Origin of the sequence: Bradyrhizobium sp. DOA9 (assembly GCF_000617845.2) — a bacterium.
Classification (GTDB): Bacteria; Pseudomonadota; Alphaproteobacteria; order Rhizobiales; family Xanthobacteraceae; genus Bradyrhizobium.
The window spans coordinates 1,873,779-1,928,573 of record NZ_DF820425.1 but is presented as its reverse complement, the minus strand read 5'-3'; the positions used below and the strand labels follow the sequence as shown (position 1 = coordinate 1,928,573).

At 65.7% G+C, this 54,795-nt stretch carries 54 protein-coding genes and 1 riboswitch (2 of these 55 running past the window's edge); of the genes, 24 read left to right on the top strand and 30 right to left on the bottom strand.

The features are described from left to right. Window positions 1-1,993 carry the 5' portion of an ATP-dependent chaperone ClpB gene (gene clpB / locus BDOA9_RS08920; protein ID WP_025033594.1) on the bottom strand. It extends 647 nt beyond the left edge of the window, so 1,993 of the gene's 2,640 nt are visible here — the first part of the coding sequence; its start codon is at window positions 1,991-1,993; its stop codon lies beyond the left edge, outside the window. 241 nt (window positions 1,994-2,234) lie between these two features. Between clpB and BDOA9_RS08915 the strand changes: the two genes are divergently transcribed. Next, window positions 2,235-3,023: an MOSC domain-containing protein gene (locus BDOA9_RS08915; RefSeq protein WP_025033593.1), complete on the top strand. Its 789-nt coding sequence runs from the start codon at window positions 2,235-2,237 to the stop codon at window positions 3,021-3,023. Window positions 3,024-3,138: 115 nt separating this feature from the next. Here the strand turns inward: BDOA9_RS08915 and BDOA9_RS08910 are convergent, their stop codons facing one another. Beyond that, on the bottom strand, window positions 3,139-3,786 hold the full coding sequence (locus BDOA9_RS08910) for a TIGR02594 family protein (RefSeq protein WP_025033592.1): 648 nt from the start codon (window positions 3,784-3,786) through the stop codon (window positions 3,139-3,141). Window positions 3,787-4,000: 214 nt separating this feature from the next. Here BDOA9_RS08910 and BDOA9_RS08905 point away from each other — a divergent pair, with 214 nt between their 5' ends. Beyond that, on the top strand, window positions 4,001-4,864 hold the full coding sequence (locus tag BDOA9_RS08905) for an alpha/beta fold hydrolase (RefSeq protein ID WP_025033591.1): 864 nt from the start codon (window positions 4,001-4,003) through the stop codon (window positions 4,862-4,864). A gap of 118 nt (window positions 4,865-4,982) precedes the next feature. Here BDOA9_RS08905 and metW read toward each other — a convergent pair whose 3' ends face one another. Continuing rightward, the gene (gene metW, locus BDOA9_RS08900) at window positions 4,983-5,645 is read right to left on the bottom strand and encodes a methionine biosynthesis protein MetW (protein WP_025033590.1); all 663 of its coding nucleotides are present in this window, start codon (window positions 5,643-5,645) and stop codon (window positions 4,983-4,985) included. A 1-nt stretch (window position 5,646) separates the two neighbouring features. Beyond that, window positions 5,647-6,843, bottom strand: a complete 1,197-nt coding sequence (gene metX, locus BDOA9_RS08895; RefSeq protein ID WP_025033589.1) for a homoserine O-acetyltransferase MetX — start codon at window positions 6,841-6,843, stop codon at window positions 5,647-5,649. 94 nt (window positions 6,844-6,937) lie between these two features. Then, window positions 6,938-7,017, bottom strand: a riboswitch (SAM riboswitch). A 157-nt stretch (window positions 7,018-7,174) separates the two neighbouring features. Between metX and BDOA9_RS08890 the strand changes: the two genes are divergently transcribed. Genes BDOA9_RS08890 through BDOA9_RS08880 form a run of 3 tightly spaced genes read left to right on the top strand, consistent with a single transcriptional unit; the run spans window position 7,175 to window position 10,087 of the window. Continuing rightward, on the top strand, window positions 7,175-8,023 hold the full coding sequence (locus tag BDOA9_RS08890; protein WP_025033588.1) for a chorismate mutase: 849 nt from the start codon (window positions 7,175-7,177) through the stop codon (window positions 8,021-8,023). A gap of 34 nt (window positions 8,024-8,057) precedes the next feature. Further along, entirely contained in the window at window positions 8,058-9,155 is a 1,098-nt protein-coding gene (gene hisC, locus BDOA9_RS08885) for a histidinol-phosphate transaminase (RefSeq protein WP_025033587.1), read from the top strand. Beyond that, complete coding sequence (locus BDOA9_RS08880; RefSeq protein WP_025033586.1) at window positions 9,152-10,087, top strand: prephenate/arogenate dehydrogenase family protein; 936 nt, start codon at window positions 9,152-9,154, stop codon at window positions 10,085-10,087. Before hisC ends, BDOA9_RS08880 begins: the two co-directional genes overlap by 4 nt. A gap of 107 nt (window positions 10,088-10,194) precedes the next feature. Here the strand turns inward: BDOA9_RS08880 and BDOA9_RS08875 are convergent, their stop codons facing one another. Further along, on the bottom strand, window positions 10,195-11,379 hold the full coding sequence (locus tag BDOA9_RS08875) for a DUF2125 domain-containing protein (protein WP_025033585.1): 1,185 nt from the start codon (window positions 11,377-11,379) through the stop codon (window positions 10,195-10,197). A 110-nt stretch (window positions 11,380-11,489) separates the two neighbouring features. Here BDOA9_RS08875 and BDOA9_RS08870 point away from each other — a divergent pair, with 110 nt between their 5' ends. Continuing rightward, a complete protein-coding gene (locus BDOA9_RS08870) occupies window positions 11,490-12,095 on the top strand; it encodes a gamma-glutamylcyclotransferase (protein ID WP_025033584.1) in 606 nt (201 codons plus the stop codon). A gap of 1 nt (window position 12,096) precedes the next feature. Here the strand turns inward: BDOA9_RS08870 and BDOA9_RS08865 are convergent, their stop codons facing one another. The 4 genes from BDOA9_RS08865 to ftsE all read right to left on the bottom strand — a co-directional run bounded on the left by BDOA9_RS08865 (window position 12,097) and on the right by ftsE (window position 15,274). Then, window positions 12,097-12,867 (bottom strand): lysophospholipid acyltransferase family protein, encoded by a 771-nt coding sequence (locus tag BDOA9_RS08865; RefSeq protein WP_025033583.1) that lies wholly within the window; start codon window positions 12,865-12,867, stop codon window positions 12,097-12,099. A gap of 11 nt (window positions 12,868-12,878) precedes the next feature. Then, window positions 12,879-13,583 carry a YdcF family protein gene (locus tag BDOA9_RS08860; protein ID WP_025033582.1) on the bottom strand — a complete coding sequence of 235 codons (705 nt, stop codon included), beginning with the start codon at window positions 13,581-13,583 and terminating at the stop codon, window positions 12,879-12,881. Window positions 13,584-13,653: 70 nt separating this feature from the next. Beyond that, on the bottom strand, window positions 13,654-14,622 hold the full coding sequence (locus BDOA9_RS08855) for a cell division protein FtsX (RefSeq protein ID WP_025033581.1): 969 nt from the start codon (window positions 14,620-14,622) through the stop codon (window positions 13,654-13,656). Continuing rightward, window positions 14,615-15,274: a cell division ATP-binding protein FtsE gene (gene ftsE / locus BDOA9_RS08850; protein WP_018646542.1), complete on the bottom strand. Its 660-nt coding sequence runs from the start codon at window positions 15,272-15,274 to the stop codon at window positions 14,615-14,617. The genes BDOA9_RS08855 and ftsE overlap by 8 nt, the downstream gene beginning before the upstream one ends. 180 nt (window positions 15,275-15,454) lie before the next feature. On the opposite strand from ftsE, the gene BDOA9_RS08845 reads away from it, so the two are divergent. Then, window positions 15,455-16,336, top strand: coding sequence for an MJ0042-type zinc finger domain-containing protein (locus tag BDOA9_RS08845; RefSeq protein WP_025033580.1), 882 nt, complete (start codon window positions 15,455-15,457; stop codon window positions 16,334-16,336). Window positions 16,337-16,362: 26 nt separating this feature from the next. Next, complete coding sequence (locus BDOA9_RS08840) at window positions 16,363-16,737, top strand: response regulator (protein WP_025033579.1); 375 nt, start codon at window positions 16,363-16,365, stop codon at window positions 16,735-16,737. Between the two features lie 236 nt (window positions 16,738-16,973). Here the strand turns inward: BDOA9_RS08840 and BDOA9_RS08835 are convergent, their stop codons facing one another. After that, a complete protein-coding gene (locus BDOA9_RS08835; protein ID WP_025033578.1) occupies window positions 16,974-19,631 on the bottom strand; it encodes a TIGR02302 family protein in 2,658 nt (885 codons plus the stop codon). Window positions 19,632-19,800: 169 nt separating this feature from the next. Between BDOA9_RS08835 and BDOA9_RS08830 the strand changes: the two genes are divergently transcribed. Together BDOA9_RS08830 and BDOA9_RS08825 are read left to right on the top strand one after the other, a co-directional pair. Then, window positions 19,801-20,184, top strand: a complete 384-nt coding sequence (locus tag BDOA9_RS08830) for a carboxymuconolactone decarboxylase family protein (protein ID WP_025033577.1) — start codon at window positions 19,801-19,803, stop codon at window positions 20,182-20,184. 139 nt (window positions 20,185-20,323) lie between these two features. Beyond that, a complete protein-coding gene (locus BDOA9_RS08825; protein WP_025033576.1) occupies window positions 20,324-21,214 on the top strand; it encodes an NAD(P)-dependent oxidoreductase in 891 nt (296 codons plus the stop codon). A gap of 131 nt (window positions 21,215-21,345) precedes the next feature. Here the strand turns inward: BDOA9_RS08825 and lysA are convergent, their stop codons facing one another. From lysA to argH, 3 genes are all read right to left on the bottom strand, one after another. Beyond that, the gene (gene lysA, locus BDOA9_RS08820) at window positions 21,346-22,611 is read right to left on the bottom strand and encodes a diaminopimelate decarboxylase (RefSeq protein WP_025033575.1); all 1,266 of its coding nucleotides are present in this window, start codon (window positions 22,609-22,611) and stop codon (window positions 21,346-21,348) included. Window positions 22,612-22,635: 24 nt separating this feature from the next. Further along, on the bottom strand, window positions 22,636-22,929 hold the full coding sequence (lptM, locus tag BDOA9_RS08815) for an LPS translocon maturation chaperone LptM (protein WP_025033574.1): 294 nt from the start codon (window positions 22,927-22,929) through the stop codon (window positions 22,636-22,638). A gap of 93 nt (window positions 22,930-23,022) precedes the next feature. After that, window positions 23,023-24,420: an argininosuccinate lyase gene (argH, locus tag BDOA9_RS08810; protein ID WP_025033573.1), complete on the bottom strand. Its 1,398-nt coding sequence runs from the start codon at window positions 24,418-24,420 to the stop codon at window positions 23,023-23,025. 100 nt (window positions 24,421-24,520) lie between these two features. Between argH and tlpA the strand changes: the two genes are divergently transcribed. Then, window positions 24,521-25,186: a thiol:disulfide interchange protein TlpA gene (gene tlpA, locus BDOA9_RS08805; protein WP_025033572.1), complete on the top strand. Its 666-nt coding sequence runs from the start codon at window positions 24,521-24,523 to the stop codon at window positions 25,184-25,186. A gap of 3 nt (window positions 25,187-25,189) precedes the next feature. On the opposite strand, the gene BDOA9_RS08800 is transcribed toward tlpA, so the two are convergent. From BDOA9_RS08800 to BDOA9_RS08775, 6 genes are all read right to left on the bottom strand, one after another. Beyond that, window positions 25,190-25,384: a hypothetical protein gene (locus BDOA9_RS08800; RefSeq protein WP_025033571.1), complete on the bottom strand. Its 195-nt coding sequence runs from the start codon at window positions 25,382-25,384 to the stop codon at window positions 25,190-25,192. Between the two features lie 79 nt (window positions 25,385-25,463). After that, entirely contained in the window at window positions 25,464-26,345 is an 882-nt protein-coding gene (locus BDOA9_RS08795) for a 3-hydroxybutyryl-CoA dehydrogenase (RefSeq protein ID WP_025033570.1), read from the bottom strand. A gap of 195 nt (window positions 26,346-26,540) precedes the next feature. Further along, complete coding sequence (locus BDOA9_RS08790; protein ID WP_025033569.1) at window positions 26,541-27,485, bottom strand: electron transfer flavoprotein subunit alpha/FixB family protein; 945 nt, start codon at window positions 27,483-27,485, stop codon at window positions 26,541-26,543. Next, window positions 27,485-28,234 carry an electron transfer flavoprotein subunit beta/FixA family protein gene (locus BDOA9_RS08785; protein WP_025033568.1) on the bottom strand — a complete coding sequence of 250 codons (750 nt, stop codon included), beginning with the start codon at window positions 28,232-28,234 and terminating at the stop codon, window positions 27,485-27,487. The genes BDOA9_RS08790 and BDOA9_RS08785 overlap by 1 nt, the downstream gene beginning before the upstream one ends. Window positions 28,235-28,361: 127 nt before the next feature. Beyond that, on the bottom strand, window positions 28,362-28,946 hold the full coding sequence (locus BDOA9_RS08780) for a cob(I)yrinic acid a,c-diamide adenosyltransferase (protein ID WP_025033567.1): 585 nt from the start codon (window positions 28,944-28,946) through the stop codon (window positions 28,362-28,364). Window positions 28,947-28,948: 2 nt separating this feature from the next. Then, the gene (locus BDOA9_RS08775; protein ID WP_025033566.1) at window positions 28,949-29,143 is read right to left on the bottom strand and encodes a twin transmembrane helix small protein; all 195 of its coding nucleotides are present in this window, start codon (window positions 29,141-29,143) and stop codon (window positions 28,949-28,951) included. A gap of 234 nt (window positions 29,144-29,377) precedes the next feature. On the opposite strand from BDOA9_RS08775, the gene BDOA9_RS08770 reads away from it, so the two are divergent. Continuing rightward, window positions 29,378-30,271 (top strand): YihY/virulence factor BrkB family protein, encoded by an 894-nt coding sequence (locus tag BDOA9_RS08770; protein ID WP_025033565.1) that lies wholly within the window; start codon window positions 29,378-29,380, stop codon window positions 30,269-30,271. On the opposite strand, the gene BDOA9_RS08765 is transcribed toward BDOA9_RS08770, so the two are convergent. Both BDOA9_RS08765 and gluQRS read right to left on the bottom strand, forming a co-directional pair. After that, complete coding sequence (locus BDOA9_RS08765) at window positions 30,198-31,451, bottom strand: ATP-binding protein (RefSeq protein WP_025033564.1); 1,254 nt, start codon at window positions 31,449-31,451, stop codon at window positions 30,198-30,200. The two genes, BDOA9_RS08770 and BDOA9_RS08765, sit on opposite strands and share 74 nt — an antisense overlap. 101 nt (window positions 31,452-31,552) lie before the next feature. Further along, on the bottom strand, window positions 31,553-32,422 hold the full coding sequence (gene gluQRS / locus BDOA9_RS08760) for a tRNA glutamyl-Q(34) synthetase GluQRS (RefSeq protein ID WP_025033563.1): 870 nt from the start codon (window positions 32,420-32,422) through the stop codon (window positions 31,553-31,555). A 116-nt stretch (window positions 32,423-32,538) separates the two neighbouring features. Here gluQRS and BDOA9_RS08755 point away from each other — a divergent pair, with 116 nt between their 5' ends. Beyond that, window positions 32,539-33,192, top strand: coding sequence for a DNA-3-methyladenine glycosylase family protein (locus BDOA9_RS08755; RefSeq protein ID WP_025033562.1), 654 nt, complete (start codon window positions 32,539-32,541; stop codon window positions 33,190-33,192). Here BDOA9_RS08755 and BDOA9_RS08750 read toward each other — a convergent pair. Beyond that, the gene (locus BDOA9_RS08750; RefSeq protein WP_025033561.1) at window positions 33,189-34,076 is read right to left on the bottom strand and encodes a LysR family transcriptional regulator; all 888 of its coding nucleotides are present in this window, start codon (window positions 34,074-34,076) and stop codon (window positions 33,189-33,191) included. The genes BDOA9_RS08755 and BDOA9_RS08750 overlap by 4 nt on opposite strands. Window positions 34,077-34,259: 183 nt before the next feature. Between BDOA9_RS08750 and BDOA9_RS08745 the strand changes: the two genes are divergently transcribed. The 8 genes from BDOA9_RS08745 to BDOA9_RS08710 all read left to right on the top strand — a co-directional run bounded on the left by BDOA9_RS08745 (window position 34,260) and on the right by BDOA9_RS08710 (window position 43,956). Continuing rightward, window positions 34,260-35,234: an NAD(P)H-dependent flavin oxidoreductase gene (locus tag BDOA9_RS08745; protein WP_025033560.1), complete on the top strand. Its 975-nt coding sequence runs from the start codon at window positions 34,260-34,262 to the stop codon at window positions 35,232-35,234. A 50-nt stretch (window positions 35,235-35,284) separates the two neighbouring features. Next, on the top strand, window positions 35,285-36,469 hold the full coding sequence (locus BDOA9_RS08740; RefSeq protein ID WP_025033559.1) for an ABC transporter substrate-binding protein: 1,185 nt from the start codon (window positions 35,285-35,287) through the stop codon (window positions 36,467-36,469). A gap of 23 nt (window positions 36,470-36,492) precedes the next feature. Beyond that, complete coding sequence (locus tag BDOA9_RS08735) at window positions 36,493-38,007, top strand: acyl-CoA synthetase (protein ID WP_025033558.1); 1,515 nt, start codon at window positions 36,493-36,495, stop codon at window positions 38,005-38,007. A 100-nt stretch (window positions 38,008-38,107) separates the two neighbouring features. Further along, on the top strand, window positions 38,108-39,193 hold the full coding sequence (locus BDOA9_RS08730) for a DUF2855 family protein (RefSeq protein ID WP_025033557.1): 1,086 nt from the start codon (window positions 38,108-38,110) through the stop codon (window positions 39,191-39,193). Window positions 39,194-39,270: 77 nt separating this feature from the next. Continuing rightward, window positions 39,271-41,046 (top strand): flavin-containing monooxygenase, encoded by a 1,776-nt coding sequence (locus tag BDOA9_RS08725; protein ID WP_025033556.1) that lies wholly within the window; start codon window positions 39,271-39,273, stop codon window positions 41,044-41,046. 146 nt (window positions 41,047-41,192) lie between these two features. Beyond that, on the top strand, window positions 41,193-42,170 hold the full coding sequence (locus tag BDOA9_RS08720; RefSeq protein WP_025033555.1) for a peptidyl-alpha-hydroxyglycine alpha-amidating lyase family protein: 978 nt from the start codon (window positions 41,193-41,195) through the stop codon (window positions 42,168-42,170). Between the two features lie 203 nt (window positions 42,171-42,373). Continuing rightward, window positions 42,374-42,931 (top strand): HNH endonuclease, encoded by a 558-nt coding sequence (locus BDOA9_RS08715; protein ID WP_025033554.1) that lies wholly within the window; start codon window positions 42,374-42,376, stop codon window positions 42,929-42,931. Window positions 42,932-43,293: 362 nt separating this feature from the next. Next, window positions 43,294-43,956: a helix-turn-helix domain-containing protein gene (locus BDOA9_RS08710; RefSeq protein WP_025033553.1), complete on the top strand. Its 663-nt coding sequence runs from the start codon at window positions 43,294-43,296 to the stop codon at window positions 43,954-43,956. A 47-nt stretch (window positions 43,957-44,003) separates the two neighbouring features. Here the strand turns inward: BDOA9_RS08710 and BDOA9_RS08705 are convergent, their stop codons facing one another. After that, complete coding sequence (locus BDOA9_RS08705; protein ID WP_025033552.1) at window positions 44,004-44,885, bottom strand: DMT family transporter; 882 nt, start codon at window positions 44,883-44,885, stop codon at window positions 44,004-44,006. Between the two features lie 148 nt (window positions 44,886-45,033). Here BDOA9_RS08705 and BDOA9_RS08700 point away from each other — a divergent pair, with 148 nt between their 5' ends. The 3 genes from BDOA9_RS08700 (at window position 45,034) to BDOA9_RS08690 (ending at window position 47,358) form a co-directional block, all read left to right on the top strand. Further along, window positions 45,034-45,255, top strand: coding sequence for a dodecin (locus BDOA9_RS08700; RefSeq protein ID WP_025033551.1), 222 nt, complete (start codon window positions 45,034-45,036; stop codon window positions 45,253-45,255). A gap of 348 nt (window positions 45,256-45,603) precedes the next feature. Continuing rightward, a complete protein-coding gene (locus tag BDOA9_RS08695) occupies window positions 45,604-46,650 on the top strand; it encodes a helix-turn-helix domain-containing protein (protein ID WP_025033550.1) in 1,047 nt (348 codons plus the stop codon). A gap of 60 nt (window positions 46,651-46,710) precedes the next feature. Further along, a complete protein-coding gene (locus BDOA9_RS08690; RefSeq protein WP_052363074.1) occupies window positions 46,711-47,358 on the top strand; it encodes an HAD family hydrolase in 648 nt (215 codons plus the stop codon). 12 nt (window positions 47,359-47,370) lie between these two features. On the opposite strand, the gene BDOA9_RS08685 is transcribed toward BDOA9_RS08690, so the two are convergent. From BDOA9_RS08685 to BDOA9_RS08655, 7 genes are all read right to left on the bottom strand, one after another. Further along, window positions 47,371-48,339, bottom strand: a complete 969-nt coding sequence (locus tag BDOA9_RS08685) for an ABC transporter ATP-binding protein (protein ID WP_025033548.1) — start codon at window positions 48,337-48,339, stop codon at window positions 47,371-47,373. Further along, the gene (locus BDOA9_RS08680) at window positions 48,336-49,331 is read right to left on the bottom strand and encodes an ABC transporter ATP-binding protein (protein WP_025033547.1); all 996 of its coding nucleotides are present in this window, start codon (window positions 49,329-49,331) and stop codon (window positions 48,336-48,338) included. The genes BDOA9_RS08685 and BDOA9_RS08680 overlap by 4 nt, the downstream gene beginning before the upstream one ends. Beyond that, on the bottom strand, window positions 49,331-50,248 hold the full coding sequence (locus BDOA9_RS08675; protein ID WP_025033546.1) for an ABC transporter permease: 918 nt from the start codon (window positions 50,246-50,248) through the stop codon (window positions 49,331-49,333). Before BDOA9_RS08675 ends, BDOA9_RS08680 begins: the two co-directional genes overlap by 1 nt. Beyond that, on the bottom strand, window positions 50,214-51,173 hold the full coding sequence (locus BDOA9_RS08670; RefSeq protein ID WP_025033623.1) for an ABC transporter permease: 960 nt from the start codon (window positions 51,171-51,173) through the stop codon (window positions 50,214-50,216). The genes BDOA9_RS08675 and BDOA9_RS08670 overlap by 35 nt, the downstream gene beginning before the upstream one ends. Window positions 51,174-51,199: 26 nt before the next feature. Then, a complete protein-coding gene (locus BDOA9_RS08665; RefSeq protein WP_025033545.1) occupies window positions 51,200-52,990 on the bottom strand; it encodes a peptide ABC transporter substrate-binding protein in 1,791 nt (596 codons plus the stop codon). A 259-nt stretch (window positions 52,991-53,249) separates the two neighbouring features. After that, window positions 53,250-54,668, bottom strand: a complete 1,419-nt coding sequence (locus BDOA9_RS08660; RefSeq protein ID WP_025033544.1) for a M20 family metallopeptidase — start codon at window positions 54,666-54,668, stop codon at window positions 53,250-53,252. A 106-nt stretch (window positions 54,669-54,774) separates the two neighbouring features. Then, window positions 54,775-54,795, bottom strand: partial view of a hypothetical protein gene (locus BDOA9_RS08655; RefSeq protein WP_025033543.1) — the final stretch only. It continues 378 nt past the right edge of the window; 21 of the gene's 399 nt are visible here — the last part of the coding sequence; its start codon lies beyond the right edge, outside the window — the gene reads right to left on this strand; it ends in the stop codon at window positions 54,775-54,777.

Genomic DNA, 54,795 nt, shown 5'->3' with positions numbered 1-54,795 from the left:
CGGTGAGCGCACCGCCCTCGTCATAGCCGACATAGCCCGGAGGCGCGCCGATCAGCCGCGAGACCGAGTGCTTCTCCATGTATTCGGACATGTCGAGGCGGACCATCGCGGTCTCGTCGTTGAACAGGTACTCCGCGAGCGCCTTGGTCAGCTCGGTCTTGCCGACGCCGGTCGGCCCGAGGAACATGAACGAGCCGGTGGGGCGGTTCGGGTCCTGCAGGCCGGCGCGCGAGCGGCGCACGGCGGTTGCGACCGCACGCACGGCCTCGGCCTGGCCGACGACGCGCTTGCCGAGCTGCTCCTCCATCTTCAGGAGCTTCTCCTTCTCGCCTTCCAGCATCTTGTCGACCGGCACGCCGGTCCAGCGCGAGACCACCTGCGCGATGTGGTTGGCGGTGACCGCCTCTTCCATCATCTCGCCGGAGTTCTCTTTGGCCTCGATATCGGCAAGCTGCTTTTCGAGCTGCGGAATCCGGCCATAGGCCAGCTCGCCGGCCTTCTGGAATTCGCCGCGCCGCTGCGCGTTGGCGAGCTCGACCCGCAGACCGTCGAGCTCGGCCTTCAGCTTCTGGGCATCGGAGAGCTTGCTCTTCTCCGCGCTCCAGCGCGCCGTCAGCGCCGCCGACTTTTCCTCGAGCTCGGCGAGGTCCTTCTCCAGGGTCTGGAGGCGGGACTTGGAGCCGACATCGCTTTCCTTCTTCAGCGCCTCCTGCTCGATCTTGAGCCGGATGATCTCGCGGTCGAGCGAATCCAGCTCTTCCGGCTTGGAATCGACCTGCATCTTCAGCCGCGCCGCGGCCTCGTCCATGAGGTCGATCGCCTTGTCGGGCAGGAAGCGGTCGGTGATATAGCGGTTGGACAGCGTCGTGGCCGCCACCAGCGCGGAATCGGTGATCCGCACGCCGTGATGCTGCTCGTACTTGTCCTTCAGCCCACGCAGGATCGAGATGGTGTCCTCGACCGAGGGCTCGCTGACGAAGATCGGCTGGAAGCGCCGCGCCAGCGCGGCGTCCTTCTCGACGTGCTTCTGATATTCGTCGAGCGTGGTCGCGCCGATGCAGTGCAGCTCGCCGCGGGCGAGCGCGGGCTTGAGCAGGTTGGAGGCGTCCATCGCGCCGTCGCCCTTGCCGGCGCCGATCAGCGTGTGCATCTCGTCGATGAACAGGATGAAGGTGCCCTCGCTGCCGGTCACTTCCTGCAGCACGGCCTTCAGCCGCTCCTCGAACTCGCCGCGATATTTCGCGCCGGCGATCAGCGCGCCCAAGTCGAGCGAGAGCAGCTTCTTGTCCTTCAGGCTCTCCGGCACGTCGCCGTTGACGATGCGCAGCGCGAGGCCTTCGGCGATGGCGGTCTTGCCGACGCCGGGCTCACCGATCAGGACGGGATTGTTCTTGGTCCTCCGCGAGAGCACCTGAATCGTGCGGCGGATCTCCTCGTCGCGGCCGATGACCGGGTCGAGCTTGCCGTCGCGCGCGGCCTGGGTCAGGTCGCGGGCATATTTCTTCAGCGCGTCATAGGCGTTCTCGGCGGTCGCAGAATCGGCCGTGCGGCCCTTGCGTAGCGCCTCGATCGCCGCGTTGAGGTTTTGCGGCGTGACGCCGCCCTTGTTGAGGATCGTGCCGGCCTCGCTGGTCTTCTCCAGCGTGAGCCCGAGCAAGAGCCGCTCGACGGTGACGAAGCTGTCGCCGGCCTTCTCGCCGGCCTTTTCGGCAGCGTCGAAAGTGCGGGCCAGCTCGGGCGCGAGATAGATCTGCCCGGCACCGCCGCCGGAGACCTTCGGCACCTTGTTGAGGGCGTCCTCGGTCGCCTTCAGAATTGCGCGGGAATTGCCGCCAGCGCGGTCGATCAGACCGGCGGCGAGCCCTTCATTGTCGTCCAGAAGGACTTTCAGGACGTGCAGGGTGGAAAACTGCTGGTGCCCCTCGCGCATCGCGAGCGACTGCGCGGACTGGATGAAGCCCCTGGAGCGTTCGGTATATTTCTCGATATTCATCTTTTCTGTCCCTCGGCCTGCCCTTGGGGCCCTCTAAAGGCACCCCAATACGGCATCTTCATTGGGTTTCCGCTGACCGCCTTGAGGTTTCTCAAGCGACAACGGCCGTCTTTCGCCGACGTTGCTGCCGGCCTGAGCCAAATGTGGGAAGCAGGTTGCGGATGCGAAAGAGGCAACTTCACAATTTCGTGCGCGCGTGAGCCGGCTTGGCGATGGCCGGCCGAATCCCTTAAGTAGCGGCATGACAGCCAAAGATACCGCCGAGATCACCGGCCTCTATCGTTATCCGATCAAGGGCCTGACGCCGGAACGCCTGTCGCGCGTCCCTTTGCAGGTGGGCCAGACCCTGCCGGCCGACCGCCGCTACGCCATCGAGAACGGCCCGAGCGGGTTCAACCCCGAGGCGCCCGAATGGAAGCCGAAAATCCAGTTCCTGATGCTGGCGCGCAATGAGCGGCTGGCCGCACTCGACAGCCGCTTCGACGACGAAACCAATCTGCTGACCATCCGCAAGGACGGCCAGATAGTCGCCAGCGGCGATCTCGAGACCGCCGCCGGACGCGCTGCCATCGAGGCCTATTTCCGCGAAAACTTCCAGCCCGAGTTGAAGGGGCCGCCCAAGGTTCTGTCCGGCCGCGACCACAGCTTCTCCGATGTCGCCCGCAAGGTGGTCTCCATCATCAATCTGAGCAGCGTCCGCGCCATCGAGACCATGCTCGGCGGCGTCGCCGTGCATCCGCTGCGCTTCCGTGCCAATCTCTACGTCAAGGGCTGGCCGGCCTGGTCGGAGCTCGACCTCGTCGGCCAGACGCTCGCGATCGGGCAGGCCCGGCTGAAGGTGGTCAAGCGCATCGTCCGCTGCCCGGCCACCAATGTCGATCCGGAAACCGCCAGGCGCGATCTCGAGATCCCGCCGACGCTCTCGCGCCATCTCGGCCACATGGACTGCGGCATCTATGCCGAGGTGATTGCCGATGGCGAGATTGGCGTCGGCGATGTGGTGGCGGTGGAAGAGCCGAGATTGGTGTGAGCCAACGGCGTCTCCACGCACGCCGTCATTGCGAGCGCAGCGAAGCAATCCAGATATCTATCCGCTGAGGCAGTCTGGATTGCTTCGTCGCAAGAGCTCCTCGCAATGACGAGGCTCAATTCGGCATCACATACGCATAGATCTTGCCGCGCGAGACCGGGGCTTCGCGGACGCGGTTGCCGTTGTTGCCGGAGATCATGATCGGATTGCCCTGCGCGTCGATGCCGGTGACGATGCCGACATGACCGCCGCGGCGGCCGCGCGACATCACGGCGATGGCGCCGACCTGCGGACCGGAGATGCGCGTGCCGTAGCGCGCGAACGAGCTCGCCATGTCGGAGCCTGAGCCCTTATGGCCGGTATGCTCCAGCACCATGTTCATGAAGCGCGCGCACCACAGGCTGCCGCGCCCGGTCGGATTGCCGCCGATATAGCGGCGCGCCTCGGACACGAGGCCCGATCCACCACTTGGGGCAAGCGCGTTGCCGGCCACGCCGCCATTGCTGGCGCTGGGATCGTAGCTCGCCTGGGTGTCGGCGAAACCGCCCGCCTGCAATTGCGCCGCGCTGCGCTCGAAGCGCGAGCCTCTCGCATGATGGCGGTGGTGGTGATGCCTGGCGTGGTGCACGTACGCGTGCCGCTCTGCGCTATGGCGATGATGCGGCCGGGCCGAGGCCGGAGAAACGAACGCGGCGACCGCCGCGAAGAGAAGCGCCAGCGCGACAACACAACGCGACAGGCGGTACGCAAACAACTCAACCATTCTTCATCCTACGTTGACACCCCCACTTCCCGCCGGCCCGTGCAATGGCCGACATCCGCTTGGCCGTTAAGCCGCCCGATGTGGCGAGAAAAAGACGCGACGTCGGCGAATAGCTGCGATGATTTTGTGTTTGTACTCGGCTGCTGCTGCCGCATTGCCGACAACAGAATTAACTGCGATCCTCGAGCATGGCTTGAAACAGAGGGAACGGTTAATGCCCCATGCCACGACCAGGGACGGCGTCCGCATTTATTTCGAGGAGGCGGGCCAGGGAACGCCGATACTTTTTCTGCACGAGTTCGCGGCCGACTACACCAATTGGGAGCCGCAGATGCGCTACTTCTCGCGTGGCCATCGCTGCATCACCTATTCGGCGCGCGGCTATACGCCGTCCGATGTGCCCGATGGCGAGGTCTACACCTACACGCATTTCTACACCGACGCGCTTTCCGTGCTCGATCATCTCGGCATCGCGCGCGCGCATCTCGTCGGCCTGTCGATGGGCGCCTATTCCTCGCTGCAGATCGGGCTCAACGCGCCGCAGCGCGCGTTGTCGATGACGCTGGCCGGCGTCGGCTCCGGCTCGGAGATCGAAAATCTCGAGAATTGGCGCGAGCAGTGCCGCGCCAATGCCGAGCAGTTCGAGACGCTGGGCTCCGCCGAGGTCGCGAAAGTCACGCGCGAGGCACCGAGCCGGATTGCGTTCCTGGTGAAGGACCCGCGCGGGCACGCCGATTTCTACGCCGCGCTGGCGCGGCACGACGCCAAGGGATCGGCGCGGACCATGCGCGGATTCCAGGGCCGCCGTCCCTCGATCTATACGATGACGGGCGCGATCAGAGGCGCAGCAACACCCGCGCTCATCATCTGCGGCGACGAGGACGATTTGTGCATCGGGCCGAGCCTGTTCCTGAAGAAGCATCTGCCCGCGGCGGGCCTCGCGATGTTTCCGAAGTCCGGCCACGTGCTCAATCTGGAGGAGCCCGCGCTGTTCAACGAGAGCGTGGAGCGATTCGTGACGCTGGTTGAAGCAGGAAGATGGCCGGTGCGGGACCCGCGGTCGCTGGCTCCGCATTGAGGCAGAGGCGCTGCCAAGCACTCCGTCATTGCGAGCGCAGCGAAGCAATCCAGAATCCCTCCGCGGACGCAGCCTGGATTGCTTCGTCGCAAGAGTTCCTCGCAATGACTGTGGAAAACTACTTCCCTCCGCCCCGGCTCAGCAGGAACACCGCCTGCTCGCCGAACATGTTCCACACCCACCAGGGCAGGTTCAGCGGCACCGGGCGGCCGTAGAGATCGAGCGCCACCGAGCGCTCCATCTTGACGTTGATCTCGTCGCAGAGCTGCACGAAATCCTTGATGGTGCAGAAATGGATGTTGGCGGTGTCGTACCAGGTCGCCGGCAGGTTCTCGGTGCGCGGCATGTGGCCGCCGATCAGGAGCTGGAGCCGCATCTTCCAGAACCCGAAATTCGGGAACGAGACGATGGCGCGGCGGCCGATGCGCAGCAGGTTCTCCAGCACGATCTTCGGCTGCCGCGTCGCCTGCAGCGTCTGCGACAGGATCACATAGTCGAAGGCATCGTCGGGATAGTTGACGAGATCGGTATCGGCGTCGCCCTGCACCACCGCGAGGCCCTTGGCGACGCAGCGGTTGACGCCCTCGCGCGACAATTCGATGCCGCGGCCATCGATGCCGCGGGTCTCCAGCAGCTGAAGCAGATCGCCGTCGCCGCAGCCGACGTCGAGCACCTTCGAGCCCGGTCTGACCATCTCGGCGACCAGCCGGTGATCGGCGCGATAATCACCGGACGGCCTGGCCGCAACGCCGTCCAGCGGCAACACTTCCTGCACGGACATCTTAGCTACCCTTCAATCCGCGGGCCTTGCCTGCCGATTGCAGGAAGGCGCGGGAGATGTCGAAAAATTCGGGCACGTCGAGCAGGAAGGCGTCGTGGCCGCGATCGGTCTCGATCTCGGCGAACGACACCCGCGCGCTCGAGGCGTTCAGCGCGTGCACCAGCGCGCGCGATTCCGAGGTCGGAAACAGCCAGTCGCTGGTGAAGGAGACCACGCAGAAGCGGGTCTTGATGCCGGCGAAGGCCTTCGCCAGCACGCCGCCGTGGTCGGCGGCGATGTCGAAATAGTCCATCGCACGCGTCAGATAGAGATAGGAATTGGCGTCGAAGCGCTCGACGAAGGACGAGCCCTGGTAGCGCAGATAGGATTCGACCTGGAAGTCGGCGTCGAACGAGAAGGTCGGCAGCTCGCGGTCCTGCATGCGCCGGCCGAACTTGCGGTGCAACGCCGCGTCCGAGAGATAGGTGATGTGCGCCGCCATCCGCGCCACCGCGAGCCCGCGATGCGGATGGATGCCGTGATCGGCATAGCCGCCGCCGTGCCAGTCCGGATCGGCCATCACGGCCTGGCGGCCGAGCTCGTGGAAGGCGATGTTCTGCGCCGAGTGCCGCGTCGCGCAGGCAATCGCCAGCGCGGAGTACACGCGGCTAGGATAGGCGGCGGTCCATTGCAGCACCTGCATGCCGCCCATCGAGCCGCCGACGACGGCAAACAGCGTGTCGATGCCGAGCCGGTCGATCAGCATCGCCTGCGCGCGCACCATGTCCGGAATGGTGATGACGGGAAAATCCAGGCCCCAGACCTTGCCGGTGGCGGGATTGATCGAGGCCGGCCCGGTCGAGCCCATGCAGCCGCCGATCACGTTGGAGCAGATGATGAAGTAGTGCTTGGGATCGATGGGACGGCCGGGGCCGACCAGCGTCTCCCACCAGCCCGGCTTGCCGGTGACCGGATGCAAATTGGCGACATGCTGATCGCCGGTCAGCGCATGGCAGATCAGCACCGCGTTGGAGCGATCGGCGTTGAGCTCGCCATAGGTCTGATAGGCGATCTGGAACGGGGAGAGATCGACGCCGCAATCGAGCCGCAGCGGCTGCTCGGTGCCGAAATGCGCAACCAGCGAGCTTGGACGGTCCACCTCATGCGACCGCTCGTCGGCGCTGATCGCGGGACTCGGTATCGACTTGACGCTACCCATCTCGGACATCGACCTCGTTTGCGACAGGCTGCTCGACCGCGCCGCTGACATCAGGCCATGAAAAACCCGGCCTGAACGATAGGTTCGGCCGGGATCGGAAGCGTCCCCGGCCTGTTTAGCGAGTTTTTTAACGTGGCTGCAAGCCGGCCGGCTCAAATGACCACGGAACGGGCAAAAGCTACCGTCTTGGGCGGTTTTCGTCAAGTCACGGGCCCGGATCGGCCCGATTGGCCTCTGCGGCGACGCCCGCAAAGCACGTCATTTCTCTTTGCTTTCGCCGCCACGACTGCCTAATCAGGACATCCCCCACCGGAACGATCGACGACCCGACATGTCCCAACGTCCGCCCGCGCCACCATCGCTGCAGGAACTGCGCAAGGAGATCGACGCGATCGACGAGGGCATGCATCGCCTCCTCATGCAGCGCGGCGACATCATCGACCGCCTGATCCAGGTGAAGCAGACCCAGGAGGTCGGCTCGGCGTTCCGCCCGGCGCGCGAGGCTTCGATGATGCGCGAGATCGTGCAGCGTCATCGCGGCATCCTGCCGCTCGACACGGTCGAGAGCATCTGGCGCGTCATCATCTCGACCTTCACCTATGTGCAGGCGCCGTTCTCCGTGCATGCCGACATCTCGGTGAGCGAGCCGGCGATGCGCGATTCCGTGCGCTTCCATTTCGGCTTCACCGTGCCCTACGTCGCCCATTTCAGCGCACAGGCCGCGGTCGAGGCGGTTGCGAAGTCCAAGGGCGATCTGGCGCTGGTTTCGGCGACCTCGAGCCGCACACCATGGTGGCTGGAGCTGGAAGCCGACGGCGCGCCGAAGATCATCGCGCGGATGCCGTTCGTCGAGCGCGCCGACCATCCTGCTTCACTGCCGGTGTTCGCGATCTCGCGGGTCGCCGACAGCGCCCTGGTGACGGAGGTCGAGACCTTCAGCGTGCGCGTCTCCGGATGGAACGCCGAAGTCGCGCGCGCGCTGTCGCCGCTCGCCGAGATCGTGGCGGTGCCCGATACCGCCTTCGACGGCGCGGCGCTGCTGGTCTCGGTCACCGGCGCGACCAGCATCGACAAGATCAGGGCTGCCCTGATCGAGGCGGGGGCCTCGGTGCGCTCTGTGGCCCTCGTCGGCAGCCACGCAACGCGCTATACGGTGCCCCCGACCGGGCCGAAATCGTAAATCGCGAAAAGCCAAAGCCTATCCGGAGTTCAAGATGTCCCGCCCCGTGCCGAATCCCGGCATTCTCGATATTGCGCCCTACACGCCCGGCAAGAGCCCGGTCGCCGAGCCGGGCCGCAAGGTGTTCAAGCTCTCGGCCAACGAGACGCCGTTCGGGCCCTCGCCCAAGGCGATCGAGGCGTTCAAGCGCGTGGCGGATCATCTGGAGGACTATCCGGAAGGCACCTCGCGCGTGCTGCGCGAGGCGATCGGCCGCTCGTTCGGGCTCGATCCCAACCGCATCATCTGCGGCGCCGGCTCGGACGAGATCCTCAACCTGCTCGCGCACACCTATCTCAGCCATGGCGACGAGGCGATCTCCACCACGCACGGCTTCCTGGTCTACCCGATCGCGACCATGGCGGTCGGCGCCAGGAACGTCGTCGCGCAAGAGACCAACCTCACTGCTAACGTCGACGCCATCCTCAAGGCCGTGACGCCGCGAACAAAACTGGTCTGGCTCGCCAACCCCAACAACCCGACCGGCACCTATCTGCCGTTCGACGAGGTCAAGCGGCTGCGCGCCGGCCTGCCCTCGCACGTGCTGCTGGTGCTGGACGCCGCCTATTGCGATTACGTCTCGCGCAACGACTACGAGATGGGGATCGAGCTGGTCGCCACCACCGAGAACACGGTGGTGACGCACACCTTCTCCAAGATCCACGGCCTTGCGGCGCTGCGCATCGGCTGGATGTTCGGGCCCGAGCACGTCATCGACGCGGTCAACCGCATCCGCGGCCCCTTCAACGTATCGACGCCGGCGATGTACGCCGCGGTCGCCGCGATCGAGGACACCGCGCATCAGGCGATGTCGAAGCAATTCACCGAGACCTGGCGCAACCGGCTGACCGAGGAGATCGGCAAGCTCGGGCTGAAGGTGACGCCGAGCGTCGCCAATTTCGTGCTGATCCACTTCCCGACCGAAAAGGGCAAGACCGCCGACGACGCCGACGCCTTCCTGACCAAGCGCGGACTCGTGCTGCGCGGCTTGAAGAATTACGGCCTGCCGCATGCGCTGCGCATGACCATCGGCACCGAGGAGGCCAACCGCCTCGTGGTCGAGGGCTTGCGCGACTTCATGGCGGGCAAATGAGCAGCACGCCGCACTTCCAGCGCGTGGCACTGATCGGCTTCGGCCTGATCGGCGGCTCGATCGCCCGCGCTGCGAAGCTCCAGAGCCTGGCCGGCGAGATCGTCACCACCGCACGCTCGGAGAAGACGCGCGCGCGCGTCGCCGAGCTCGGGATCGTGGATGAGGTGGTGGCGACCAATGCGGAGGCTGTGAAGGATGCCGATCTCGTCATCCTCTGCATTCCCGTCGGCGCCTGCGGACCCGTGGCGCAGGAGATCGCGCCGCATCTCAAGCCGGGTGCGATCGTCTCCGACGTCGGCTCGGTCAAGGGCGCGGTGGTCAGGGACATGGCCCCGCACCTGCCGAGCGGCATTCATTTCGTGCCGGCGCATCCGGTGGCAGGCACCGAGCATTCGGGGCCGGATTCCGGCTTTGCCGAGCTCTTCATCAACCGCTGGTGCATCCTGACCCCGCCTGACGGCGTCGATGCCGCGGCGACCGACCGCCTGCGCGCGTTCTGGGCCGCGATGGGCGCCAAGGTCGAGGTGATGACGCCGGATCACCATGATCTCGTGCTCGCGATCACCAGCCATTTGCCGCATCTGATCGCCTACACCATCGTCGGCACCGCCGACGAATTGGCGCAGGTGACGGAATCCGAGGTGATCAAATTCTCCGCCGGTGGCTTTCGCGATTTCACCCGCATCGCCGCGTCCGACCCGACGATGTGGCGCGACGTCTTCCTCGCCAACAAGGACGCCGTGCTGGAGATGCTCGGCACCTTCACAGAGGATCTCGCCAAGCTCACCCGCGCCATCCGCCGCGGCGACGGCGAAGCGCTGTTCGACCACTTCACCCGCACCCGCGCCATCCGCCGCGGCATCGTCGAGATCGGCCAGGATTCGGCAGCGCCCGATTTCGGCCGCCAGCACGGCGCGCTGAAGAAGCCGTAGTCACCCCTCTCTCCTCCGTCATTGCGAGGATCGAAGCGACGAAGCAATCCAGACTGTTTCCTCGGAGAAAGTCTGGATTGCTTCGCTTCGCTCGCAATGACGGGGAATCAATACAGCGGCGGGATCTGGCCGACCTTGACCGGGCCGAGCAGCACGGCGCCGTCGACGAATTTCAGCGGGAAGCTCCGCGCCTTCTTGCCTTCCAGCGTGCTCTCGGTGCCGATCGAATTGATGCCGGCGGCAACGCCGGCATTGGCGTTCTGCTTGATGACCTTGCCGAGGCCGGGCACGGCGCGATCGAGCGCGCCGAACAGATTGTTGAGGTCCTGCGACTTCACGCCGGGCGCGAGGCGATCGAGCGTGGCCTGCGGCACGCCCTCCTCCAGCATCTTCTCGATGCCGAGCGCCGGGATCACGCGCTCGAGGCCGGTCACCGTCATCTGCAACTCGCCGTCGAGCCGGCCGCTCTGCGACAGGCCGAGCGTGCCGGCCGCGACCGCGATCATCTCGCCCTGCTGGATGCGCGACTGCACGATCTCGATGTGACCGCCGGCGGCCTGGATCTCGCGGAAGCGCTGCGGCCAGGGCTTTGGCGTGAGGTCGGACAGGCCGGTGATCTTGGCGCGGGTGTCCGCCTCGAACGGCTCGGCGAGCAGCGGATGCACGCCCTGGATGCTGCCCTGCGCGACATGGAGCACGGTCTCGATCACGGGACGGTCCGACGCTGATCCGTCGGCGAGGCGGCCATGCAGCTCGATCTGCTTGGCGCGCGCGAGCGGCACCTGCACGCTGCCATCGAGCCGATTGAGGCTGGGGTCGTCGAACACGATGGAAGCACGGTCCGGCACCGCCGGCAGCCCCGCCACGCTGGCGCGGCCCTTGCTCCAGTTCACCGTGAACGTGTTTTGCGTGACGCCGTCGATCAGCGTCGCAGGCGCGGAGAATTCGGCGATGATGCGCTTGGGGTCGTAGACTTGGGCCACGACCAGGATGTTGTCGAGCTTGGCCGTAAACGGCGTCTTGCTCGCGTTCTGCGAGATCAGGGCGACGCTGGCGCCGGAGCACCGGACCTCGAATCGGAACGGGAAGCCGGCGATCGAGCGCTTGGCGCAATCATAGATGCGGCCGGCCTTGGCTTCCTGCGCGCGCCAGGCGTCGGCGACGATTTCGGCCTGCGACGCGGCATAGAACCAGAAGCCGCTCCAGCCGACGGCGAGGACCAGGACGAGAATGGGGGCGATGAAAAGGCCCCAGCGGGAGCGGCGGCCTGTGGCAACGGTCATATTGGACATGCGGCCACCCTTTGACGCCAGATTCAGGCAAATGTAAGCGGGGCCGGCCTGCGACGAAAGGCGCAGAAACCGCTTCGCTTGGACGCAGGGTTCTGGTAGCCGTGCCCGAAATGTCCGAAATCACCCTCCCCTCCGTCACGACGGCCGCAGGCGACCTCTGGGTGTTCGGCTACGGCTCGCTGATGTGGCGGCCGGGCTTCGACTTCGAGGAGCGCGTCCCGGCGCGGCTGGTCGGCGAGCACCGCGCGCTCTGCGTCTATTCCTTCGTGCATCGCGGCACGCCGGAGAAGCCGGGCCTGGTGCTCGGGCTAGACCGCGGCGGCGCCTGCCGCGGCATCGCCTTCCGCGTCGCTGAGAAGAACCGTACCGAGGTCGTCGCATATTTGCGCGCACGCGAGCAGGTCACCTCGGTCTATCGCGAGGTGATGCGCTCGGTGTGGCTGGAGAACGATGCGCGCCAGCGCGTCTCCGCGCTCGCCTACGTCGTCGACCGCGGCCATGTCCAATATGCCGGCCGCCTCTCGCTCGCCGAGCAGCACCGCCATGTCGTCCAGGGCCACGGCCAGTCCGGCGCCAATCGCGACTACGTCACCGCGACTGTGAAGGCGATCGAGGCCGAAGGTTTTCGCGACACCCAGCTGCATCAGCTTGCATTGATGCTGCATGGGGAAGCGCATTCGCTGCATGCGAAGGCTGCGGACGAAGACGACCGCTAGTCTAGCCCGTCGGCGCGTAGCTCGGCGCCGAGCCGATCAACTGCTCCTGCTCTTTCCGCCCCGCTTCGACGAGACGACCGGTCGCGTCCTCGATCGCCGCTTGCACGCGCGCGAGAAACTCGTCCTTCGGCAGGCCGGGCGGCAACGGCTCGAGGAATTCCACCACCAGCGTGCCGGGATAGCGCATGAAGGTGCGGCGCGGCCAGAACAGGCCGGAATTGAGCGCGATCGGCAGGCACGGCACGCCGCAGGACGAATAGATCTGCGCAAAGCCGGTCTTGTAGTCGGGCGCAGCGCCGGGCGCGCGGCGCGTGCCTTCCGGAAAGATCACGAGCTGCTTTCCACTGCGCACCGCCTCGCGCGCGCGGCGCGTCATGTCGAGCAGCGCCTTCACGCCGGCGTTGCGGTCGATCCCGATCATCCCGGTCTTGACCAGGAACTGGCCGAACACCGGGATCTGCATGAGCTGGCGCTTGAGGATGAAGATCGGGCGATTGAAAAAGCCCGGCAGCACGAAGGTCTCCCAGAACGACTGATGCTTGGCCACGATCAAAAGCGGTCCAGTCGGGATGTTCTCCTGCCCTCGGAATTCCACCTTGATGTTGCAGACCAGGCGCATCAGGACCAGCGTCGCCTTGGCCCACCATTGCGCCACCGTGAGCATGGCGCGCGGCGGCAATGCAAAGGTCGGCAGCGCAACGATCGCGAGCAAGACCAGCACGGCATAGAACAGCACGTTGAACACGAGCGAGCGCAGGAAAATCAGGAACATCGATGGTCCGATCAATTGGCCTGTGCGGTGGCGGGCCGCTTCGGCTGCTGACCTGCAGGCTGCTCCGACATCTCGGGCCAAAGGTCAATCCCGAAATCCTCCAGCCGCACCCTGAGCTCGGCCGCAATGTACTTGACGTATTCGGACAGGAGCAGCCGCAGCGTCGAGCCCGAGGTCCACCACGGCTCCTCGCGCCATTTTTCGCCGACCACCGCGAACGGGATCAGCGTCGTCCGTGGCATCGCGTGCGAGAATTCCACCAGCGCGCGCGGCATGTGATAGTTCGAGGTGACCACGATCAGGGACGTAAAGCGGCGCCCCTCGGCCCAGCGCCGCGCCTCCGCCGCGTTGCCGCGGGTCGAGAGCGCGGTGCGGTCGAGGTCGACGCAGCAGGTCATGAAGGACTGGTTCTCCGGCAAGGTCCGGGAGATGTCGTGCGCCGTCGAGGTCGGATGCACGCCGGAAATCAGGAGCCGTCTGCCGTATCCGGCGGCCAGCAGCTCCATCGCGTCCGATACCCGCGAGGAGCCGCCGGTCAGCACCACGATGCCGTCCGCCTTGCGGTCCGGCACCGTCTCGGCGCCGCGCAATTGCGACAGGAATGCAACGAAGCCCGCGGCCGCGCCCACGAAGGCGAGCGCGATCGTCGACACGATTGCCGCGCGCAGCCAGCCGCGCGGCAGTTTCGGCGATCGATCGTCGGCCCTTGAGGTCATGCGATGTCGGTGATCCCTTCCCGTAGTGATTTTATGACGTTTTGAGGCGAAGTGGAGTCCGGTTTATAAGCTAGTCGACGTCGTTCAACGTCGCGAACAGCGTCTGGCGCGAGGCGACCGCGGTGATGCCGCCGATCAGCACGGCCTGGACCGCGAGCACGATGTAGCCGGACGGGCGCAGCGAGAAGGTGCCGAGCAGCGCGGCGAACTGGTCGCCGACGGGTGTCCCGGAAAACCAGCCTGCGATGGACTCGGAGAAGCCGAACATCAGCATCGCGGCACCGCCGCCGATCACCCCGCCCTCCAGGCCCAGCCTGAGGAAATGACGCAGGAAGTGATTTGCGATGTAGCGGTCGCCGGCGCCGACGAAATGCAGGACCTCGACGATCGGCCGGTTCGCCGCCATGGCGCCGCGGGTCGCGAACGACACCGAGATGATGGTGGCGACGATGACGAGCGCGAGGATGCCGAGGCCGGCCAGCACAATGGCGTTCGTCATCAGGCGCATGCGCTCGATCCAGGCGCGGTGATCGTCGACGCTGGCGCTAGGGGCGACCTCCGTGACGCGCGCGCGCAAGGCGCCGAGATCGAGCGGCGTGCCCGGCTGCACGCGCGCGATGATCATGCGCGGCACCGGCAGATCGTCCATGGACAGGCCGGTGCCGAGCCAGGGCTCGAGCAGCTTGCCGCTCTCGTCCTTGGTGAACGGCCTGACCTCGACGATGCCGGCTTGCGCGCGCATCGCCTCCGCCACGGCTGCGGTGTCGCGCTCGAGATCGCGGCCGGCCTGCGGACGAACCTGGATCGTGATTTCGCTCGCGACGTCCGACTGCCATTCGGCCGCGGAGGCACTCACCAGCAGCACCGTGCCCGTGGCCATCGAGGCGAGGAAGGTCATGATGGCGACCACCGCAAGCAGCGCTCTGCCGTGGATCGAGGCGCGCGGCACGATCGGCGACATGTTGCGCGCCTTGGCCGGAAGCTGCGGACGCTCCTGTCCGAGATCGACCAGCACGCCGCGCTCGTCAGGCTTACTCATAGACGTGCAGCCGTCCCTGGTGCAGCACCAGTCGCCGTGCCTCGTACTGGTCCATCAGCCCGATGTCGTGGGTGGCGATGATGACGGCGGTGCCTGATTTGTTGAGCTCGATGAAGAGCCGCAGCAGGCGGCGGCCGAGCGTCGGATCGACGCTGCCGGTCGGCTCGTCCGCGAGCAGCAGCTGCGGCCGCGAGATCACGGCGCGCGCGATCGCCGCGCGCTGCTTCTCGCCTCCGGAGAGGATCGGCGGCAGCGCGTCCATGCGGTCACCGAGGCCGACCCAACGCAACAGGTCGATCACCTCCTTGCGATAACTCGATTCGCTGCGGCCCATGACGCGGAACGGCAGCGCCACGTTCTCATAAGTCGTCATGTGATCGAGCAGGCGGAAATCCTGGAGCACGATGCCGATGCGCTTGCGCAGGTCCGCGATCTCGTCCTTGCCGAGCTGCGAGATGTCGTGGCCGAACAGGTTGACGAGGCCCCGCGTCGGTCGATGCGACAGGAACAACAGGCGCAGCAGGGACGTCTTGCCGGCACCGGACGGTCCGGTGAGAAACTGGAAGGAATGCGCCGGAATCTGGAAACTGAGGTCGCGCAGGATCTCCGGCCCCAGACCGTAACGCAATCCGACATTTTCGAACCGAACCAAGCTCAGCTCCGTTCGAGAGGGGGCGCGGGCCGCATTGCGGCGCTCCGCCATAGGCGATCAACCGGTTTTGCCGCCTTTATGGTTTCCGGTTCGTTAACGGTCGCCCTGTAGCATAAAAGGCGCCCGGTTCTCCGCGACCGTGGCATCGTCAAGACCTCGTTCATGCATCAAGGCTCGTCCATGCATATCGTCTGCCCCCATTGTATGACATCCTACGCCATCAAGCTCGCGAGCCTTGGGGCCAACGGGCGGGCGGTGCGCTGCTCCCGCTGCAAGGAGACCTGGATCGCCCACGCCGAGGATGCCATCGAAGAGGCATCCGTTCCGGCCATGGCCGCGGCCAGCCGAGCCGACGACCAATCCGACCTCGCCGAACAATGGAACTCCTATGCCAAGGATGACGGCGCCGCTGATGCGCCCGTCGTCGATAGCCCCTCGATCGCCAGCGACTGGCCCGATGAAGAGGCCCGTGAAACCGAGGACGAATGGTCGGCGGCGGCCCGGCAGGCCGAAGAGGAGGCCGTCGGCGCGCAGCACCAGTCCTGGTTCCGGAGCCTGTTCCCCCGCCGCGGCGCGCGGGTGAGCCGCCCGGTCGCCACTGCTGCGGCGCCGCGCAAATCCTATCTTGGCCTGCCGACCGCCTGCGCCGCGATGGGCGCGCTGGTGCTGGCACTGGTGATCTGGCGCGGCGACGTGGTGCGGCTGCTGCCGCAGACGGCGGCGTTCTACCGGATGGTCGGGCTCGAGGTGAACCTGCGGGGCCTCGCCTTCAAGGACGTCAAGCTCTCCAGCGAGACCGTGGACGGTAAGCAGGTGCTCGTGATCGAGGGCGTGATCGTCGGCGAGGGCAAGAAGCCGCTCGATATCCCGCGGTTACGCTTTGCCGTGCGCGACGCCCAAGGCGCGGAAATCTATGCCTGGAACGCGGTGCTGGAGCAGACCGTGCTCCGGCCCGGCGAGCGCGCCTTCTTCCGCTCGCGCCTGGCCTCGCCGCCGCCGGAGGGCCGCAACATCGACGTTCGTTTCTTCAACCGGCGCGACATTGCCGGCGGCAGCGTATAATCGCCCCCGCAGGGGAGGTTGGTCTCATGCCGAAAATCTTGATCGCCGACGACGAGGATTCGATGCGCACGCTGGTGGCGCGCGCCATCGCCATGGACGGCCACGAGACCGTCACCGCCCAGGACGGCGCCGAGGCGCTGGAGATCCTGACCCGCGAGGATGGAGCCTTCGACCTGTTGCTCACCGACATCCAGATGCCGGTGATGGACGGCATCGCCCTGGCGCTCTCCGCCGCGCGGGATTTCCCTGATCTGACCATCCTGCTGATGACCGGCTTTGCCGACCAGCGCGAGCGCGCCTCGAACCTCAACGCGCTGGTGCATGACGTCGTCACCAAGCCGTTCTCGGTCGCGGATATCCGCACGGCGGTCGCCGATGCGCTGGCCGCGAAGAAGGGGTAGCGGCGGCGGTATCGCCGCATCGTCATTGCGAGCGCAGCGAAGCAATCCAGACTGCCGCCGCGGAAAGATTCTGGATTGCTTCGCGGAGCCTGTCATCGGGCCGCGCTCCGCGCGGACCCGGTGGCTCGCAACGACGGAGGATGTGGCGCGGCCGTCGCCCGCATGAGCGAAGCGTCATGTGGAGCCGGCGCCCCGGATATCGCTTCGCTCTCCGGGCCTCAAGAGAGGCTCGCGCCTCAAAACTCCTTCAGCAGCCGCTCGAGATAGTCGAGCTCGATCTGCGGCCGCGAGGGATCGCCGAGACGGCGGCGGAGCTCTTCGAGAATGCGGCGGACACGCTGGGTGTCGATCTCGCCAGGGATCTTGACCGTGTAATCGTCGCCATATTCGCGGCCATGCAGCGGTCGGCCGAGCGGATCGGTCTGATTGCCGCCGCTCTGCTGACGGCCGGCGCGCTGACCGGGGCCGTCGCCCTGGCCGTCACCATCGCCCTGCTGCATCGCCTCGGCCATCTTCTGCGCGCCCTTGCGCATCGCGTCGAGTGCCTTGCCCTGCGAGTCCACGGCGCCGTCGGCGTTGCCCTCGCCGAGCTTTGATCCGGCATCGCCCATGGCACCGTCGGCGGCATCCAGGCTGCCATCATCGCCCTGGTCGCCGTCCTGATCGCCGTTCTGGCCGGGCTGGCCCTGCTCGCCTTGCTGACCCTTCTGGCCCTTCTGTGCCTGCTGACCCTGCTGGCCTTTCTGCCCCTTCTGGGTGAGGCCGCGCTTGGCGAGCTCGTCCTGCAGCTTCTTCAGGCGGTCGCGCAGTCCCTGCTGGTCCTGCTGCAGCTCCGACATGGACTGGTCGCCCTGCTGCTGCTTGCCGCGCGAGCGGTCGCGCCGCGAATCCTGGCCCTGCTTGAACGTCTTGTCGCGCAATTGCTGCTGCTTGCGGATCATGTCGCCGAGCTCGTTGAGCGCCTGCTCCATGTCGCTCTCGCCGGACTGGCCCGGCTGCGCCATCTGGAGGCCTTCCAGCATCTGCTGGAGCTGGTCGAGCAACTGCTTGGCGGCATCCTTGTCGCCGGAGCGCGACAGGCGCTCCATCCGGTCGATCATGTTCTGCAGATCCTGCTGGCGCAGGACCTTGGTGTTCGGATCGAGCGGCCGCGCCAGCTGCTGCGGGTCATTGTTGTTGCGGAACTGCTCGGCGAGCTGGCGCATGAAATCGTTCAGCGCCTGACGCAGATCCTGCGTGAGCTTCTTGATCTCTTCGTCGCTCGCGCCGCGCTCCAGCGCCTGCTTCAGCGCGTCCTGGGCCGCGCGCAATGCCTTCTCGACGTCGGAGATCTTGCCATCCTCGATCGTCACCGCGAGCGCCCACAGGCTCGCCACGACCTCGCGCAGGGCCTCATCGGTGCGCGCGGCCTCGAGCTGCCGGGCCACGCTGTGCAGGCCGAGATATTGTCCCGGCTCCGGCGTGAACATTTCGGGCGCGATCATCAGCCCGTCGAGCGCGGCATACACGTCGGAATTCTTGTTGGCGTCGAGCGCGAGGATCCGGCGCTGCTCGATCAATGCACGGGCCAGCGGCTTGGTGAAGAGCCGTTCGGGCAGGCGCATGTTGAACGGCTCGCTCGCGGCCTCGTTGCCCGCCTCGTCCTTGGCCGTGAGCGTCAGCGTGACCTCGGCGCCGGCATAGGGATCCTCGCTGAGATCCTTCACGGATTGCCCGACGCCGTTGCGGGTGCGCGCATTCGGCAGCGCGAGCGGGAATTGCGGCGGCTGGAACAGCGGCCGCGGCGCCGTCCTGGTGTCGCCATCACCGGCAGCGGCCTTTGCGCCATCTTTGGCACCATCTTTGGCGTCGGTCGACCGCGGGGCGAATTTCGCCTCGGCGCCGGTGACGCCGTAATCGTCCTCGATCTTGTAGGAAAGCTGGAGCGCGCCGCGCGCCTGGCGCTCCGGGTCCTTGGCGAGCGCGATCGTCGGCGGACGGTCCGGCGTGGCCGCGAAGGCCCATTGCGGCTGGCCGGAGGGCGCCCGGACATGCGCGGTGCCGTCACCGGAAATCGTGAAATGCTTTTCGTTGGTCCCCTTGGGGCTGGCTTCAGTCGGGGCGACCTCCTTGAGGCCGCCGGAGACGGCGACATCCAGGTTGCCGCCGGAGGAGCGCACGATCAGGGTCGAGCCGGCGGGAACGGCGAGCGGGCCGCTGGCGGGCAATGCCGCAGCTTCCTTGTTGGCAGCCGACAGGATGACCGGCGCCTTGCCGGTATAGAGCGGCGGCGTGACCCAGGCGTCGACGCGAACATTGGCCGGCGCCAGCACCCCGTTCCAGTTGAAGGCGGCGCCAAGGCGCATCGCACGCTCGTCACCCGCGGCGAAGAAGGTCGCAACCAGCAGCACCATGACGAGGGCACGCAGTGCCCAGGGGTCGTGAAGCGCGAGTCGCGGGTGCGGTACACCGGCGCGGATGCGCTTGATCGAGGCGAGCGTCCGCTCGCGCTGGGCCTGCCACAGCGCCTGCGCGACCGGGTCCTGTGAGGTCAGCGTATCCGTGAGCGTGGTGGCCGGGCGGTGACGAATGCCGGAGCCGCGGTCGAGCCGGGCGAGCGCTTCCTCGCGGCTCGGCCAGCGGAAGCGAATCAGCGGAAACAGGGCAGCCGCGGCCGTCGCGGCAAAGAGGGCAAGGCCGACAGCCCTGGCCATGAACGGCAGCGCCAGCCAGAGGCCGGCCCAGGACACCACCAGGAACAGGCCGACGACGGTCGAAAGGCGCGCCGCATGGGGCCAGGCACGCTCCCACGCGATGGCATAAGTCGCCCGATCAAGGGCCTGCGCCAGCTTCAGCCGCGACAGCGCATCACTGTTGCGGATCGGGTCCGACGGCTCGGGGGTGTCGCCGTTCAATCAACTCTCCAGGTTGCCCGGTAGAGCAGAGCCTATCACAACGGCAGCACTGAGGCATCCGTTCCTGTACGGGAGCGCCTCCTTTTCCCGCATAACACGAGGACGTGACTGGCCGGGCGCAACCCCGTAATTTCCGCGCGCCGATCTCGTGGGATGCGAAGGAAACGCCATGGACAAGAAGATGCACGACAAGGGCCTGGAAGTCCGCAAAGCGGTGCTGGGCGAGGCCTATGTCAACAACGCCCTGAAGAACGTCGACGATTTCAACCGCCCGTTCCAGGAGATGCTCAACGAATATTGCTGGGGCACGGTGTGGGGCCGCGAGGAGCTGCCGCGCAAGACCCGCAGCATGCTCAACATCGCGATGATCGCGATCCTCAACCGCCAGCACGAGTTCCGCGCGCATCTCAAGGGCGCACTGACCAATGGCGTCACCCGCGAGGAGATTCGCGAGATCCTGTTGCAGGTCGCGATCTACGGCGGCATGCCGGCCGCTGTCGACAGCTTCCGCATCGCGCGCGAGGTGTTCGCGGAGATCGACGGGAAGGCGTGAAGCCGAAGCTCGTCGCCTTTGATCGTGTTGCTCCGTCATTGCGAGCGAAGCGAAGCAATCCAGAATCCCTCTGCGGAAACATTCCTGGATTGCTTCGTCGCTTCGCTCCTCGCAATGACGAGAAAGAGGAAGAAACACCATGGACATCGGATTCATCGGGCTCGGAAACATGGGCTTCCCGATGGCGCGGCGGCTGATCGAGGCGGGACACAGGCTCGTCGTGTTCGACACGCGCAAGGAGGTCACGGACAAGCTGGTCGCGCGCGGTGCCAGTGCCGCATCGTCGCCGAAGGACGTCGCCGACGAGGTCGAGACCGTGATGGCGAGCCTGCCCTCGCTGCAGGCTTCGCTGGACGTTGCCACCGGCGCTGGCGGCGTGATCGAGGGCAGGCGCGCCAAGCGTTTCGTCGATCTCTCGACCGTCGGCTCGGCGATGGCGGCGAAGATTCACGGCCTGCTCGCCGAGCGCGGCATCGTGCAGATCGACTGTCCCGTCTCCGGCGGCGTCGGCGGCGCCGAGAAGGGCACGCTTGCGGTGATGGTGTCGGGCCCGAAAGCCGAGTTCGAGCTGCTCAGACCCGCGCTCGACGTCATTGGAAAGGTGTTCTTCATCGGCGAGAAGCCGGGCGCGGCGCAGACCATGAAGCTCGCCAACAATTTCCTGTCGGCCACCGCGATCGTGGCGACGTCGGAAGCCGTGGTGATGGGCGTGAAAGCCGGACTCGATCCTGCCGTGATGATCGACGTCATCAATGCGGGCTCGGGCATGAACACCGCGAGCCGCGACAAGTTTCCGCGCGCGGTGCTGCCGCGGACTTTCGACTTCGGGTTCGCCACGGGATTGATGGTGAAGGACGTGCGGCTGGCGCTGGAGGAGATGAAGCAGCTCGGCCTGTCGATGGAGGTTGCGGACGCGGTCGGGCGGCTGTGGGAGACCGTGATCGCTGCGGAAGGCGCCGAGTCCGATTTCACTGCGGCGATCAAGCCGATCGAGAGGAAGGCGGGCGTCGTGGTGGGCGGAAAAAGCTGACGTTCAGCGAAATAGCGCGGTCGTGGTGAATTTGCCCGACGGTTCAAGCGGTTTTGCCCGACGGCCACGCATCATTCCGAAAACCCCAGTCTACTGTGCATGGGGTTGTTTTGCAGGTTTTGATAGCGGCCTCACAGCCACGGCGCCGGCGTATCCATCGCGATCAGCTGCTCGACCTCCACGCGCGGGCGCACCACGGCGTGTTGGTCGCCCTTCACCAGCACCTCGGGCACCAAGGGCCGGGTGTTGTAGGTGCCGGCCTGCACGGCGCCATAGGCGCCCGCGGTCATGATGGCGAGGAGATCGCCGGGTGCGGGCGTCGGCAGCGTGCGGTCGAGGGCGAGATAGTCGCCGGTCTCGCAGACCGGGCCGACGACATCGGCCAGAATCGTGGCGGCGCCCTTGGCGGGCTGCTTCACCGGCAGAATGTCGTGATGCGCCTCGTACAACGTCGGACGGATGAGGTCGTTCATGGCGGCATCGATGATGACGAAGTTCTTGCCGTCGCCGTGCTTCACATAGATCACCTTGGCGACGAGAATGCCGGCATTGCCGACGATCATGCGGCCCGGCTCGAACATCAGCGTGCAGCCGAGATTGTGGCTGACGCGCTTGACCATGGCGGCATAGGCGGCCGGCGCCGGCGGCGCCTCGCGGTCCATGTAATAGGGAATGCCGAGGCCACCGCCGAAATCGACGTGACTGATGTCGTGCCCGTCGGAGCGCAGCGTCTGCACGAATTCGGAGAGGATGCGGAACGCGGTCTCCATGCCGGAGAGATCGGTGATCTGGCTGCCGATATGCACGTCGGTGCCGGTCACCTTGATTCCCGGCAGCTTCGCCGCGCGCGCATAGACCTCGCGGGCATGCACGATCGGGATGCCGAACTTGTTCTCGGACTTGCCGGTGGAGATCTTTGCATGCGTGCCGGCATCGACGTCGGGATTGACGCGGAGCGAGATGCGCGCGGTCTTGCCCATCTCGGTTGCGAGGCGCGACAGCAGCTCGAGCTCCGGCTCGGATTCGACGTTGAGGCAGAGGATGTCGGCGGCGAGCGCCGCGCGCAGCTCTGCTTCCGTCTTGCCGACGCCGGAGAAGACGATCTTGCTGGCGGGAATGCCGGCCGCCAAAGCGCGCTTCAATTCCCCGCCCGAGACCACGTCGGCGCCGGCCCCTAACTTGGCCAGCGTCCGCAGCACCGACTGGTTGGAGTTCGCCTTCATGGCGTAGCAGACCAGCACCTTTTCGCCGGCGAACGCGTCCGTGAAGACGCGATAATGCCGCTCCAGCGTCGCGGTCGAATAGCAATAGAACGGCGTGCCGACGGCGGCGGCCAGCTCGGACAGGTTCACCGCCTCGGCGTGCAGCACGCCGTTGCGATAGTCGAAATGGTTCATGGCTTAAGGCTCGGTTGTCCCGGCTTATCGCTTGCCGGGAGGTTCGTCCAACAGCGGGTCGAGGATAAACGGTTTCTTCCGGCCCTTGGCCGCCGCGGGCGCGGCATCCGCGCTGGCGGTGGGCTCGAACAGGCTCGGCGCCTTCTGGGCCGCGGTTTCGGGCTCGACGGGCGCAGCGCCCGTGGCCGCGGACGTGTTGGAGGCGGTCGGCGGCAGATCCAGCGGGCCCTTGCGGCCGCAACCGGCAAGCGCGAGCGCCGTCAGGCTCAAGACAATGATGGCCCACCCCGAGCCGGCCGGGCGAAACTTTGACGTCACGACGAAATCCCCACTACGCGCGGCGCACCATACAGAGATTGGCGGGCTCTGGCGAGAGCCGGATGACCATGAAACATAAGCGAAATTTTGCCCTCAGCCCAATTTTCGCTCTTTTTCCAGCCGCTTCGCCCAGGCCTTGGCCTGGGACGCCACGTTCTTCGGCGCGGTGCCGCCAAAGCTGGTGCGGCTCTTCACCGACGATTCGACCGAGAGTACGCCGAGCACATCCTTGGTGATTTTGGGTTCGATCGCCTGCATCTCCTTCAGCGGCAACTCATGCAGCGCGACGCCGCCCTCGGCGGCCTTGGCGACGATCCGGCCTGTGACGCGGTGGGCCTCGCGGAACGGCATCTTCAGCGTCCGCACCAGCCAGTCGGCGAGGTCGGTCGCCGTGGCATAGCCTTCGCCCGCGGCCGCCTTCATCCTGGCTTCGTCGGGAACGAGATCACGGACCATGCCGGTCATGGCGCGGATCGCCAGCGACAGGGCGGCAAAGCCCTCCATGGCGCCCTGCTTGTCCTCCTGCATGTCCTTTTGATAGGCGAGCGGCAGGCCCTTCATGACGATCAGAAGGCCGTTGAGCGCACCGATGACGCGGCCGGTCTTCGCGCGCACCAGCTCGGCCGCATCCGGATTGCGCTTCTGCGGCATGATCGAGGAGCCCGTGGTGAACTTGTCGCTGAGCCTGACAAGACCGACCAGCGGCGAGGTCCAGATCACGATCTCCTCGGCAAAGCGCGACATGTGCACGGCGCAGATCGCGGCGGCCGACAGCGTCTCCAGCACGAAGTCGCGGTCGGAGACGGCATCGAGCGAATTTGCCATCGGCCGGTCGAAGCCGAGCGCCTTCGCGGTGGCGTGGCGGTCGATCGGGAACGAGGTGCCGGCGAGCGCGGCCGCGCCGAGCGGCGATTCGTTCAGCCGCTTGCGCGCGTCCTGGAAGCGGCCGCGGTCGCGCGCGGCCATCTCGACATAGGCCAGCAGGTGATGGCCGAAAGTGACGGGTTGCGCCGTCTGCAAATGCGTGAAGCCGGGCATCACGGTGCCGGCGTGCTCCAGCGCGCGCTCGACCAGGGCGTGCTGGAACGCGGCGAGCGCGGCATCGGTCTCGTCGATGACGTCGCGGACGTACAGACGGAAATCAGTCGCAACCTGGTCGTTGCGCGAACGCGCGGTGTGCAGGCGGCCAGCCGCGGGACCGATCAGCTCGGACAGGCGGCTCTCGACATTCATATGGATGTCCTCGAGCGCGCGCTTGAATTCGAAGCCGCCCTTGCCGATCTCTGACAGGATCGTGTCTAGACCTTTGCCGATATTTTTCGCATCAGAAGCCGTGATGATGCCCTGGTTGGCCAGCATCGCGGCGTGGGCCTTGGACGCGGCAATGTCCTGGGCGAAGAGGTGACGATCGACGTCGATGGAGACGTTGATCTCTTCCATGATCTCGTCGGGGCGTTCCGAGAACCGGCCGCCCCACATCTTGTTGCTCATGATCCCCTGCTCACGCCTGATTTGCCGCACGTTTGCTGGCCGCGGCCAGCCGTATTAAGAGGCCCCTGATAGCCATATCTGCGACCGGATGACAAACGATATGCTCGACCAGAAGCCCTCCGCCAGGCGCCGCATCCCCCTCGTCATCGCCGCCGTGACGGTGGTGGGCCTGGCGGGCTTTGCCGCGCTGTACGGGCTGGGCCTGAGCCGTGCGCCGTCGGGCGATCCGACCTGCAAGCCGGCGGTCGCGACGGCCTCGAGGATCGCCCCGCTCGCCCATGGCGAGGTGGCGGCGCTGACCATGGCAAGCGCCCCGCTGAAGCTGCCCGACCTCACCTTCGAGGATGCCGACGGCAAGCCGAAGAAGCTGTCCGATTTCCGCGGCAAGACCCTGCTGGTGAACCTCTGGGCCACCTGGTGCGTGCCGTGCCGGAAGGAGATGCCGGCGCTGGACGAGCTCCAGGGCAAGCTGTCGGGCCCGAATTTCGAGGTGGTGGCGATCAACATCGACACCCGCGACCCGGAGAAGCCGAAATCCTTCCTGAAAGAGGCCAATCTGGTCAGGCTCGGCTATTTCAGCGACCACAAAGCCAAGGTTTTTCAGGATCTTAAGGCCGCGGGACGGGCGCTGGGGATGCCGACCTCGGTGCTGGTCGACCCGCAGGGCTGCGAGATCGCAACGATCGCAGGGCCGGCGGAATGGGCGAGCGAGGACGCGCTCAAGCTGATCCGCGCAGCGACAGGGAAGGCCGCCGCCTCGCTTTGAGGCTCAGGCGGTGACGTTGAGATTGCCGCCGACACCAGGGCCGACATTGGCGAGTGAGGGCTGGCCGGCGCCGAGCAGCGTCAGGACGGTGGATTTCTCCATATCCGCGTTCTGCTTGGTCAGCGTCGCCGCAATATTCGACTGCAGCGCGCCTTGCTGTGCGGCCAGCATGGAGCTGACCATTGCCATCATGTCCATTACGCGAACCCTCTTACCGGCCGTAACCTAGGCGCGAGGGGTTAATGGGACATGAATTGTCACAGATGCCGTAGGGTGGTCAGCGCGTCGGTACCGGCTTGGCGCCGCGATAGTCGTAGAAGCCGCGCTGGGTCTTGCGGCCGAGCCAGCCGGCCTCGACGTATTTCACCAGCAGCGGGCACGGGCGGTACTTGGAGTCGGCCAGCCCCTCGTGCAGCACCTGCATGATGGAGAGGCAGGTGTCGAGGCCGATGAAATCGGCAAGCTCCAGCGGGCCCATCGGATGGTGGGCGCCGAGCTTCATTGCCGCGTCGATCGCCTCGACGTTGCCGACGCCCTCATAGAGCGTGTAGATCGCCTCGTTGATCATCGGCAGCAGGATGCGGTTGACGATGAAGGCCGGGAAATCCTCGGAGACCGCAACCTGCTTGCCGAGCTTGCCGACGAATTCCTTGGACGCCTCGAAGGTGGCATCATCCGTGGCGATGCCGCGGATCAGCTCGACCAGTTCCATCAACGGCACCGGATTCATGAAGTGAATGCCGATGAAGCGTTCCGGGCGGTCGGTTGCGGCGGCGAGGCGCGTGATCGAGATCGACGACGTATCGGAGGCGACGATCGCCTCCGGCTTCAACACGGCGCAGAGCTCGTGGAAGATCTTGCGCTTGACCTCTTCCTTCTCGACCGCGGTCTCGATCACGAGATCGCAGTCGGCGAGGTCGTCCAGCTTCTCAGCCAGCTTGATACGCGCGATCGCCTTGGCCTTGTCATCCTCGGTGACGACCTTCTTGGAGACCTGGCGCGCCAGATTGCCGTTGATGGTGGCCATGCCCGACTTGAGACGGTCGGCCGAAACGTCGTTGAGCACCACGTCGAAGCCGGCGAGCGCCGCGACATGCGCGATGCCATTGCCCATCTGACCCGCGCCGATCACGCCGACCTTCTTGATCACTGCCGCCATATTGTCATCCACCGGAACGGCGCGCGAGGGGCGCGCCCTGCCTATCCCCTCGAGCCGGGAGGTCCGATTTAATCAGAACCTTGGCTCGAAACCTAGATTGGATCGCTTCGAAGGCGCGCCCCACGCCAAAGAAAACGCCTCAGAAATGCAACACCGGCCGGAGTTTATACCTCCGGCCGGTGTTTTCGATGCCTTTTACTTGCCGAGCTTGCCGAGTTCGGCGGTCAACTCCGGAACCGCCTGGTAGAGGTCGGCGACCAGGCCGTAATCGGCGACCTGGAAGATCGGCGCGTCCTCGTCCTTGTTGATTGCGACGATCACCTTGGAGTCCTTCATGCCGGCCAGATGCTGGATGGCGCCGGAAATGCCGACTGCGACATAGAGCTCAGGCGCCACGACCTTGCCGGTCTGGCCGACCTGCCAGTCGTTCGGCGCATAGCCGGCGTCGACCGCGGCGCGCGAGGCACCGACGCCGGCGCCCAGCTTGTCCGCGAGCGGCTCGATATACTTGGCGAAGTTCTCGCGGCTCTGCATGGCGCGGCCACCGGAGACGATGATCTTGGCCGAGGTCAGCTCGGGACGATCGCTCTTGGCGACTTCCTCACCGACGAAAGTCGACAAGGCCGGATCGGCGGCCGCCGCTACGGTCTCGACCGGGGCGCTGCCGCCCTCGCCCGCTGCGGCGAAGGTGGAGGTGCGGACCGTGATGACCTTCTTGGCGTCCTTCGACTTCACCGTCTGGATGGCGTTGCCGGCATAGATCGGACGCTCATATGTATCGGGCGCGACCACCTTGATGATCTCCGAGACCTGCATGACGTCGAGCAGAGCGGCGATGCGGGGCATCACGTTCTTGAAACGCGAGGTCGCCGGCGCGACGATCGCGTCAAAGTTGGACGCCAGCGACACGACGAGCGCAGCCAGCGGCTCGGCGAGATCGTGCGCGTAGAGGTCGCCATCGGCGAGCAGCACCTTCTTCACGCCGGCGAGCTTGGCAGCGGCATCCGCCGCGGCCTTGGCGTTCTGGCCGGCAACCAGCACCTCGACATCCGCGCCGAGCGCGGCAGCTGCGGTCAGGGCCTTGTTGGTGGCGTCCTTGAGCGACACGTTGTCGTGTTCGGCAATCAGAAGCGTCGTCATCAGAGCACCCCGGCTTCGTTCTTGAGTTTCGACACCAGCTCGGCGACGTCCTTGACCTTGACGCCGGCCTTGCGGCCCGCGGGCTCAGCCGTCTTCAGAACCTCGAGGCGCGCGGCGATGTCGACGCCGTAATCGGCGACGGTCTTCTCCGCGATCGGCTTCTTCTTCGCCTTCATGATGTTGGGCAGCGAGGCGTAGCGCGGCTCGTTGAGGCGGAGATCGGTGGTGACGATCGCCGGCCCCTTCAGCTTCACGGTCTGGAGGCCACCATCGACTTCGCGCGTCACCTTGAAGTCGGTGCCTTCGACCTCGAGCTTGGAGGCGAAGGTCGCCTGCGACCAGCCGAGCAGCGCGGCCAGCATCTGGCCGGTCTGGTTCGAGTCGTCGTCGATCGCCTGCTTGCCGAGGATGATCAGGCCCGGCTGCTCTTCGTCCGCAACCTTCTTCAGGATCTTGGCGACGGCGAGCGGCTCGACGGTGCCGTCCGCCTTCACCAGGATGCCGCGATCGGCGCCCATGGCAAGACCGGTGCGGATCGTCTCGGACGCTTGCGCAGGTCCAATCGAGACCACCACGACCTCGGTCGCCTTGCCGGCTTCCTTCAGGCGCAGCGCTTCCTCGACCGCGATTTCGTCGAAGGGATTCATGGACATCTTGACGTTGGCGAGTTCAACGCCCGATCCATCGCTCTTGACGCGGACCTTGACGTTGTAATCGACCACCCGCTTTACCGGCACTAAGACCTTCATCGATCCTCTTTCACTCAATTTGGGAGGGGGGTTATCAACTGGCGCGGAACCTAAAGGCCTGATCTGCCCCGGTCAACGCGCGAACGGGTCTAATTTTGGCCTTCTGAAATGCGCCGAGCGCGATGGGTCAGCGGTTCTGGCCGGGAACCCAGAGCACGTCGCCGGCGCCATTGCCGTTCACGGCCCGGCTGGCCACGAACAGGAAGTCGGACAGGCGGTTCATATAATGGATGCCAGCCGCGCTGACCGGCTCGCCCGGTTGGGCCGCCAGTTCCACGATCACGCGTTCCGCCCGGCGGCATATCGTACGCGCCACATGCAGATAGGCCGCGGCCGGGGTGCCGCCGGGAAGCACGAAGGAGGTCAGCGGCGCGAGCTTGTCGTTGAGCGCGTCGATGTCGCGCTCGAGCCGCTCGACCTGGCTCGCCACCATCCGCAGCCGCTCGGCCTTGCCTTTGTCCTTGTCTTGGCGCTCCGGCACTGCGAGATCGGCACCAAGATCGAACAGATCGTTCTGGATGCGGCCGAGCATCGCGTCGAGCTCGGGCATCTCCGCGGTGTGGAGCCTGACCACGCCGATCGCGGCATTGGTCTCATCCACCGTGCCATAGGCCTCGATGCGCAGATCGTATTTCGGACGCCGCTCGCCGGTTCCGAGCGCCGTCGTGCCGTCGTCACCGGTCTTCGTGTAGATGCGGTTAAGTACGACCATGATCAACGCCCCATCGCCCAGACCGCGAGCATCGCGATGACGATCGCCACGAACTGAAGCAGCACGCGCCAGCGCATCAGCTTCTGCGAGGTGTTGGGCGAGCCGCCGCGCATCATGTTGATGAGCCCGAGCAGCAGCACCAGCGCCACGGCGCCGGCTGCGGCCGGCAGGATGAAAGTACTCAGGAGAGATCCCATTTGAAGGTAGATAACACCGTGCGCGCCGGTCCGCCATGGTGCCGCGACGGCCTCCGGCGTCCTTCCGGGGCGATGCGAAGCATCAACCCCGGAATGCAAGCGGGGCGCTTCGCGATCTGGCTTTTGGGCCGATAATATCAGATGGTAGCGCGATGATTTCCGATTTGCGCCCCTTGCCTGTTCTCCCGACCTCTCCCTGCGCGCAGGGGGAGAGAGCAGCGCTATAGGTGGCACGTGAAAGCGGTTCGCTACATCTACTGCGTGCTGGAGGACGCGTTCTATACGTTTCTGGCCGACGATGGCTGGGCGATCGCAAGCCACATCGCGCTGTCGACGCTGATGGCGCTGTTCCCGTTCCTGATCGTGCTGACCTCGCTCGCCGGCTTCTTCGGCTCCAAGGAACTCGCCGACCAGGCCGCCAGCCTGATGCTCCAGATCTGGCCCAAGCAGGTCGCCGATTCGATCTCGGGCGAGGTTCATGACGTGCTGACCACCACCCGCACCGGCCTTCTGACCATCGGTGCGGCGCTGTCGGTCTATTTCGCCTCCAACGGCGTCGAGGCGCTGCGGGTCGCGCTCAACCGCGCCTATGCGGTGGTGGAGATGCGGAGCTGGTATTGGCTGCGGCTGGAATCGATCGCCTATACGATCATTGCTGCCTTCACGGCGCTTGCCATGGCGTTCCTGATCGTGCTCGGTCCGCTGATCATCGAGGCGGCGCGGCGCCACATTCCGCTGTTCGTCGAATCCAACGAGAGCATCCTCACCTGGGTGCGCTACGGCATCTCCATCGGCGCGCTGGTGATCGCACTGCTCATCCTGCACGCCTGGCTGCCGGCGGGACGGCGCAGCTTCCTGCAGATATTGCCCGGCATCGTCTTCACCATCGTGGCGTCACTGATCTCGAGCATCGTGTTCGGCCAATATCTGGCGCGCTTCGCCAACAATTACGTGACGATGTATGCGGGGCTCGCCTCGGTGATCATCGCGCTGGTGTTCCTGTACTTCATCGCCGCGATCTTCGTTTACGGCGGCGAGCTAAACGCCGCGATCATCAAGTCGCGGCTTCCTCACGGCGTGTCGCTTCAAGCAGCGCAGTCGCTAAAGCCCGCGGAGAAACAGGCTTGACCAGGAAGGCGTCGGCACCGGCCTCGCGCGAGGCGGCCTCGTCCTCGCCGCGGCCGGACACGCCGATGATCGGGATCTGAGCCAGCGGCGTCGGCAGCATGCGGATCCGCCTGATGGCCTCGATGCCGTCGATGCCCGGCAGCACCATGTCCATCAGCACCGCGTCGAACGCGCCCTGCTCCAGCCGGTTCACGGCGTCCTCGCCGCGCCCGATGAACTCGGCATGATGGCCGAGCTCGGTCAGAATGGTGTTGAGCACGACGCGGCCGAACGGGTTGTCCTCGACGCTGAGCACGCGAAGCGCAGCGACCGCCTCGGGCTGGCTGCCGTCCTTCGCCTTGCGGGTATTGCCCGATCCCGCCGCGTCCAGCGATACCGTCAGTGTGAAGGTGGCGCCGCCACCGCGGCGCGGAGCGACATTGATGTCGCCGCCCATTGCCCGCGCCAATTGCTTGACCGAGGAGAGCCCGAGGCCAGCGCCGCCGAAGCGTGAAGCAATGGTGACATTGGCCTGGGTGAACGGGCGGAACAGCCGCTTGATCTCGGCCATGGTCAGGCCGATGCCGCTGTCGGACACCGCAAAGGCGACACCGACCCTGCCCTTTGCTTTGCCTTTGGCGGGACGCCACGGCGCGACCGCGAGGGCCACGCCGCCCTGGTCGGTGAATTTCACGGCGTTGTCGATCAGGTTCTCGAGCGCGGCGCGCAGGCGGACGGAATCACCGACCACGAGCCCGGGGAGCTTTTCGGCGATGTCGATCTTGGCCTGGAGACCTTTGGCCGCGGCGCGGCCGGCCAGCGAATCGCCGGCGGTGCGGGCGAGCGCCCTGAGGTCGAACAGGTCCTGCCGCGGCGTGCTGCCGCCCTTCCCCGTTTTGGCAGCATCCACGAACAGCGTGGCGAGGCTCGCCAGATGCTCGGCGCCGGCCTTGATGGTGTCGGCCCAGCGCCGCTCCCGCTCGCCGAGATCGGAGGTCGCGAGCAGGTCGCTGATCGCGAGAATGCCGGTCAGGGGGGTGCGGACCTCATGGGCAAAGGCGGCCAGCGCCGCCTGGACGACGTCAGGCGCAACCGCCTTGGTGCTGCGCTTGCGCGGCCGGCCGACCGGCCCGGCCCGCTTCCGAAGCGGCCGCCGCCTGGACGTCCGGGTGGTGCGCACTGGACGCGTCTTCGCCGCCATGAATCCCCTTCGAAGTACCCGCTTCGAACCCCGCGCTGGCCAAGCATGGCACGGAGCAACACCCGGAGTCACGGCGACGTTAAGCTAACCCCCAGAGAAACTTAACCTAATCCCACCAGCAGGCGGATGGCGGCAGGCGTGACGCCGGCCGCGCGCAATTCGCGCAGACCGGTCGAGCGGCTCGATTTCGACAGCTTCCGACCCGCTTCATCGCGAATCAGCCGGTGATGGCGATAGGCCGGCTCGGGCAGGCCGAGCAGGACCTGGAGCAGGCGGTGGACTGCGGTGGCGTAAAACAGGTCCTGCCCCCGCACGATCTCGCTGACGCCCTGGAGCGCGTCGTCGACGACAACCGAGAGGTGGTAACTGGTCGGCGTCTCCTTGCGGGCCAGGATGACATCACCCCAGGCCTCCGGCTGCGCCGGGACGATGCCGCGCGCGCCATCCGGCCCCGCGCCGAGCTCGTTCCAGCTCAGGCCGGTGGCCCGGCGGCAGGCAGCCGCCATGTCGAGCCGCAGTGCATAGGGCGCGCCCGAGGCGATCAGCTGCGCGCGCTCGTCAGCCGAGAGTAATTTAGCCTCGCCCGGATAAAGCGGCGCGCCGTCGGGATCGCGCGGCCACGGCCCGTCGGCCTCGCGCGCCGCCACCAGCGTTGCGATCTCGGCCCGGCTTTCGAAGGCGGGATAGACCAGACCGAGCGCCGAGAGCTTTTCCAGCGCAGCGCGATAATCGGCGAGATGTTCGGACTGCCGCCGCACCGGCGTCTCCCAGGCAATTCCGAGCCAGGCGAGATCCTCGTAGATCGCCGTCTCATAGTGCGGCCGGCAGCGCGTCGCGTCGATGTCCTCGATCCGCAGCAACAACCGCCCGCCTATCTTTCGCGCGCAATCGAAGTTGAGCAGCGCGGAACAGGCATGGCCGAGATGCAGGAAGCCGTTCGGGCTCGGGGCGAATCGGAAAACGGGTGGCATCGATTCTCGCAAGACTTGTCATTGCCGGGCTTGACCCGGCAATCCATCCTCCAAGACTCTGTTACGATAGGAGATGGATGCGCGGGTCAAGCCCGCGCATGACGAGTTGAAAGACCATGACCATCCACCTCGAAGCCCAGTCCGATCTCGAAGAGGCCGTTCACGCGCTGGTCAAGCGCGATCCGCGCCTCAAGCCCGTGCTCGAGATCGCGGGCATGCCGGCGTTGCGGCGGCGCGAGCCGGGCTTTACCGGGCTCGCGCACATCGTCTGCGGGCAGCAGCTCTCCACCGCGAGTGCCGCGGCGATCTGGGGACGTCTGTCGGCGGCGTTCGATCCGTTCGATCATGAGGCGGTGCGCCGCGCCCGCACCGACCGGCTGGGACGGCTCGGCCTCTCCGCCGCCAAGATCAAGACGCTCAAGCATCTCGCCCGCGAGATCGCCGCGCAGCGGCTGAACCTCGACGTGCTCGCGGAGGAGGATGCCGACGCCGCGCATCACACCCTGATCGCGCTGCCCGGTATCGGCCCCTGGACGGCCGACGTCTACCTCTTGTTCTGCCTCGGCCACGGCGATGCCTGGCCGGCAGGCGACCTCGCCGTGCAGGAAGGCATCCGCATCGGGCTCGGCCTCAAGGCGCGGCCGACCGAGAAGCAGATGGCGCCGATCGCCGAGCCCTGGCGTCCTTTGCGCGGTGCGGCGGCGCATCTGTGGTGGAGTTATTACCGCGCGGTGAAGAAACGAGAGGGCGTGCTCGCGGGATCGGGCTAACCGCGCAGCCGCGCGCGGTCGGTCCGGGCGCATTCGGCGACGAATTCGATCACGGCGCGCACCGCCGGGAGCTCGACGAGGTCGGGATGGGCCAGCAGCCACAGATCCGCGACGCTGGCGAGCTTCTGCGGGGCGACGCGCACGAGATCGGAATAGGCTTCGGCGACGAAGCACGACAGCGCGGAGATTCCGATGCCGGTGCGGACTGCCGCCAGCATGTCGCCTTGCGACGAGCAGCGCATCACCACCCTGGCCTGGCGCGTGACGACGTCGCTCCAGCGCGCAAGCTGCACATTGGAGGTCTGGTCGGCGAAGCCGATAACGCTGTGCTCCTTCCAATCGCCGCGCCGTTCAGGCAGCGGCCGCCAGGCGGCATAATCGCGCGAGGCATAGAAGCCTGTGCCGAGACGGCCGATCTTGCGGCCGACCAGGTTCTCCTCCCCGCTGTCGAAGGGCCGCAGCACCACGTCCGCCTCACGCCGGCGCACGCTCGCCGGAAACGGATGGGTGATGATCTCGAGCTGGATATGATCGTGCGCATTCAGGAAAGCCGGCAGGCGCGGCATCAGCCAGTGCGAGGCCAGCGTCGCGCCGATCGACAGCTTGACGATGCCGCGCGCCTTGTGTCCACCGGCCGCCACTGCGGTCTCGGCCCGCAGCGCCGCGGCCGCCATGGCCTCGGCGTGCTCGCGCAAGATCCGTCCATCCGCGGTCAGCGCCAGGCCATCGGCGGCGCGCGCCACCAATCTTGTGCCGAGTTGGGCTTCCAACGCCGCGATCTTGCGGCTGACGGTGGGATGGCTGGTGTGCAGCCGGCGGGCGGCGGCCGTGAAGCTGCCGGTATCGGCGACCGCGACGAAGGTCTTGCAAAGGTCCCAATCCATCGACAGCCACCTGTTCATACCTGAATGGTTGTCCGTTCATTATTGAACGGCCGGGCCGCGCCGTCCAACCCTATAATGTGATCAAATCCGCGGCGATGGGTAACCCATCCGCCCGCGCGACAATCAAAACGGAAACGCCTCGTCATCCCGCCCGACGGCGGGGCCGCGTTTCGGGAGGACATGATGGCACTGCCCACTCTCTTGAAGGATTCGCTCGAGCTGCCCGTGGTGGGCTCGCCGCTGTTCATCGTCTCCGGTCCGGAACTGGTGATCGCCCAGTGCAAGGCGGGCGTCGTCGGCTCGTTTCCCGCGCTCAATGCACGCCCGGTCGAGAAGCTCGGCGAATGGCTGAGTCGGATCGAGGACGAGCTCGGCGAATACAAATCGCGCAATCCCGGCAAGAAGGTCGCGCCCTACGCCGTCAACCAGATCTGCCATGCCTCCAATGACCGGCTGATGAAGGACATGGAGACCTGCGTCAAGCACAAGGCGCCGATCATCATCACCTCGCTGCGGCCGCCGGCGGAGATCGTCGAGGCCGCGCATTCCTATGGCGGGCTGGTGTTCCACGACGTCATCAACGTCAAGCACGCGCGCAAGGCCGCCGAGCAGGGCGTCGACGGGCTGATCCTGGTCTGCGCCGGTGCGGGCGGACACGCCGGCACCTTGTCGCCCTTCGCGCTGGTGCGCGAGGTCAAGCAATGGTTCGGCGGCGCGATCCTGCTGTCGGGCGCGATCAGCGACGGATTCGGCATCGCCTCCGCGCTGACGCTGGGCGCCGACCTCGCCTATATGGGCACCCGCTTCATCGCGACGCAGGAAGCCAATGCCGACGAGGCCTACAAGTCGGCGCTGACGCAGCACGCCGCGCACGACATCGTCTACACCAACCTGTTCACCGGAGTGCACGGCAATTATCTCGGCCCCTCGATCGCCGCGGCCGGCCTCGATCCGGACAATCTCCCCGCCGCAGACAAGACGAAGATGAATTTCGGCTCCGGCGGCAACATGAAATCCAAGGCCTGGCGCGACATCTGGGGATCGGGCCAGGGCATCGGCCAGATCACCGATGTTCCTCCCGTCGCGGAGCTCGTCGGCCGCATGAAGCGTGAATTCGATCAGGCGGGGCAGGATTTCCTGATGCGCGTCAGCGCCTGACGCGTGGTCCGACAACAGGATTGGACTGGCAACACAAACGGGAGGACATCATGAAGCTTGCAGCCGCATTGATCGGCCTGTCCCTGCTGGCGCTCGCCGGCGGCGGCGCCCATGCCGAGGGCAGCGACGAGATCCGCATCGGACAGACCCTGCCCTATAGCGGCCCGGCGTCCGGCTTCGGCGCGATCGGCCGGACGCAGGAGGCGTTCTTCGAGAAGATCAATGCCGAAGGCGGCATCAACGGCCGCAAGGTCAAGTTCATCACGCTGGACGATGCCTATTCGCCGCCGAAGACGGTCGAGCAGACCCGCAAGCTCGTCGAGCAGGACGAGGTGCTGATGCTGTTCGGCTCGCTCGGCACCGCCACCAACAGCGCCGTGCAGCGCTACCTCAACGGCAAGAAGGTGCCGCAGCTGTTCGTGCTCTCGGGCGCCACCAAATGGGCCGATCCGCAGAAATATCCGTGGACCATGCCCGGCATGGCCGCCTACGAATCCGAGGGCGTCGTCTATGCCAAGCACGTCTTGCGTACCAAACCCGGCGCCAAGATCGCCATCCTCTCCCAGAACGACGATTTCGGCCGCGACTATGTCGCCGGCTTCAAGCGCGCGCTCGGCGATAAGGCAGCAAGCATGATCATCGCGGAGCAGACCTACGAGACCAGCGCACCGACGATCAGCTCACAGCTCTCGACCCTGAAGGCGTCGGGCGCCGACGTGCTGTTCGGCGTCGTGCTCGGCAAGTTCACCTCGCAGATGATCAAAGGCGTCGCCGAGCTCGGCTGGAAGCCCGAGCTGTTCTTCGTGCCGACCTCGGCCTCGTCGATCTCGTTCCTGGAGCCGGCCGGGCTCGACAACGCCGTCGGCCTGATCTCGTCGAGCAACCAGAAGGACACGATGGACCCGCAATGGGCCGCCGATCCCGGCGTGAAGGAATACTTCGCCTTCATGAAGCAGTACATGCCGAATGCGGACCTCTCCAACTCCAACTATGCGGCCGGCTACCATTACGCGACGCTGCTGATGACGGTGCTGAAGGCGTGCAAGGACGATTTCAGCCGCGACAACATCCTGCGCCAGGCCGCCTCGCTGAAAGAGGTGAAGCTGCCGCTGCTGCTGCCCGGCATGTCCGTCACGACCGGCCCCGACGACTATCTGCCGTTCCAGCAGCTGCAACTGCGGCGCTTCAACGGCAAGAGCTGGGTCGGCTTCGGCGACGTGCTGGACGATCGCTAGAATCGAACGGAATAGGACCGACCATGATCATCAGCGGCGAACGCCGGATCGGCTATGACGAGATCCAGACGCGCATCAGACGCGCGGCGAGCGGGCTGCGCGCCCTCGGCCTTGCCGAAGGCGCGCCGGTCGCCATGATGCTGCGCAACGACTTCGCCTTGTTCGAGGTGGTCGCGGCCTCGGCCGCACTGGGCAGCCCCGTGGTGCCGATCAATTGGCACCTGAAGGCCGAGGAGGTCCGCTACATCCTGACCGACAGCGGCGCGAAGATCCTGATCTGCCACGCCGACCTGCTGCCGCAAATTCGCGGCGGCATTCCGGAGGATGTCCGCCTGCTCGTGGTCGCAACCCCGCCGGAGCTGGCGACGACCTTCGCCATTCCCCATGAACTGACGGGGGTCCCTTCGGGCCTCACCGATTGGGACCGCTGGCGCGACGGCTACACCGAAACCCAGGAGCCGCCGCGCCGCGCCGCGGCGATGATCTACACATCGGGGACCACGGGCATGCCGAAGGGCGTGCGGCGCATGCCGATGCGGCCGGAGCAGGCCGCCGCCTCCGAGCGCGTCGGCGCGATCGCCTACGGCATCAAGCCGGGGGAGGGCCAGGTGGTGCTGATCAACGGGCCAATGTACCACTCGGCGCCGCATTCCTACGGCATGATGGCCTTCCGCAACGGCTGCACCATCGTGCTTCAGCCGCGCTTCGACGCCGAGGAGCTGCTGGCGCTGATCGAGCGCCACCGTGTGACGCATATCCACATGGTGCCGACCATGTTCGTCCGTCTGCTGCGCCTGCCCGACGCGGTGAAGCAGCGCTACGACCTGTCGTCGCTTCGCTTCGTCGTGCATGGCGCGGCGCCCTGCCCGCCCGAGGTGAAGCGGGCGATGATCGAATGGTGGGGACCGGTCATCAACGAATATTTCGGCTCGACCGAGACCGGCATCCCGGTCTGGCACTCGGCGGAAGAGGCGCTGAGAAAGCCCGGCACGGTCGGCCGCGCCATCGAAGGCGGCATCGTCAAGATCTTCCGCGACGACGGCAGCCTCTGCGGCGCCGGCGAGGTCGGCGAGATCTACATGCGACAGACCGCGGTGCCCGATTTCGACTATCACGGCAAGGCGCAGGCGCGTGCCGAGGCGGGCCGCGACGGTCTCGTCAGCGTCGGCGATGTCGGCTATCTCGACGAGAACGGCTATCTTTTCCTGTGCGACCGCAAGCGCGACATGGTGATCTCCGGCGGCGTCAACATCTACCCCGCCGAGATCGAGGGCGTGCTGATCGCGATGCGTGGGGTGCGCGATTGCGCCGTGTTCGGCATTCCGGACGCGGAATATGGCGAGCGGCTATGCGCCTGCATCGAGCCCGAGACCGGCGCGCAGCTGTCCGCCGGCGCGGTTCAGGCTTTCCTGCGCGAGCGGCTGGCCAACTTCAAGGTGCCGAAGGAAATCCAGTTCCTGGATGCGCTGCCCCGCGAGGCAACCGGAAAGATCTTCAAGCGCAAGCTGCGCGATCCCTATTGGGCGAACCACCGCTAACGGGGCGCGAACGAACAGCGTTTAAAACTATGTTGCGGTTGCAAACGACGCGCCCATGACCGATGAGATGCCGGCACGGACACGAGCCGGGATCGACATCATGACAGCCGCCGATTTCATCGTTGCGCGCGGCGATTTCGAGAATTGCAAGACGATCGCGACGGAGCTGCCGGCGGCGGAGGCGCTGCCGCAAGATGCCTTGCTGGTAAAAGTCGACCGCTTTGCGCTGACCGCCAACAACATCACCTATGCCGTGCTCGGGAACGAGCTGAAATACTGGCAGCTGTTTCCGGCACCAAGCGGCTTCGGCAACATTCCGGTATGGGGCCTCGGCGAGGTGATTGCCTCGAGACATCCGAATGTGCCCATCGGCGAGCGCCTGTTCGGCTACTTCCCGATGGCGACGCATCTCGTCATCGAGGCCACCGATGTCAGCAAACGCGGCTTGCGCGACGGTGCCGCGCACCGGCAGGGCGTGGCCCCGGTCTACAACGCCTATGCGCGCGTCGGCGGCGATCCCGCCTATGCCGGGCGGCACGGCGATTACCAGGCGCTGCTGCGGCCGCTGTTCATGCTGTCGTTCATGGTCGACGACTTTCTCGCCGAGAACGACGACTTCAGCGCGCGAACCGTGCTGCTGTCGAGCGCCTCGAGCAAGACCGCGTTCGGGCTCGCGCATCTGCTGCACACGCGCGGCCGCAAGGTGATCGGGCTGACATCGGCTGGAAACACAGGCTTCGTGACGTCGCTCGGCTGTTATGACGAGGTCATCACCTATGACCGCGTGACGTCGTTGCCAACGGAGGCGCCGGTCGCCTTCGTCGACATGGCGGGCAACAGCGCACTGCGGGCCGCGCTGCACCGGCATTTCGGCGAGCAGATGAAATGCTCGGTGCGCGTCGGCTTGACGCATCGTGCCACCGAGGCCGACGAAGGCGAGCTGCCCGGCGCAAAGCCGCGCTGGTTCTTCGCGCCCGACCAGATCCGCAAGCGTGCCAAGGAATGGGGACCGGGTGGTATCGAGCAGCGCTTTGGCGCGGCATGGTCCGGCTTCGCGCCACTGCTGGAGAGATGCCTGACCGTCGTCGAGAGCCGCGGACCCGAGGCGGTGCGGCAGGTCTATCTCGACACGCTGAAGGGCCGCATTCCGCCGGAGCAGGGCCACATGCTCTCGCTGCTCGGGTAAGGCGCTTTCGACGACCCGAGAACCGGTATAGCGTTCGATCTCGAGGAAACGCCGCGAAGACGGCCATGAGGTCGCACATGCTGGACCGGACGCAGGATATTTCCATCGCCGCACAGGCCTGGCTCGACGACTTCGAGCGCGCCTTAAGCAGACCTGATCCCGCGACGCTGAACCCGCTCTTCCTAGCCGATGGCTTCTGGCGCGACGTGCTGGCGCTGAGCTGGAACCTGCAGACTGTCGAGGGCCGCGAGGCGATCACGCGGGAGCTGGCGGTGCGCGTGCTCCAGGCGGCGCCGACGAATTTCAGGATCGCTCCGAACCGGGCGCCGCCGCGCTGGGTGACGCGGGCCGGCACCAACTGCATCGAGGCGATCTTCAACTTCGAGACCGCGCTCGGCCGCGGCAGCGGCATCGTGCGGCTCGTGCCTGATACTGCCGACGGCGACCGCCTGAAGGCATGGACGCTGCTGACAGCGCTCGACGAGCTCAAGGGCTTCGAGGAACAGCTCGGCACCTCGCGGCCGCGGGGCCAGGCCTATTCGCGCGACTTCCGCGGGCCCAACTGGCTCGACCAGCGCAACGCCGCGCGCGCCTATGCCGACCGCGACCCGGCCGTGCTCGTGGTCGGCGGCGGCCAGGCCGGGCTCGCCATTGCCGCGCGGCTGAAGCAGCTGAAGGTCGACACGCTGATCGTCGATCGCGAGACGCGGATCGGCGACAATTGGCGCAAGCGCTATCACGCACTGACCCTGCACAACCAGGTGCAGGTCAATCACCTCCCCTACATGCCGTTTCCGCCGAGCTGGCCGGTCTATATCCCCAAGGACAAGCTCGCCAACTGGTTCGAGGCCTATGTCGATGCGATGGAGCTGAACTTCTGGACCGGCACCGAGTTCGAGGGCGGCGCCTATGACGAGGCGAGCGGCCACTGGACCGTCACGCTGCGGCGCGCCGACGGCAGCAAGCGGACCATGCATCCGCGCCATGTCATCATGGCGACGGGCGTCAGCGGCATCGCCAACATCCCGGACATTGCGACGCTCGACAATTTCAAGGGCACGGTCGTGCATTCCAGCCGCTACGAGGACGGCGAGAGCTGGACCAGCAAGCGCGCGATCGTCATCGGCACCGGCAACAGCGGCCACGACATCGCGCAGGATCTTCATTCCAGCGGCGCCGAGGTGACGCTGGTGCAACGCTCGCCGACACTCGTGACCAATATCGAGCCGTCGGCGCAGCTGGCCTATGCGACCTACAATGAAGGTACGCTCGAGGACAACGATCTGATCGCGGCCTCCATGCCGACGCCGCTCGCGAGGAAGACGCATGTGATGCTGACCGAGCAGTCGAAGCAGCTCGACAAGGAGCTGCTCGACGGCCTCTCGCGCGTCGGCTTCAAGCTCGACTTCGGCGAGGCCGGCACCGGCTGGCAGTTCAAATACCTCACCCGCGGCGGCGGCTACTACTTCAACGTCGGCTGCTCAAACCTGATCGTCGAGGGCAAGATCAAGCTCAGGCAGTTTTCCGACATCGAAAGCTTCAACGCCGAGGGCGCGCGGATGAAGGACGGCTCGATCATTGCCGCCGACCTGATCGTGCTATCGACCGGCTACAAGCCGCAGGAATATCTCGTGCGCAAGCTGTTCGGCGACGGCATTGCCGACCGCGTCGGCCCGATCTGGGGGTTTGGCGACGGCTTCGAGCTGCGCAACATGTATGCGCGCACCAGGCAGCCCGGCCTCTGGTTCATCGCCGGCAGCCTGGCGCAGTGCCGCATCAACTCGAAATATCTCGCGCTCCAGATCAAGGCGATCGAGGCGGGGATTCTGGCAAGTGCTGGGGCTTGCCGTTGAGCCCAGCTTGAGCAACACCGTCATTGCGAGCGCAGCGAAGCAATCAGACTGTCTCCGCGGAAAAATTCTGGATTGCTTCGCTACGTTCGCAATGACAGCATGGAGACAGCAACGCAACGCCGATAGGGAATTGAGGGAAGATACAAATGCCAGCCATTCTCGGCAGAGGCGAGCACCGTTACCGCGTCGTCGACAACTTCGCGAAATTGCCGGATGGCTGGCAGCTCACCGACGTCGCCGCGGTCGCGGTCGACAGCAAGGACCGCGTCTACGTCTTCAACCGCGGCGCCCATCCGATGGTGGTGCTGGACCGCGAGGGCAATTTCCTGCGCAGTTTCGGCGAAGGCCTGTTCTCGCGCGCGCACGGCCTGCACATCGACGCCGACGACAATCTCTATTGCACCGACGACGGCGACCACACGGTGCGCAAATGCACCACCGACGGCAAGGTGCTGCTGACGATCGGCATTCCCGCAAAGCCGGCGCCGTTCATGAGCGGCGAGCCGTTCCACCGCTGCACCCACACCGCGCTGTCGCCGAAGGGCGAGATCTACGTCTCCGACGGCTATGGCAATGCGCGCGTGCACAAGTTCACGCCGGACGGCAAGCTGATCAAGAGCTGGGGCGAGCCGGGCACCGATCCCGGCCAGTTCAACATCGTGCACAATATCGCCACCGATGCCGACGGCTGGGTCTATGTCGCCGATCGCGAGAACCACCGCGTCCAGGTGTTCGACGGCGACGGCAAGTACGAGACGCAGTGGAACAATCTGCACCGGCCCTGCGCGCTGTGCTGCTGCGGCGGGGCCAAGAGCCCGACCTTCGTGATTGGCGAGCTCGGCCCCGGCCTTGCCATCAATCGCAATGTACCGAATCTCGGCCCGCGGCTGTCGATCGTGGACGCCAGGGGAAATCGCATCGCGCGGCTCGGCGGCGAGGAGGGGCCGGGCGTCGCCAGCGGCAAATTCCTGGCACCGCACGGCATCGCGCTGGACTCGAAGGGCGATATCTATGTCGGCGAGGTCGGCGTCACCAACTGGGAAACCAGCTTTCCGGACCAGGAGATGCCGGCCGCGGTGCGCGCGACGCGCTGCCTGCAGAAGCTGGAGCGGGTACCGGAATGAGGCATCGGCGCCGGCCCGGCGGTTCCGGGCCAAGTCTCGCCAGACCCTCCCCAATCACGGCGTTTTTGGGCACTTCGCCACCCCGCCGCCGCATTGACCGCGGCTGAATAAGTCGCTCAACGGGCTTCACAATCCCGTCACGCTGCATGTAGTATGTCACTACATGCTGCTTCGCAGCGTATATTGGAGGCCGGGAGCGTTACTTGAACGCACATGTCTCGCAAGGCAGTTGGCCGGTGTTGGTGCTGAATGCGGACTTCCGGCCGCTGAGTTACTACCCACTGTCGTTGTGGTCGTGGCAAGACGCGATCAAGGCGGTGTTCCTCGACCGCGTCAACATCGTCGCACATTACGATCAGGCGGTTCGAAGTCCAACGCTGGAAATGCAGCTGCCCAGCGTCGTCTCGCTCAAATCCTTCGTCAAGCCGACCACCCATCCGGCCTTCACCCGTTTCAACGTCTTCCTGCGCGATCGTTTCGCCTGCCAATATTGCGGCTCGCCCGAGGACCTCACCTTCGATCACATCATCCCGCGCAGCAAGGGCGGCCAGACCACCTGGGAGAACGTGGTCGCGGCGTGCTCGCCGTGTAATTTGCGCAAGGGCAACCTCACGCCGGCCCAGGCCAAGATGTTTCCGCGCCAGACGGCGTTCGCACCGACCGTTCACCAGCTCCACCGCAACGGCCGCCTCTTCCCGCCGAACTATCTGCACGACAGCTGGCTGGATTATCTCTATTGGGATACCGAGCTGGATCCGTAAGGGCGAGCCGGCGCGCTCTGCTGCGCGAAAGGCTGACGATCGCCGGCTTCGCGCTCGACGAAGGGTCGGCCCCTCTTCGACGGCCCGACAGAAGATCCGTCAAACATACGTTCCGGCCGCTTGATCCAAATCAACAGACCGTTCCCCTGCTTGGCTAAACATGCCGTTGCGTAGCCCTTACTACGCGGCCCCATCCAAGCCGTCGGCTTCCCCAAGGCTGGCGGCTTTCTTTTGTCCGCCTCCCGTTAGCTCGGCGCCCGCATTGATCCGGGCAATTACGTAGGCCGGGCTGAATTTGCGCCTGATCAAACAGCCATGGCTCTCGGTCTACTTAACTTGCGTTAAGTTATCAGAAGGCGCCTATGCTGGTGAATATCAATACCCATCGACCGCCCATCGACGGACACCTCGCTGCTCTTGCTGGCGAGCGCGCGCCTTGCAGTGAGTATAGATATCGCAAAGGCACCGAGATTTTCGGTGAGGGCGAAGAAGCTGAATACGTCTATCAGATCACCGCGGGAGCCGTCCGGACACACAAGCTGCTCACAGACGGTCGTCGCCAGATCAATGCGTTTCATCTGCCGGGGGACATGTTCGGATTCGAGAACGGGAGCAATCACCGCTTTACAGCCGAAGCCATCATCGAAACGGACGTCCGTATCATGAGACGCGGCAGCATCATCGAGGCAACCAAGAATCGGACGGGTGGCACAAGGAGCCTTCTGAGACTGGTTACCCAAAACCTCCAGCACGCCGAAAACCACATGCTCCTGCTGGGACGAAAGACTGCGCCGGAACGGGTTGCCACGTTCCTGGTCGAGATGGACGCGCGACTGGGCCATCCTCAACTTATGACCCTTCCCATGAGCCGCCGCGACATTGCAGATTATCTCGGCCTTACGTTGGAGACTGTTTCGCGCGCTTTATCCAGGCTTCGGGACCAAAACTTGCTCCGGTTCGAGGGGACGACACAAAGACGGATCGAACTGCTTCGGCGCGAGGAACTTGCAGAGCTAGGCCCATGACCTTCAGCGGGGCACCAGTCCAGATATTCGGGGGCTTGCGCGGTCTGCTATCCCCGCTGCAACGCCAGCGTCACGCCGCCGAGCGTGAGCGCCATCGCCGCCCATTCGCGGTAGCCTAGCGGCTCGCCCAGAATGATCGCGGCGGAGATCACGCCGATTACGGGCACGATCAGCATGCCGGTCGAGGCCGAGGTCGGTGGCAGGCGGCGCAGCGTCTCGAACCAGGTGACGTAGCAGAGGCCCATCGGCACCAGCGTCATATAGACGAAGCAGCCGAGCCCCAGCGGGGTGATCGCGGTGATGTCGGGGCGCTCGAACAGCACGCCGAGGACCAGCATCGTGGCGCAGCCGAGCCCGACCTGCCAGGCGACGACGACCAGCGGCGGCATCGGCAGCGGCTTGCGATTGAGCACGTTACCGAGCGCGAACAGGATGGCGCAGAGCAGCGCGAGCACAATGCCGGCCAGCTTGTCGGTGCTGAACGCAAGACCGTTGCCGCTCAGGAGCAGCGTGACGCCGGCAACGCCGAGGACGAGACCGAAAATGTCCCGTCGGGCCGGCCGCGTGTGCAGGACCGGCCAGGCGAACAGCATCGCCCAGATCGGCATCGTATAGGCGAGCAGCGCGCCCTCGCTCACGGTCACATATTTCATCGCGACCGTGCCGAGACCCATCCAGGCCAAGACGTTGGTGAAGGTCGCAAACAAGAGCCGCGGGACCGCCTCGCGCGGAACGGCGAAGGATTCCTTCCGGCTCAGCACCAGGGTGCCGAGAATGAGCGAGGCGCACACGCCCGCAAGCCCGCGCGCGAACAGAGGCGGCCATTGCTGCAGCAGCAGCTTCATCAGCGGCCAGTTCAACGCCCAGCCGAACGCCGTCACGCAGAGGCAGAGAGAGCCGATCGTCCTGTCCCGTCGCGGCGTGTCCATACCCGGCGCTTAGCAGGCCGGCGCCGGCCGATCCACCTCGGCCGGTGCATGCGGGCCATCGCGTAGAACGGAACCGGACCGCCTGGCGGCCGTTCAAATGGGAGCCCACGCGTCGATGGGTGCCGCAGCACAACCCAGGGAGGCCATCATGCCCGCAGCTGAGAGAGACCATGTCTACAAGATCCTGGACCTGGTCGGATCGTCCGAAACCTCGATCGAGGACGCGATCCAGAATGCCATCAGCCGTGCCTCGAAGACCATTCGCGAGATGAAATGGTTCGAGGTGGTGCAGACGCGCGGACACATCGAGAACGGCGCCGTCGGTCATTATCAGGTCACGCTGCGCGTCGGCTTCACGCTGGAAGGATGACGACGTTCACCAGCCCGTTCATCTCGCGATCGACAACGCCTGAGAGATGGCGGCGGCACGATTGCGATTGGAATCCTCACCAGTGCACGCGGCTCGTCGGTCGAACGGCGCGGGTCCCACTCTGCGCATGGAAGGCAGGCCGTATGATGTGCCCAGGGTCTCAGCGAATCGGGATCCATGCGCGTCGCCGACAAGTTGCATCAATTTCGATCGACAGCCGCGCCCCCCTATCTCGCTTGCGCACCGATTTCGGAATGGCTACATCCAAGCGCGACATTGGCTTGCCGCCGATCTCGAGAAATCAGTGCATGCGGTCTTCCGCATCAAGGGAATGTGAACGGGACTGTTTTGAACGGAAGCACGGCGGCGGACATCCCGGGGCGCGGTCCGGAGGCGCTCGCACAACTGCGCACCATGACGGCCGATATCTGCGAGGTCATTCCGCATACCGCGGAGGAGGACTTCCATGTCACTACGGTGACAATGATGACCCGCAATGCCTTGCTGATCGACACGCGCGTCACGGATCAGGATTATGACCGCACGCCCGCGCACGTCGCCCGCGGCGTCATGGATCATTTTCAGATCACCCTCTGCGTCGAGGGCCAGATGCGGTTCAGCTCGGGCCGGCGCGAGGTCTCGCTGCGGCCCGGCGACATCGTTCTCATCGACATGGCGCAACCGAACCGGACCGAACTGCGCGGAGGCGGCGGCCGCACCCGTCTGATGACGATCATCCTGCAGCGCGCGATGCTGGCGCCGCGGCTGGCCCATCCGGACTCGGCGACGGCAACCCTGCTGCCGTCGGATCACCCTCACGCACGGCTGCTCGCCAGCCACTACGCCGCGCTCGCCCTGCCACACGAATCCGCGACTGAAGCCTGGGCCGGCCAAGCCGAAGCCACGGTCGAGGCGATCGCCGATCTGGTGGCCGCCGCGGCCGGCGGAACAGCCGAAATCGTCGCCGGCCTCGAGCGCGCCGAGCGGCATCTCTATCTCACGATGATCAAGCGCCGCATCGCGAACAACCTCGAAACCGATGCGCTCACCACCGAAGAGCTCTGCCGCCACTTCCAGATCTCGCGCGCGACCCTTTACCGGCTGTTCGAGGCCGATGGCGGGCTTGCTCACTATGTGCGGGAGCAGCGGCTCAATCTCGCGTTTCGGCGCCTGCTATCGCCGGCCGCACAGGACGGCCGCCGCCTGATCGAACTCGCCGTCGACATGCGCTTCAGCAGCGATTCCACCTTCATCCGTGCTTTTCGCCGCAAATTCGGTCTGACGCCGGGCGAATTGCGGGAATTGGCCGACACATGGCTCCGAGAGACCGGAGCGGTGCCCGCCGTCGACACGGTGCTGCACCAGCTGGCCCGGCAGCGCGCATCGCAGCCCTAGCGAGCGCCTTCCGGATTTGTCGCCCGCATTCCGGCAGGATATGACTCCGGTCACGGCCGAATGTTCGGCCGATCCGCGAGCGCCGCCGTGACTGATGCCATCAAGCTCGTCCTCTTCGACATGGACAACGTGCTCTGTGCCTACGACCGGCCGGCGCGCGTCGCCTATCTGGCGGAGCTCGCGGGAACGACCCGTGAAGCCGTTCACGCGGCGATCTGGGACAGTGGCTTCGAGGCGCTCGGCGATTGCGGCGCGCTCGATGCATCGAACTATCTGCGCGGCTTCGGCAAACGCATCGGCTACCCGCTGTCGTTGGAGGAGTGGGTCGAGGCGCGGCGCCGCTCAATGCAGGCGGATCGCGCAATGCTGGAAATTGCCAGCAGCTTGCGCAACACCGTCGAGATTGCAATCCTGACCAACAATACCACGCTGGTCGCCGACCGCATCGACGCGCTGCTGCCGGAGTTGCGTCCACTGTTCGGCCCGCGGATCTACGCCTCGGCCCGGTTCAAGACGGCCAAGCCGGACCCGCGCTGCTATCGCCTCTGCCTGTCGGAGCTCGACGTAAGGCCGGAGACCGTCCTGTTCGTCGACGACCTCGCGGCCAATGTCGCAGGCGCGCGGGAGGCGGGCCTGCGCGCGCATCATCACACGTCCGTGGAGGCTTTCAGGCAGGCCCTTTCGGAATATGGCCTGCCGCCCGACTGAACCTGCGTTTCGTCAGGCCAGATGGCACGCCACGAAGTGCCCGCCCGCGCCCTCCTTCAACACCGGTGCGCTTTCCGCACAGCGCGGCTGGGCGATCGGGCAGCGGGTGTGGAAGTGACAGCCGGACGGCGGCTTCATCGGGCTTGGCACGTCGCCCTTGAGGCGGATGCGCTCGCGCTTCAGCTTGGGATCGGGCACCGGCACCGCCGACAGCAGCGCCCTGGTGTAGGGATGCTGCGGGTTGCGGTAGAGGTCGCTGGCCTTGGCGAGCTCGACGATGCGGCCGAGATACATCACCGCGACGCGGTCGGAGATGTGCTCGACCACCGAGAGGTCGTGCGCGACGAACAGATAGGTCAGGTTCAGCTCGGCCTGAAGGTCCTCCAGGAGGTTGATGACCTGCGCCTGGATCGACACATCGAGCGCGGAGACCGGCTCGTCGCAGACGATCAGCTTCGGCTCGACCGCGAGCGCGCGGGCGATCACGATGCGCTGGCGCTGGCCGCCCGAGAATTCATGCGGATAGCGCCGCATGTGCTCGGCCTTGAGTCCGACCTTGACCAAGAGGCCCGCGACGCGCTCCTCGCGCTCTTTCGGGGAGGAGGCGAGATTGTGGATGGTGAAAGCCTCGCCGAGAATGGCCCCGACCGTCATGCGTGGATTGAGCGAGGCGAACGGATCCTGGAACACCAGCTGCATGTTCCGCCGCATCGCGCGCAGATCGTTGCCGCCGAGCTGGCGCACGTCGCGGCCGTCGAACACGACCTCGCCGTCGGTCGGCTCGATCAGGCGCAGCACGCAGCGTCCGGTCGTCGACTTGCCGCAACCGGATTCGCCGACGAGACCGAGCGTCTCGCCGCGATTGACCGAGAACGACACGCCGTCGACCGCATAGACGGTCCCGACCTGGCGCGACAAGAGGCCGCCGAGCACAGGGAAATGTTTCTTCAGGCCGCTGACGCGGAGCAAGGGCTCGCTCATGCCGCGGCTCCCAGGTTCGGATCGCCGAGATGACAGGCCATGCGGTGACCGGGAGCGATCTCGCGCAGCAGCGGCTCCTTCTCGGTGCAGACATTCATGGCGAACTTGCAGCGCGGCGCGAAGCGGCAGCCGACCGGCGGATTGATCAGGATCGGCACCGAGCCACCGATCGCCTCGAGCCGCGTCTTGTGCTCGCTGTCGAGATCGATGCGCGGGATCGAGCGGATCAGGCCTTGCGTATAGGGATGGCGGGGATCGCCAAACAGCTCGTCGACGGGCGCCTCCTCCACCACCTTGCCGGCATACATCACGACGACGCGCTGCGCCGTCTCCGCGACCACGCCCATGGCATGGGTGATCAACATCACCGCCATGCCGAAGCGCTCCTTCATGTCCTGCAAGAGGTCGAGGATCTGCGCCTGGATAGTGACGTCGAGCGCGGTGGTCGGCTCGTCGGCGATGATCAGCTTCGGCTTGCAGGCGAGCGCCATCGCGATCATCACGCGCTGGCGCATGCCGCCGGAAAACTGGTGCGGGTAATTGTGCACGCGGCCTTCGGCATTGGGAATCTGCACCAGCTTCAGCATCTCGATGGTGCGTTCGAGCGCCTGCTTCCTGGTCACGGGTTCGTGGCGCCGCAGGCTCTCGGCGATCTGCTCGCCGATCGTGAGCACCGGATTGAGCGAGGTCATCGGCTCCTGGAAGATGAAGCCGATCTCCTTGGCCCTGATCTCGTCGAGCTGGTTGCTGGTCAGCGGCACGAGATCGCGGCCCTCGAAGATGATCTGGCCCGCGGCGATCCGGCCGGGCGGCATCGCGATCAGCTTCAGGATCGACATCGCGGTGACGGTCTTGCCGCAGCCGGATTCACCGACGACGCAGAGTGTCTCGCTCTTGTTGATGGAGATGTCGACGCCGTCGACGGCCTGGAGGATGCCGTCGTCGGTGGAGAAATGGGTTTTCAGGCCCTTGATCTCGAGCAGCGGCGCCATCAGATCACCCGTCGCGCATCGAGCGCGTCGCGCAGACCGTCGCCGATGAAGTTGATGGCCACCACCGCGACGAAGATCGCGCCGCCCGGAAACAGCGCCCAGTGCGGGCCGATGTCGAGAAAATCCTTGGCGTCAAACAGCAGCCGGCCCCAGGTCGGGGTATCCGGCGGGAAGCCGAGGCCGAGAAAGGACAGCGTCGATTCCGCGATGATCGCCGCGGCGACGTCGATGGTGCCGGCGATGATCACCGGGCCGACTGCATTGGGAAGGATGTGCCGCACCACCTGCCGCACCGGACTGGCGCCGAGCGCACGGGCGGCTTCGACGAACTCCTTCTCGCGGAGCGACAGGAACTGGGCACGCACCAGCCGCGCCACCGGCATCCAGCGCAGGCCTCCGATCACGAGCACGATCAGGATGAAGATGCCGCCTTCGGGCCCGAACACCTGCTTCAGCCCGTCGCGGAACAGATAGATCAGCAGCAGCAGCAGCGGCAGCTGCGGCAGCGACAGGAACAGGTCGGTGAGCCACATCAATCCGTGTCCGAGCGCGCCGCGCGACATACCGGCGAGCGCGCCGATCACTGTGCCGATGATGACAGCGACCAGCATCGCCGCGAGCCCGACCGCGAGCGAGATGCGGCCGCCATAGATCATGCGCGCCAGGATGTCCTGGCCGAGATCGTCGGTGCCGAAGGGATGGGCGAGCGACGGACCCTGCAGGCCCGCGACGATGTCGATCTCGTTGATCTTGACACGCCACACGAACGGCCCAAGCACGACGGCGAGCACCAGGATGAGGAGCAGGACAGCGCTGACCACCGCGAGCCGGTGGCGGCTGTAACGCCGCCACGTCTCGCGCCAGGGCGAGTAGACGCGCCGCTCAGCGGAGGGAGATGCGAGGGTCAAGCCAGCCATAAAGCACGTCCGCGATGAGATTGAACAGCACGACGAGGCACGCGAAGACGAAGGTCACGGCCATCACCACCGGCGTGTCGTTGGAGAGGATGGAGGAGATCAGCAGCGAGCCGATGCCGGGAATGCGGAAGATCTGCTCGGTGACGATGGCGCCGCCGAACACCGCGGGCATCTGCAATGCGATCAGCGTGACCACGGGGATCATGGCGTTGCGCATCACGTGCTTGATGATCACCGTGGTCTGGCCGAGGCCCTTGGCCCGCGCCGTGGTGACGTAATCGAGCCGGATGACGTCGAGCATCGCCGACCGCACGAAGCGCGTCATCGACGCCGCCTGGAACAGGCCGAGCACCGCCACCGGCATGATCGCCTGACGGATCATCTCCAGCACCCAGCGGATGCCGGTGGCCTTGATGTCGGTGGTGTAGACGAAAGGCAGCCAGTCCAGCGTGACCGAGAAGATCAGGATGAACAGGATGCCGGTGAAGAAGGTCGGCAAGGAGAAACCGACGAAGGCGAGCGTATTCGCGATCTGGTCGAACAGCGAATACGGCCTGGTCGCGGCATAGACGCCGACCGGAATCGCGATCAGCAGCGCCAGGATCTGCGCCGAGCCGATCACGTAGAGCGTGGCCGGCAGGCGCTGAAGGATCAGCGTGTCGACGTTCATCCGGCTGACGAAGGAGAAGCCCCAGTCGCCGTGCAGCATGGCGTTGAGCCAGTGCAGGTAACGAAGGTAGATCGGATCGTCGAGACCGAACTTGGCCCGAAGCGCAGCCTGCACTTCGGGCGGCACGTTCGGGTTGGTGGCCAGCTCGGAGAACGGATCGCCGGGCGCGAGCGCGAGCACGACGAACAGCACCAGCGAAATCGCCAGCAGGCTCGGAACGGCAATCAGGAGGCGACGCAGGACATACTGACTCATAGGGAAAAATCCCGTCTAGCCCGCGCTCATGCCTCCCGGTACCAGTCCTGGATGTTGTCGGTCCGATTGGCCCAGCCCGAGAGCGCCGGCCGCAACGAATTGGAGCTGGCATCCACCAGCAGGCGATGCATCACCGGAATGAACACGGTGTCCTGCCACAACAGGTCGTTGCACTTGATGTAGAGCGCGGCGCGCTTGACCGGATCGGTCTCGGTCTCGGCGGCAGCAATGGCGTCGTCATACTCCTTGTTGACATAGCGCGGGAAGTTCTGCCCCTGCCATTTGTTCTCCTTGGTGGCCACGTTGGCGGAGATGTAGCGGCGCATGTGCAGCGCCGGATCCGGCTGCGTCATCGGGATCTGGAACTCCTCGATGTCGGCATAGAACTTGGGATAGGTGTCCGGGTTGGCAACGTCGGATGAGAAGAACACCGAGGCGACGACCGATTTCAGCTCCACGTCGATGCCGGCCTTCTGACAGGCCTGCTTGACGATAGCCTGGGTCTTCTGGCGCGGACCGTTGGTCGAGGTCTGGTACAGAAGCTTGAATTTCTTGCCGTCTTTCTCGCGGATGCCGTCGGCGCCGACCTTCCAGCCGGCGTCATCGAGCATCTTCGACGCCTTCTCGATGTTGAACTCCCACGAGGTGTTCTTGGAGACGAACTTCTCGGGACCGTTGAGGTAGTTGGCCGTGGTGCGCCCGGCCCGGCCGTAGATCGCTTTCTTGACGGAATCGCGGTCCACAAGCAGGGCGAGCGCCTTGCGCACGTTCGGATCCGACAGGATCGGGTGCTTGGTCTTCATCGAGGAGCGCTCGCCGTCGATCTCGACGTTGGGGTCGGTGAAGTTGATGGCGATGAACTCGATATCGCCACCGGTGGCATAGACGGTCTTGCCCTTGCCGCCCTTCTCCAGACGCAGCAGCACGTCGTCTTCGACCTGCATGTTCCAGGCGAAATCGAATTCGCCGGTCTGGATCACCGCGCGCGCCGCCGAGACGGCATCGCCGCCGCCCTTCATCTCGATCGTGTCGAAATGCGGACGGTTGGGCATGTGATAATCGGGATTGAGCTCGCCGCGGACCACATCGCCCGGCTTGAACTCGACGAATTTATAGGGACCGGTGCCCACCGGAGCCAGATTGTTCGGCGCCTCGCGGGACTTCGAGCCTTTGTAGTCGGCAAACAGATGCTTGGGAAGAACGCATCCATAAGCGCCGACGAACGCGTTGGCCCAGAACGGCGTCGGGGTCTTGAACAGGATGCGAATCGAGAGATCACTGACCTTCTCGACCGTGATGTCACCATAGGTGCTGATAGTGACGGCAGCCGTGGCGGGATCGCTGGCGTATTGCCAGGTGAATACGAAGTCGTCGGCAGTCAGCGGCTTGCCATCGTGCCATTTGACTCCCGGCTTGATTTTCCAGACCACCGATTTGGCATCGGCGGCGAGACCGCCGTTCGCAACCGAAGGAATCTCGGCAGCGAGGATCGGGTTGAGATTGCCGTCGGCGTCCCAGCTCGCGAGCGGCTCGTAGAAGATCCGCGATCCGTCCTGGTCCTTGGTGCCGGTGGCGAAATGCGGATTGAGTAGCGTCGCCCCCTGCCACCACAGCACCTTGAGAGGACCGCCGCCCCCGCGCTTGGTCGGCTTGTAGACCGCGGGGCTCTGCGCCATGGCGACGCCGCCGAGCGCCAGGAGCTGGTTGGCCAGGGGAGCGGTGAGACCGACCGCAGCGAGGCGCTTGATGAAGGCGCGGCGGTCCATCTGCCCGTCCTTCACCTGACCGATCATCGAACGCAGCTCTTTGTCCAGCATGGTTGTCCCCCGTCTGGTTCCGACATGGATGCAGGCGGCCGCTCGCGACCGCCGGGTTTGGCTGGCGGTAGATGGCACACCGAATGGGGTGCACGTCAACTGGGACCGTGTGTATGCAAACGGTCTATTGGCTGTCCGTTGGGCAAAATTGCGCTCCGCAGCCCATCCGTTCGGCAATCCAGCATTAAAATCTGCTGGATTGCGCGCTGCACTGCGGAAAATTTGTTCGCTGGATCAGACGAAGTATCGAGGCGAATTCCTACGCCACGGACATGTCGAGGGGCGGCGCAACGTGATCCGGCAACGGACAGACGTAAGGTGTCCGGGCCGTCCGCTTCTGCAGATCCGCCTTGGCAGCCTCGATCAGCTCCGGTTCCATCAGCGCCTTGATGCCGAGACCGGCCATCGCCTTGGCCGCCTGCACCATGGCCTTGTGCGCGTGCGGGCTCTTGCCCTGCGCCACCACCTGCCAGGTGTGGAAGGGCGTGCCGATTGCAACCGTCGGTGCGTGCACCTGCACTGTCGGCACCACCCAGCTCACGTCGCCGACATCGGTCGAGCCGACCAGCGGGTTGCGCTTGGCATCGAGCGGCACCAGGAAGTCGGCCAGCGGCCGATCGGTCGGCTCCATGCCGATCGCGTAATAGACCGACGCGATGTCCTTGTCGCTCAAGGTCGCACGGATCTGGCCGGCAAAGCTCTTGTCCGCATCGTCGAAATGCGGCGGTCCGAGCTCTTCCATCACCTCGTGCAGCGCCTGCTCCAGCGGCGCATTCGGCAGGATGTTGGAGACCGCGGAGATGATCTTCATCTCGACCTTGGTCTCGGTCATCAACGCCGCGCCTTGTGCGATCTTGGACACGCGCTCGACCAGCTCGTTCATGCCGGGAAGATCGCGCGCCCGGATCGAATAGCGCACGCGCGCATGGGCCTGCACCACGTTCGGCGCGATGCCGCCGGTGTCGAGCAGCGCGTAGTGCACGCGCGCGTCGCTCGGCATGTGCTCGCGCATGTAGTTGACGCCGACATTCATCAATTCCACCGCATCGAGCGCGGAGCGGCCAAGGTGCGGCGAGGCCGCGGCGTGCGAGGTGCGGCCGGTGAAGGTGAAATCGGCGCGCGTGTTCGCAAGCGACGGCGTCACCGCCACTTCCCAGAAGCTGTGCGGGTGCCAGGTAATGGCGATGTCGGCGTCCTCGAAGGCACCGGAGCGCACCATGAAGGCCTTGGCCGCGCCGCCTTCCTCCGCCGGACAGCCATAATAGCGCACGCGCCCGTGCACCTTGTTCTCGGCGAGCCAGTCCTTCACCGCCGTCGCGGCGAGCAGCGCAGCTGAACCGAGCAGGTTGTGACCGCAGCCATGGCCATGGCCGCCGGTCTCGACCGGGCGATGCTCGGCAACACCGGCCTCCTGGCTGAGGCCCGGCAGCGCATCGTACTCGCCCATGAAGGCAATGACCGGACCGCCCTCGCCCCACTCGCCGATCAGCGCGGTCGGGATGCCGGCGACGTTCTCGGTGATGCGGAATCCCTGGTGACGCAGCTCGGCGAGATGCTCGGCGGCGGACCGCGCCTCGGTGTAGCAGACCTCGGGCATGCCCCAGACCCTGTCGCTGAGGTCGATGAAACGTGCCTTGATCGTGTCGATGCCACGCCAGATGTCGCTGCGGTTGTCCATGCTTGTGGTCCGTGATCCCTTGGTCAAACGAAGCGGCAATGGTTAGCAGCTTCACGTTGGCCCGCCAAGAACCGGCGCGGACATCAGCCATGCACTGAATCTGATGTTAGGCGTCCTGCATTCTAGG

Excerpts from the sequence above, each read along its gene's own strand:
- BDOA9_RS08915 (WP_025033593.1), top strand. The coding sequence starts at position 2,235 with ATGACAGCCAAAGATACCGCCGAGATCACCGGCCTCTATCGTTATCCG.
- BDOA9_RS08910 (WP_025033592.1), bottom strand. The coding sequence starts at position 3,786 with ATGGTTGAGTTGTTTGCGTACCGCCTGTCGCGTTGTGTTGTCGCGCTG.
- BDOA9_RS08905 (WP_025033591.1), top strand. The coding sequence starts at position 4,001 with ATGCCCCATGCCACGACCAGGGACGGCGTCCGCATTTATTTCGAGGAG.
- metW (WP_025033590.1), bottom strand. The coding sequence starts at position 5,645 with ATGTCCGTGCAGGAAGTGTTGCCGCTGGACGGCGTTGCGGCCAGGCCG.
- metX (WP_025033589.1), bottom strand. The coding sequence starts at position 6,843 with ATGGGTAGCGTCAAGTCGATACCGAGTCCCGCGATCAGCGCCGACGAG.
- BDOA9_RS08890 (WP_025033588.1), top strand. The coding sequence starts at position 7,175 with ATGTCCCAACGTCCGCCCGCGCCACCATCGCTGCAGGAACTGCGCAAG.
- hisC (WP_025033587.1), top strand. The coding sequence starts at position 8,058 with ATGTCCCGCCCCGTGCCGAATCCCGGCATTCTCGATATTGCGCCCTAC.
- BDOA9_RS08880 (WP_025033586.1), top strand. The coding sequence starts at position 9,152 with ATGAGCAGCACGCCGCACTTCCAGCGCGTGGCACTGATCGGCTTCGGC.
- BDOA9_RS08875 (WP_025033585.1), bottom strand. The coding sequence starts at position 11,379 with ATGTCCAATATGACCGTTGCCACAGGCCGCCGCTCCCGCTGGGGCCTT.
- BDOA9_RS08870 (WP_025033584.1), top strand. The coding sequence starts at position 11,490 with ATGTCCGAAATCACCCTCCCCTCCGTCACGACGGCCGCAGGCGACCTC.
- BDOA9_RS08865 (WP_025033583.1), bottom strand. The coding sequence starts at position 12,867 with ATGTTCCTGATTTTCCTGCGCTCGCTCGTGTTCAACGTGCTGTTCTAT.
- BDOA9_RS08860 (WP_025033582.1), bottom strand. The coding sequence starts at position 13,583 with ATGACCTCAAGGGCCGACGATCGATCGCCGAAACTGCCGCGCGGCTGG.
- BDOA9_RS08855 (WP_025033581.1), bottom strand. The coding sequence starts at position 14,622 with ATGAGTAAGCCTGACGAGCGCGGCGTGCTGGTCGATCTCGGACAGGAG.
- BDOA9_RS08845 (WP_025033580.1), top strand. The coding sequence starts at position 15,455 with ATGCATATCGTCTGCCCCCATTGTATGACATCCTACGCCATCAAGCTC.
- BDOA9_RS08840 (WP_025033579.1), top strand. The coding sequence starts at position 16,363 with ATGCCGAAAATCTTGATCGCCGACGACGAGGATTCGATGCGCACGCTG.
- BDOA9_RS08830 (WP_025033577.1), top strand. The coding sequence starts at position 19,801 with ATGGACAAGAAGATGCACGACAAGGGCCTGGAAGTCCGCAAAGCGGTG.
- BDOA9_RS08825 (WP_025033576.1), top strand. The coding sequence starts at position 20,324 with ATGGACATCGGATTCATCGGGCTCGGAAACATGGGCTTCCCGATGGCG.
- lysA (WP_025033575.1), bottom strand. The coding sequence starts at position 22,611 with ATGAACCATTTCGACTATCGCAACGGCGTGCTGCACGCCGAGGCGGTG.
- argH (WP_025033573.1), bottom strand. The coding sequence starts at position 24,420 with ATGAGCAACAAGATGTGGGGCGGCCGGTTCTCGGAACGCCCCGACGAG.
- tlpA (WP_025033572.1), top strand. The coding sequence starts at position 24,521 with ATGCTCGACCAGAAGCCCTCCGCCAGGCGCCGCATCCCCCTCGTCATC.
- BDOA9_RS08800 (WP_025033571.1), bottom strand. The coding sequence starts at position 25,384 with ATGGACATGATGGCAATGGTCAGCTCCATGCTGGCCGCACAGCAAGGC.
- BDOA9_RS08795 (WP_025033570.1), bottom strand. The coding sequence starts at position 26,345 with ATGGCGGCAGTGATCAAGAAGGTCGGCGTGATCGGCGCGGGTCAGATG.
- BDOA9_RS08790 (WP_025033569.1), bottom strand. The coding sequence starts at position 27,485 with ATGACGACGCTTCTGATTGCCGAACACGACAACGTGTCGCTCAAGGAC.
- BDOA9_RS08785 (WP_025033568.1), bottom strand. The coding sequence starts at position 28,234 with ATGAAGGTCTTAGTGCCGGTAAAGCGGGTGGTCGATTACAACGTCAAG.
- BDOA9_RS08780 (WP_025033567.1), bottom strand. The coding sequence starts at position 28,946 with ATGGTCGTACTTAACCGCATCTACACGAAGACCGGTGACGACGGCACG.
- BDOA9_RS08775 (WP_025033566.1), bottom strand. The coding sequence starts at position 29,143 with ATGGGATCTCTCCTGAGTACTTTCATCCTGCCGGCCGCAGCCGGCGCC.
- BDOA9_RS08765 (WP_025033564.1), bottom strand. The coding sequence starts at position 31,451 with ATGGCGGCGAAGACGCGTCCAGTGCGCACCACCCGGACGTCCAGGCGG.
- gluQRS (WP_025033563.1), bottom strand. The coding sequence starts at position 32,422 with ATGCCACCCGTTTTCCGATTCGCCCCGAGCCCGAACGGCTTCCTGCAT.
- BDOA9_RS08755 (WP_025033562.1), top strand. The coding sequence starts at position 32,539 with ATGACCATCCACCTCGAAGCCCAGTCCGATCTCGAAGAGGCCGTTCAC.
- BDOA9_RS08750 (WP_025033561.1), bottom strand. The coding sequence starts at position 34,076 with ATGGATTGGGACCTTTGCAAGACCTTCGTCGCGGTCGCCGATACCGGC.
- BDOA9_RS08745 (WP_025033560.1), top strand. The coding sequence starts at position 34,260 with ATGGCACTGCCCACTCTCTTGAAGGATTCGCTCGAGCTGCCCGTGGTG.
- BDOA9_RS08740 (WP_025033559.1), top strand. The coding sequence starts at position 35,285 with ATGAAGCTTGCAGCCGCATTGATCGGCCTGTCCCTGCTGGCGCTCGCC.
- BDOA9_RS08735 (WP_025033558.1), top strand. The coding sequence starts at position 36,493 with ATGATCATCAGCGGCGAACGCCGGATCGGCTATGACGAGATCCAGACG.
- BDOA9_RS08730 (WP_025033557.1), top strand. The coding sequence starts at position 38,108 with ATGACAGCCGCCGATTTCATCGTTGCGCGCGGCGATTTCGAGAATTGC.
- BDOA9_RS08725 (WP_025033556.1), top strand. The coding sequence starts at position 39,271 with ATGCTGGACCGGACGCAGGATATTTCCATCGCCGCACAGGCCTGGCTC.
- BDOA9_RS08720 (WP_025033555.1), top strand. The coding sequence starts at position 41,193 with ATGCCAGCCATTCTCGGCAGAGGCGAGCACCGTTACCGCGTCGTCGAC.
- BDOA9_RS08710 (WP_025033553.1), top strand. The coding sequence starts at position 43,294 with ATGCTGGTGAATATCAATACCCATCGACCGCCCATCGACGGACACCTC.
- BDOA9_RS08705 (WP_025033552.1), bottom strand. The coding sequence starts at position 44,885 with ATGGACACGCCGCGACGGGACAGGACGATCGGCTCTCTCTGCCTCTGC.
- BDOA9_RS08700 (WP_025033551.1), top strand. The coding sequence starts at position 45,034 with ATGCCCGCAGCTGAGAGAGACCATGTCTACAAGATCCTGGACCTGGTC.
- BDOA9_RS08690 (WP_052363074.1), top strand. The coding sequence starts at position 46,711 with ATGTTCGGCCGATCCGCGAGCGCCGCCGTGACTGATGCCATCAAGCTC.
- BDOA9_RS08685 (WP_025033548.1), bottom strand. The coding sequence starts at position 48,339 with ATGAGCGAGCCCTTGCTCCGCGTCAGCGGCCTGAAGAAACATTTCCCT.
- BDOA9_RS08680 (WP_025033547.1), bottom strand. The coding sequence starts at position 49,331 with ATGGCGCCGCTGCTCGAGATCAAGGGCCTGAAAACCCATTTCTCCACC.
- BDOA9_RS08675 (WP_025033546.1), bottom strand. The coding sequence starts at position 50,248 with ATGGCTGGCTTGACCCTCGCATCTCCCTCCGCTGAGCGGCGCGTCTAC.
- BDOA9_RS08670 (WP_025033623.1), bottom strand. The coding sequence starts at position 51,173 with ATGAGTCAGTATGTCCTGCGTCGCCTCCTGATTGCCGTTCCGAGCCTG.
- BDOA9_RS08665 (WP_025033545.1), bottom strand. The coding sequence starts at position 52,990 with ATGCTGGACAAAGAGCTGCGTTCGATGATCGGTCAGGTGAAGGACGGG.
- BDOA9_RS08660 (WP_025033544.1), bottom strand. The coding sequence starts at position 54,668 with ATGGACAACCGCAGCGACATCTGGCGTGGCATCGACACGATCAAGGCA.